This is a genomic window from Rhodococcoides navarretei, from assembly GCF_038069675.1.
GTDB lineage: Bacteria > Actinomycetota > Actinomycetes > Mycobacteriales > Mycobacteriaceae > Rhodococcoides > Rhodococcoides navarretei.
In genome coordinates, this window is record NZ_JBBPCN010000001.1 from 5,221,092 (window position 1) to 5,278,762 (window position 57,671).

Below are 57,671 nucleotides of genomic sequence, written 5' to 3' on the forward strand. Positions count from 1 at the left end.
CGCCAGGTGCGCGCGGAATAGCCCCGAATCCGAGGCGAATCTGCTCGCGTCTGACAAACGCGCGCGCGTTTGCGGGCGCGGGGGGAGCGGGGGATGGGGGGAGCGGGGGATGGGGAGCGCGGGCCGCTCAATCGAGACGAGCGAGCACCAGGCGCAATCCGACGACACTGGCGATGGGGAACAGAGCCGCGACCAGCCACGGGATGGCCGCTCCCCAGCCGGCATCGGGGGAGGCGTCGATCACCACACCGAGAGCAGTCGATCCGATGAGCACTCCGATGCCCCCGAGCGAGGCCATGAAGCCGTAGTACGAACCGAGTCGACGTTCGGCTGCCATGCGCGGCACCAGATCCCGCGCCTGGGGCATGGCGATCATCTGCCCCAGGGCGAGCAGCAACACGAACAGCGCAGCCGGGATCAGACCTACCAGACCTTCCAGCTCCAAGGGACTGAATACCGCGACCAGGACGAAAGATGCTGCCATGACCGCGAATCCGATCGGCAGCGTGATTCGCGGTGACACCCCGGCGACGCGTCGGGTGATGGGCAGTTGCGCCGATACCACCAGTACTGCCGAGATCGCGAAGAACCAGCCCAGCACCGTCTGCGAACCCCACGCGCGTTCGACCTCGAGTGGCAGCAGCAGGTACAGCTGGTTGTAGGCCACCAACTGCGCGCTCATCGCCGCTGCGAACAGCACGAAGGTCCGGTTGCGCACCACGTCGGTCCAGCCCGAAAGCCATGGGTCGTCGCGATGCTCACCGCGCTCACGCGGCAACCATCGCCCGTGGGCGGCAACGACCAGAACGAAGATCGCCCCAGCCACGAGGCACGCAATCCTGAAATCGACCAGCAGCAGTACCGATCCGACGAGCGGGCCGGTGAACGAACCGATCTGACTGCACACAGACATCAGCGCGAAGCTCTCCACACGCGTGGGTCCACCGTCGCGTTCGCTCTTGCCCGCCTCGATCGCGACTGCCGATTCGACTGCGGGAGAGAACAATGCGGCGGCAAAGCCCACCAGCACCGTGGCGATCAGCACGGCCGGCAGCGAATCCGCGAAAGCCAGACCGACAAACCCCACCACCCGCAACACACAGCCGATGAGTACGACCGGCTTGATGCCCCACCGATCGGCGAGGGTGCCACCGACGAAGAACAACCCCTGCTGCGAGAAGGTTCGGATCCCGAGGACCACTCCGACGAGAGCGGCCCCGAGCCCGAGATCACTCGTCAGGTGCACCGACAGATACGGCAGCACCATGAAAAAGCCGATGTTGAAGGTCATTTGGGTGAGGACGAGCAGGCGTACGGTAGGGGTGGCCCGCCGCAGATCGACCAGAAACGACCACCGCCACCGCCTCGGCGAGCGATCGGTCTTCGTGCTCACGTGCTGCGTCCTCCTGCGTCGACTTTCTCGATGACGCTACCGGTCCTCCTCACCCGGCCCGAGGTGGCACCGGCGAGAGACACGGCAAGTACGGCGAGTGCGATCAGCGACGCAAGCGGAGCGGCCGCGACCCACGGCGCCCGCTCGACGGCGGCGACCCCGTCGGACAGAATCAGTCCCCAATCCGCGGTGGGTGGTTGCGGACCGAGGCCGAGAAATCCGAGGGCCGCCAGAGCGAGAGCGACACCGGGGAGCCTAATCATGGCGTGCCGCAGCACGACCGGAGCGACGGCGGGTACGACGGATCCGAACAGGATTCGCGCATTGCTCGCCCCCAGCGTCGGCAGAATCGAGATGTACGGTCGAGCGTGGGTCTCCTCGACGAGAGCCGCAGTGTGCGCGGCGAGCGGAGCCCAGGTGACGATGAGAACCGCTACGGCCGCCCCGCCTGCACTCGGGCCCCAGATCGCCGCGATCAGAATGCCCGTGACGACGGGCGGCGCTGCATTGGTGACCTCGACCAGTCCACGGGATGCTCGGGGAATCAGTCCGAGCAGCACACCGACCACCAGGGCCGCGAGTGTGACGGCAAGCGAGAGACCGATGGAGCGCAGTGCGCCGTCGGCGACGCGCGCCAACAGATCTCGGCCCGACGCGTCCGTGCCGAAGGGGTAGGCCAGTGACGGCGCCGCGTACTTGTCCCGCGTGGTCGCCTGGCCGTCGCGGGGGAGTCCGGCAAGGACCATGACCAGGAGGAGCGACGCCGCAACGATCGGCACCACCCAGCGCCGCGATGACGAGTGGAAGACGCCGGACGGGATGGGCATCGCCTTCTCGTGCAGTGCGCTGCCGAGGAGCAGACGCCGGCCGATCTCGGCCGCGATGCCGAGAGCTGCGCTGACGGCCAGCAGAAGGATGATGTCGATCTGCAACGCGGGAAGATCCTGCGACTGCGCGTCGCCGAGAGTGGTGCGGCCCAATCCCGGTATGGCGAAGACCTTTTCGACAGCGACTGCGCCGCCGGTCATGGCGACCATGATCAGGCCGATCTGCGACGCGAGGCCGGGGAGCGCGCGGCGCAACACCGCCACGGCGATCTGGGGCCGGGAGAAGCCTGCGACCGTCCACGTGATGACCCACTCTTCGGTGAAGGTGACGGCAATCGCGTCGGCGAGCAGTCGCCCGATCAACCCGCCCGCAGGCAACCCGAGCGCGAGTGCAGGAAGCACCGCGTACTCGGGACCGTTCCAGCCGTAGGCCGGAAACGACAACCACACGGCACCGAGCACGACCAGTAGCGACGCCAGCAGAAACTCCGGCATCGACGTCAGCGCTGCGGCGACGCCGCCCCCGGTACGTCTCGGTGTGCCCCGGAGCCCGGCCCGGACGCTGGGCACGACCACCAGGACGGCGACGCCGATCGCGACGACCATCGCGAAGCCCATCAGCGTCAGCGACACCAGCAGCGCATCGAGGGCCCCCGGCAGCACCGGTTGACCTGTGTTCCAGGATGTTCCGGGATTGCCCGACGCGATGCCGGTGAGCCAGTCCCAGAACATCCGCAGCGGCCCGGCATCGAGACCGAGGTCTTCGCGAATGGCGGCCAGGGCCTCGGGGGTTGCTTCCTGCTCGGCCGAGCGCGCACGCAGAATGCTCAGTGCCGGATCGCGATCCGACAGCCACGGCAACATCCCGACGATCAGGACGACACCGGCGACGGCAACCAGACGCGAGGCGGTTGTTCTCACTGCCTACTCGAAAGCGGTCTGGTCGGTGATGAGTGTGCGTTCTCTGGGATCGCGGGCGACGTCGGTCAGGCCTTCGGATTCGCCCTGGATGACGCGTTCGTGCAGCATCGGTACGGCTGCGTCCTTCTCCAGAATCAGCCTCTCGGCAGCGAGGATCGCGGCGCGGCGGTCGTCTCCGGGTTCGGTGGCCGAGGCGTCTGCCAACGCGGCGTCCACCTGCGGGTCGCAGAACTGGGAGATGTTGAACGATCCCTCGCAGGCGAAGTCGGAGTACATGTATGCCACGGGATCACCGGAATCGAGCACGGTGGCGCGGGAGAGGATGAAGGCGTCGAATGCGCTACTGAGCGCGTCGGTTTCGATGAACTGGTACTCGCGCACCACCTGCTCGACGACGAAGCCCTTCGCCTCGAGTTCCTGCTGCAGCAGTACGGCGACCTCGGGGAGCTCGGCCCGGTCGGTGAACGTAGCAAGGGTTATCTTCTTACCGGTGGCATCGCCCGCCGGTGTCTCGGTGCGAGCGGGACGGTCTGCGGCCCACGGCAGCGCGGGGCCGAGCAATCCGTTCGCGGTGTCTGCGCGACCCTCGTAGACCTGCTCGACCAGACGATCCTTGTCCACCGACTCCCGTGCGGCGGCACGCATGGCCGGATCCGCGAACACGCCGGCCGACGTGTTCAGGTACAGGGTGTTGGTCCGCGGCATCGGAACCTCGTGCACCAGCGACGGGTCGATGTTGCCGGCCTGCGACACCGGAATCGCCTCCACCACATCGGCGGTGCCGTTGCGGAGCGCCGCTGCGCGGGCCGTACCGTCGGGCACGAAGTCGACGTCGATGCCGGCGAGCTTCGCGGGTTCACCCCAGTAGTCCTCGTTGCGGTCCAGCGTGGCACTGGATGTGCCGTTCACTGCGGTCAACACGAACGGTCCGGTGCCGGTTCCGACGGGGTCGCTGCCGCCGGCCGAGTAGGCCGCGGGTGCCAGTATCGCGAGCTGTGGACTCGACAGTCGTTGCGGCACCAATGGATCAACGTCCTCGGTGGTCACCTCCACCGTGTCGTCGTCGGTGGCGGTCACCGTCAGCTCGACGCCGTCGAGGATTCGCGGCTTCGGCGCGGCGGTAGTGGCAGCAGTCAGTGCGGTGACGACGGCGGCGGAATCAAGCGTCGCACCGTTGTGGAACCTCACGTCGGGTCGGATGTCGAAACTCCACGTGCGCTCGTCGACGCGATTCCAGGCGGCGGCCAAACCGGGCTGGGCGTCACCGAGATCGTCGAGCGTGACGAGGGTTTCGGCGGTGGACCAGCGCGAGAGCTTGAAGGCATCGTCGCTGAACTGCGAGAGCCCCGAGCGTGGCGGTTGCAGCATCGCGACACGGGCCCGATCCGCGGTGTCCTCGGCGGCACCCGAAGAGAAGCAGCCGGTGAGCGTGAGGGTGCCTACCGCTGCCAGGGCACCGATACGGAACACGTTGGTAGACAACAGAGTGGTGGTCAATGGATCTCCTGTGATGGTCGTGCAAGCCGGGGTACGGCGTCGATCAGGTCTCGGGTGCAGGAGTGCTGAGGTTCGGTCAGAATGTCTCGCACGCTGCCGGTTTCGACGATCCGGCCGTCGTGCATCACCGATACGTCGCTGCAGAGTCGAGCGACCGCAGACAGGTCGTGGCTCACGATCAGCACTGCGCTCGGCAGGCCGGCCAGTACTGCGAGCACCTGCTCGCGCAGATCGGGGTCCAGTCCACTGACCGGCTCGTCCGCCAACAGGTACTGCGGTTCGCATGCCACCGCACGCGCAATGGCGACGCGTTGGTTCTGCCCACCGGACAGCTCCGTCGGGCGTCGCTGCAGATAACGCTCGTTCAGCCCGACGGCAGCGAGTGCGGCACCTGCCTTCGCTCGATGATCGCCGTCGACGCCGAGAAGTCGCAGCGGCGTCGCCACCAGATCCAGGACACTGCGGCGTGGGTCGAGGCTGGTCGCGGGATCCTGGGGTACGTACTGCACGAGTCTGCGAAACCAGCGCAGCGAGCGGACGGAACCGGGACGCACTGTGCGCCGGTCCAATTCGACGGTTCCCTCAGAGGGCACACCCAACGCCAACAGAATGCGCAACAACGTGGTCTTGCCCGAACCGGATTCGCCGACCACGGCGATGCGACCGCCCGGCGGCAGCGTGAACGAGACGCCGTCCAACGCGGTACGAGAAGAACCGTGCCGAACGTACGTGCGCGTGATGTCCGTGGCCACCAAGCCGGTCATGGTGCCACCAGCTGACGAAACGGGTCGGCGGCACGAGCTCGATCGAGCATACGCGCCACGACATCGGACTCCGGACTGTCGAGAATTGCTGCCGTGGAACCGGATTCGACGATGCGACCCGAGTCGAGCACCATCAGGTGGTCGCACAGCTGCGCGGCGACGGCGATGTCGTGGGTGATCATCAGCAGCGACGGCACCTGCCGAAGCGCGTCCACCACTCGCGCCTGGCTGACCACATCGAGGGCCGTCGTCGGCTCATCGGCAATCACCAGTGAACTGGCACGTGCCAATGCGACTGCGATACAGACGCGTTGGCGCTGGCCGCCGGACAGCTCGAGCGGGTGCGAAGCCAGGATGCGGTCGGTGTCGCGCAGGCCCACCCGCTCGAGCAGCGCGGAGGCGTCGGGCGTGCGGAGTTGCCTGCCCACGGTGACCATCGGATTCAGTGCGGTGGCCGAATCCTGGAACACCATCGCGGGGCGGGCGGTACGCGGCCGGCGGGGCGTCGGAACTCCGGCGACATCCTGGCCGTCGACGGCGATGCGGCCGGTGCAGGCGATGCCGGGTGGTAGCGCTCCGACGAGCGCGGCGGCGATCAGAGACTTTCCCGATCCCGACGCACCCAGTAGGCCGAGGCGTCGGCCGTCGGGGATCTCGAAGGACACTCGATCGACGATGCGGGACCGGCCCGCGTCGATGCAGAGGTCATCGACGGCGAGCACGATTTCTCCTGAGGATAGAGATGGGAACGACTTCGACAATCGTTGTCGATACGCAACTGTAGGCGAGACGGCAGGACGACACAAATTAGGCTGATCGGATGAGCAGGGCGAGGGACGCGCAACGAGCGGCCGTCTACGACGCAGAACAACTGGTCCGCACCATGTTCGATCGCGCCGAGGAGCGCGATATTCGCGTGGTGCACGTGATGGGGTCGCAGCTCACGCTGCCGGTCGAGCGCAAGTTCGCCTCCATCGACTCGGTGCAGGCCTACGTCGATGCGGTGTTGGCGCTGGACTGGGTCGCGGCCACGTGGCCCGACGCCGGTCGCGTGATCACCGTCAGGGCTCGGTCGGGTTCGGCTGCGGCGCACTACGAGACGGACACCGCCACCATCGCCGTGCCACTCCATCGGGGCAACAGCGCGTGGGCGCTGCGGGAACTGGTGGTGTTGCACGAGCTCGCACATCACTTCGCAGACGAGAACGAGCAGCAACACGGCGGCGCATTCGTCGATCGCTACATCACCCTCGTCAGCGAGATCGTCGGCTTCGAAGCCGGATTCGTGCTGCGCGCAATGATGGCCGAGAACGGCGTCCGCATCGGCTGATGCCGTTCGGGTGCATCATGGGAGACGCAGCCCACACGACGAGGAGACGTACATGACCGTCAAGATCGGTGTTCAGCTTCAGCCCCAGCATGCTCCCGACTATCAGTTGATCCGCGACGCGGTGTTGCGCTCGGAAGACGCAGGCGTCGACATCGTGTTCAACTGGGATCACTTCTACCCGCTGTACGGCGACCTCGACGGTCCGCATTTCGAGTGCTGGACGATGCTCGGTGCCTGGGCCGAGCAGACCTCGAACGTGGAGATCGGCGCACTCGTCACCGGTGGCGGTTACCGCAACCCCGACCTGCTGGCCGACATGGCGCGCACCGTCGACCACATCAGCGGCGGACGCTTGATCCTCGGCATCGGTGCCGGGTGGAACGAGAAGGACTACGACAACTTCGGGTACGAGTTCGGCACGGCCGGTTCGCGTCTGGCCTTGCTGAAAGAGAGCCTGGGCCGAATCCGCCACCGCCTCGACGTCGGGAACCCCGCCCCCACCCGCGACATTCCGATCCTCATCGGCGGGGGCGGCGAGAAGAAGACCCTGAAGATGGTGGCCGAGTACGCGCACATCTGGCACAGCTTCGCCGACCTCGAGGCGCTGAAACGCAAGTCCGAGATCCTGGCCGAGCACGGCGCCACCGTCGGACGCGACGTCTCGGGCATCACCCGATCGGTCGCGTGGCCGGGCGCGGATACCGCTCAGGATTTCGTCGACGCCGGCGCCACCCTGTTCACCGTGGGCGTCAACGGACCCGACTACGACCTGGCCGAACTGGGTCAGGCCATCACGTGGCGGGACGCACACCGGTAGGCACCAATTCGTTGAGCGAAACCCTTGTGTGTCGGCCGTTTGGGTGAGTGGGCCCCGGTCCGCTTAGGGTTTTGTACATGCTTGCCGTACGCGCCTCACGCGCGCTCGTGGTTCTCGTTCTCGGACTGTTGATGGCCCTCACGCTCGCCGCGTGTGGAACGTCCTCCTCCGATGATCAGGCGGCCGCAGGTCCCACCGACCTGTGCGCCCCTCCCGGAGTCGACAGTGCGTCGTCCACCCCGACGAACTTCGACGCCGCGGCAGCCGCCGCGACGGAGGACAGATACACGACGGCGAGCGTCACTCCGCTCGACCGAGTGGACACCAACGCACTGGGATTGGCGACGCCGGGAGTGCTGACCGTCGGCACCCTGTCCGACGCCCCGCCGAGCATCTGTCTCGACTCGTCGGGCCAGTACACCGGCTACGACAACGAGCTGCTGAGGGCCGTCGCCGAGAAGCTCGGCCTGCAGATCAACTTCTCGGGCACCGAGTTCTCGGGTCTGCTCGCGCAGGTTGCGGGCCGCCGCTTCGACGTCGGGTCGTCCTCCATCACGACGACGGACGAGCGACGCAACACCGTCGGGTTCACCAACGGCTACGACTTCGGCTACTTCTCCCTCGTTGCTCAGACCGGCGGCCCCATCAGCCGGTTCGAGGACCTGAACGCGGGCAGCAGAATCGGCGTGGTGCAGGGCACCCTGCAGGACGACTACGTGGTGAACACGCTCGGCCTGGATCCGGTGAAGTTTCCCGATTACAACACCGCCTACGCGAACCTGCGGACCGGTCAGATCGACGCCTGGGTGGCCCCGTCCCAGCAGGCGGAGGGCTTGGTCAAGCCGGAAGACGGCACCGCGATCACGCAGAACACGTTCTCGCTGAACAACTTCGTCGGCTGGGCCGTCGCTCGCGACAATCAACCGCTGATCGACGCACTGAACTCCGGGCTCGACGCAGTGATCGCCGACGGCACCTGGGCCACGCTCTACTCCGACTGGGTTCCTCGCGAATTGCCCGACGGCTTCAAGCCGGGCAGCAAGGCCGCCCCCGAGCCGGAACTACCGGACTTCGCTGCCATCGCCGCCCAGAACGACGCGAACGCACCCGAAGCCGTTGCCGTTCAACCCAAATCCACGCTGGCGCAGCTGGGGGACACGTTCTTCGACTGGTCGCTGTACAAGTCCGCCATCCCCGACCTGTTCAAGGTGGGCCTGCCGAACACGCTGATTCTGGCGTTGGCGTCGGGCATCATCGGTACGGTGCTGGGCATGCTGCTGGCGTTGGCCGGCCTGTCTCGCACGCGCTGGCTGCGCTGGCCCGCTCGCGTCTACACCGACATCTTCCGCGGCCTCCCCGCGGTGGTCATCATTCTGATCATCGGGCTCGGTATCGGCCCGGTCGTGCAAGGGGTGACCGGCGGCAATCCGTACTGGCTGGGCGCGGCGGCACTCTCGCTGCTCGCCGCGGCGTACATCGGTGAGATCTTCCGATCCGGCATCCAGAGCGTCGAGGCCGGACAGATGGAAGCCGCACGGGCACTGGGCTTCAGCCATCGTCGATCGATGAACCTGGTGGTCGTTCCGCAAGGTGTCCGACGCGTCCTGCCGGCGTTGATGAACCAGTTCATCTCGCTGATCAAGGACTCGTCGCTGATCTACTTCCTCGGACTGCTCGCCACCCAACGCGAGCTGTTCGCCGTCGGCCGAGATCTCAACGCACAGACCGGAAACCTGTCCCCGCTCGTCGCGGCCGGATTGTTCTACCTGGTGCTGACCGTGCCGCTCACTCATCTCGTGAACTACATCGACAAGCGACTGCGGACCGGTAAGGCCGAGCAGACGCTGGACCCGGTCGAGCAGGCCGTCGTCGTGGAAAGAGGCTGACATGACTTCCGTTTCGCTCGCAGGCAAGGACATCCACCTGTCCTTCGGTACCAACAAGGTGCTGCGCGGGGTGAGCATCGACGTCCCGGCGGGCACGACGACCACGGTCATCGGGCCGTCGGGCTCGGGCAAGTCGACGTTGCTGCGCGCGCTCAATCGGCTGCACGAACCCGAGCAGGGCGACATTCTGCTCGACGGCAAGTCGGTCCTGAAGGACAACCCCGACGAGTTGCGTCAACGCATCGGCATGGTGTTCCAGCAGTTCAACCTGTTCCCGCACAAGAGCGTCGCGGACAACATCGCGCTCGGCCCGCACAAGCTGCTCGGCCTGTCCAAGGAAGCGGCCCGCGAAGCCGCGATGGAGCAGCTCGAGTTGGTGGGCTTGGCCAACAAGGCGGATTCGCGTCCGGGCAACCTCTCCGGTGGTCAACAGCAGCGCGTCGCCATCGCGCGAGCCCTGGCCATGAAGCCCGAGGTGATGTTCTTCGACGAGGCCACCTCTGCACTCGACCCCGAGTTGGTCAAGGGCGTCCTGGCGCTGATGGCCGACCTCGCGAAGGGCGGAATGACCATGGTGGTGGTGACCCACGAAATGGGCTTCGCGCGATCGGTGTCCAACCGGGTGCTGTTCATGGATCACGGCAGCGCCGTCGAAACCGGAACGCCGGAGCAGTTGTTCGACGATCCTCACACCGATCGACTGAAAGCGTTTCTGTCGCAGGTGCTGTAGCACGTTAGGGCAGCCTCGTTGTCCGCGACTTCACCTGAGCGTTCCTTTACTTTCGCTTTTGGGTGACAGCGTGCCCATTCATGAAGCCACTACCCTTGTTCGCGGTTCACGACGGAAGCTCCAAGCGATCATCATTGACGTGCAAGTACAAGTGCGGAGATGCGTGTTTCCACGAGGTGCCCAACACGTCGAAGGGTGAGTACTTCGGCGATATCGTCAAGACCGCGATGTCGCGGCGCGGTGTCATCAAGGGCGGTGCCATGGCGGTGCTCGCCGTGGGTGCGGGGAGCGCTCTTGCGGCGTGCTCGACCGACGAGCCGGCCACCACCGGAAGCGGAACCTCGAGCACTTCGGGTGCCGATACCCCGCCCGTGGACGGCGTCGATTTCGTTGCGGTGGAACCGAACACCGAGGACGCCGTGGTGATCCCCGAGGGCCACGAGCAGGCCGTCGTCATCCGCTGGGGCGATCCGGTGGTCGACGGTGCTCCGGCGTTCGACTTCGACAACCAGACCGCGGCCGCACAGGCGATGCAGTTCGGCTTCAACAACGACTTCGCCGGTCTGCTGCCGGTGGAGGGAACGCCCAACGCCTTCCTGCTGGTGGTCAATCACGAGTACACCACCGAGCCGGCGATGTTCAAGGGTTACGACGCGGAGAAGCCGACGCGCGAGCAGTTCGACATCGCGCTGGCCGCACACGGTCTGAGCGTGGTTCAGGTTCAGGGCGAGGGCAACTCGGGCAAGCTCACCCCCGCGATGGGCCGGTACAACCGCCGCATCACCGGCACGACGGAGTTCGTCGTCACCGGCCCGGCTGCGGGCAGCGACCTCCTCAAGACCAGCGCCGATCCGACGGGTACCCGCGTCCTGGGCACGTTCAACAACTGCTCGGGTGGCCTGACGCCGTGGGGCACGGTGCTGTCCGGCGAGGAGAACTTCAACCAGTACTTCGGCAACGCGGAGTCGGTCACCGAGACCGTGGCCGCGGAGCGACTCGCCCGTTACGGCATCGAAGGTGCCGCCAGCGATCGCAAGTGGGAGACCTTCGACAAGCGCTTCGATATCGCGCAGGAGCCCAACGAGCCCAACCGATTCGGGTACGTCGTCGAGGTGAACCCGTGGGATCCGCAGTCGGCTCCGATCAAGCACACCGCGCTGGGACGCTTCAAGCACGAAGCCGCCACCATTTATGTCACCGACGACGGCACAGTCGTCGCGTACAGCGGTGACGACGAGCGCTTCGACTACATGTACAAGTTCGTCTCCAGCCGAAAGATGATGCCCGGCACCGGCGCTGCGGCGATGCGCAACAACCTGACCCTGCTGGATGCGGGCACGCTGTACGTCGCGACCCTCACCGGCGACTCCCCGGACGAGATCGACGGCTCCGGCACGCTGCCCGCCGACGGCGAGTTCAACGGCACCGGAACGTGGATCCCGCTGCTCGAGACCGGCGAGGACGGCCGTGGCACGTCACTCGTCGGCGGCATGTCCGCCGAGGAGGTCGCGGTGTTCACCCGCCAAGCAGGCGACAAGGTGGGCGCGACCAAGATGGACCGGCCCGAGGACTTCGAGCCCAACCCGGTGACCGGGAAGGTCTACGTCGCGCTGACGAACAACTCCAACCGCGGCACCGAGGGCAAGGCCGCGGCCGACGAGGCCAATCCTCGCAACACCAACAAGAACGGCCAGGTGCTCGAGCTCGACGACGACCATGCGGGCACGTCCTTCACCTGGAACCTGCTGTTGGTGTGCGGTGACCCCAACGAAGCCGACACGTACTTCGGCGGGTTCGACAAGAGCCAGGTCAGCCCCATCTCGTGCCCCGACAACCTCGCGTTCGACTCCAAGGGCAATTTGTGGGTCTCCACCGACGGAAACGCTCTCGACTCCAACGACGGTCTGTTCGCGGTGGTGCTCGACGGTCCGCGCCGAGGAGAGACCCGCCAGTTCTTGACGGTCCCCGCCGGGGGTGAGACCTGCGGTCCGATCATCTCAGACGAGCGGGTCATGGTGTGTGTACAGCACCCGGGCGAGAGCGACGACGCCACTGCCGACGCGCCCGTCTCGCACTGGCCCGACGGCGGCGATACCCAGCCGCGGCCGTCCGTCGTGGCAGTCTGGAAGTCTGCCTGACAGCTACCGACCAGCAGCACGCCGAAGGCGTCCGTAGTCGATCACAGTCGATTATGGACGCCTTTCGGCGTTGTCAATTGTCATCGAATGGCCGAGTGGGATTCTGTGTATTCACAATGTCCCCGCCGATGCAGCGCAGGCAGTTGACCCATTTCCAATGCGTGTGCAAACCTGACTCGATAGGCCGGTGGCTGGAACTCCGTTCGGGCAATGCTCGAAATGGAGGACGTTCGGGGCAACGTCGATTTCCATTCTCAGCGTGACGACGCGCCGGACACCGCTCCCCTACGTGCGCGAAGAGGCAAGTCTGTGGAATCCGTTGATTCACTGACGATTCGGGAAGAAGAGATCGATCGTACGTCCATCGACGACACCGAACCGTTTCCACTCACGGCCTCCCAACGCGGATTATGGTTTGCTCAACATTTGTTGAGTTCAGTACCCATCACCATTGCGAATTACCTCGATATTCGCGGTGCCGTCGATATCGATCTGATGAGATACGCCGGCAGGCGTACTGCGCGCGAATTCGGCGCAGGATCGTTGCGCTTGATCGAAATCGACGGAGAACCGCACCAGTACATCGACGTCGAGCAAGGTGACGACACCGTAGTGCTCGATTTCCGTAGCGAAACGGACCCCGAGGCAGCAGCGCGGGAGTGGATGCGTGCCTCGTACAGCACCCCCATCGATCTGACCCACGGTCGCCTCATCAAAGGCGCGATACTCCTCATCTCCAGCGACCGGGTGTTCTGGTACTCCCACGTCCACCACATCGTGCTCGACGGATACGGTGCCGTTCAGTTCATGCGGCGCGTCGCGTCGATCTACACCGCCGTCAGCGGCGGCCGCGAGCCGGAGCACTCGACCGCAGGGTCGCTGGGAGCGGTGTATGCCGCCGAAGCGCAGTACCGGAACTCCCCACGGTTCGACAAGGATCGCCGCTACTGGCAGAGCAAGACGACCGATCTTCCGCCGCCGACGTCCATCACGGGCGTCCTCGCGCCTCCGGCGCCCCGGGCGCATCTGTGCGGCGGATATCTCCCCGAGGTCATGCAGCAGGCCCTGGATCGTGCAGCGGGCCGACTCGACTCGGCGTTCGCTCCGCTCGCCATCGCCGCGGTGGCAACGTTTCTCGCGCGGATGACGGGGAGTACCGACGTGGTACTGAGCCTGCCCGTGGCCGGCCGCACCACAGCTGTGCTGCGACGTTCCGGCGGGATGGTCTCCAACGTACTGCCGATCCGGGTTCGTATCACCCCGCAGTGCACACTGGCGACGCTGGTGGCCGAGGTGCAGTTGGAACTGACCGGAGCTCTGCGACACCAGCGGTATCGTGCCGAGGACATTCGCCGCGACGCCGGCGGAGGTACCGAGACGCGCGGGTTCTTCGGCCCCGCGATCAACATCATGGCGTACGAGAGCGAGGTGCCGTTCGGACCGCTCACCGGGGAGTTCAACGTGCTCTCCACCGGCCCCGTGGAAGACCTGTCGGTCAACATCTATCCGGCGACCGACGGGACGCGCTCCCGCCTCGAATTCGAGGGCAACCCCAACATCTACGGCATCGAGCAGTTCGAGACGCTGCATCGTCGGTTCCTCGCGTTGTTCGAGGACTTCCTCACCGCAGACTCCGAGACACCCGTTCTGGAACTCGACGTGCTCGACGACGCCGAGCGGTCCGCGCTCGTACCACTTGCAGGCCCCGACGCCGTTGCCTCCGAACTCTTTCCGAACCTGCTCCGACGCGGCGTCGAGATCGCGTCCGAGAACACGGCCGTCGAATTCCAGGACGAGAGACTGACGTATCGCGAGCTCGACGACCGCGCCAACGCCGTTGCGCGCGCTCTGATCGCCCGTGGAGCCGGGCCGGGCAGCGCCGTCGCCGTCGCCCTGCCGCGCGGGACGGCGTCCGTCGTCGCGCTGTGGGCCGTCGCCGCGTCCGGTGCCACGTTCGTGCCGATCGATCCTGGGTACCCTTCCGAACGCATCACCCACATGCTCGTCGACTCCGGTGTGACCATCGGGATCAGCGAACAGGGGCTCTCGCAGCAACTTCCACAACGGGTGCACTGGCTCGATCTCGACGACACGGAGTTCGGCGAGGAATGTGCGGCACGATCGAGCGCACCGATCACCGACGCCGATCGACGCGCAGCCCTCACCGAGCACCACGCCGCGTACATGATCTACACCTCCGGCTCGACCGGCACCCCCAAGGGCGTTCTGGTCACCCATACCGGGCTGGCCACCTTCGCGGCGGACGCCAGACCCGAACTGCGCGTGAGCACCTCGTCGCGACTGCTGCGGTTCTCGTCGTCGAGCTTCGACGCGTCGCTGTTCGAGATGATCCAGGCATTCAGCGCAGGAGCGACCATGGTGGTCGCCCCGCCCTCCGTGATCGGCGGCGCAGAGCTGACGCACCTGCTGCGCGAGCGCCGTATCACCCACATCATCTGCGCACCCGCGCTGCTCACCACGGTCGATGCGGCCGAGCTCGATCACCTCGAGACCGTCGTCGTCGGTGGCGACGTGATGCCACCGGACCTGGTGGACCGCTTCGGGGCGAAAGCGTTGCTGTTCAACAGCTACGGACCCACCGAGACCACCATCGTGGTCACGATCACGCGGCCGCAGTCCAACCCCCGTGCCATCACGATCGGACGACCCGTTCAGGGCTCCCGCGCCGTGGTGCTGGACCGCTGGTTGCGTCCCGTGCCCCCCGGGTCGGCGGGAGAGCTGTATCTCGGCGGCCCGGGCATCGCGCGCGGCTACCAGCACCGAACCGGTCTGTCGGCCGCGCGCTTCGTCGCCGACCCGTTCGGCCACGGACGCCGTCTGTACCGCACCGGAGACATCGTGCGGTGGACCGGTCCGCTGGACTCGGCCGAGCTCGAGTTCGTCGGCCGCAGCGACTTTCAGGTCCAGGTGCACGGTCACCGCATCGAACTCGGTGAGATAGACGCGGTCGTGTCCCAGCACGAGGGCGTCGACTTCGCGGTATCGGTCGTCCACCACCACGGCGAAGCATCGATCCTGGTCTCCTACGTCAAGCCGGCCGACACCACGGCACTCGATCACACGGCGTTGCGTACCTTCGCCTCTCGATTCCTGCCGATGCACATGCTGCCCGCGATGTTCGTCGAACTCGACGCCATCCCACTGACCCCCACCGGCAAGGTCGACAGATCCGCACTGCCACAACCGACCTTCGAGTCCGACGCGGCCGCCTACCGCGCCCCGGTCACGCCGGTCGAGAAGACCATCGCCGACGCCATGGCCGCAGTGCTGCAACGTGATTCGGTTGGTGTGGACGACTCGTTCTTCGCCCTCGGCGGCGACAGCATCGTCGCCATCCAGTTGGTCTCTCGCGCCAAATCGCTCGGGGTGGTGTTCACCCCGCGAGACGTGTTCGAGCGTCGAACCGTCGCCGGATTGGCGGAGGTGGCGACGGACGCCGCCCATCAGGTGACCCTCGACGAGCTTCCCGGCGGAGGGGTCGGCGCTATGCCGTTGACACCGATCATGTCTCACACCGTCAGCTCGTCGACCCGAGCCGATGCCATGGACACGTTCCACCAGAGCATCGTGCTGACCGCACCGGTCGATCTCGAGCTCGACGGGTTGCGGCGCACCGTTGCCGCGATACTGGACCATCACGACGCGTTGCGTTCCGTCCTCACCGAGGACGGTCTCACGGTGCAGCCGAAGGGCAGCATCGATCTCGATGCCGTCGTCACCCACGTGTCCACCACCACCAAGCCAGGCAGCCGTAAATTCTCCTCCGTCGTAGCAGAATCCGCACGGGCGTTCGCATCGCGGCTGCGGCCGCGGGACGGCGTCATGCTGCAGGTCGTCTGGGTTGCCCCTCGGTTCGGCACTCGCGAGATCATCGACACCCACGAGGTCGGCCGGATCATCGTCATCGCGCACCACCTGGTGATCGACGGTGTCTCGTGGCGCATCCTGATTCCGGATCTGGCCACGGCATGGCACCAGGTGCAGGCGAAGTCTGCAGTGGTCCTGCAGCCGGTGGCCACCTCCATGCGTCGCTGGGCCCACGGACTGAGCGAGGCCGCCCAACGCGCCGAGCCCGAATTGCCCGACTGGTCAGCAATTCTCGACGGGCCCAACGAACCGATCGGTCGCCGTGCGCTCGATCCAGCGATCGACCTCGGTCGCACCCGAGACCGGGCGTCGGTCGAATTGAGCGCCGAGATCACCGAGGCACTGACGGGACCGCTGACCCGCGCCTACCGCGCAACCGTCAACGACATTCTGCTGACGGCGCTGGCCGTTGCGGTCCGAGCCGACGTATCGTCGTCGTTCCTGGTCTCGGTCGAAAGTCACGGCCGCGACGAGGATCTCGTGCCCGGAGCCGACCTGTCCAGGACGGTCGGCTGGTTCACCTCCACGCATCCGGTTCGGCTCTCGCTCGACGGTGTCGACGCCGAGCGCATCCTGGCCGGTGACGGCTCGGTGGCCGCCGCAGTCAAGCTCGTCAAGGAACAGGCCCGCGCCATCCCGAGCCACGGCACCGGCACAGACCAGGGCAGTGGATTCGGGCTGCTGCGATACCTGAACCCCCGCACCGCCGCACTGCTCACCGAACACGACGCCCCGCAGATCGGACTCAACTATCTGGGGCGGATCACCACCGACATTCCCGACGCCCTCCGCGGGCGCGGGTGGCTCCCGGATGCGTCGGCCGACATCGACTCGAGCAGTGGCGACAACCTGCCGGTGGCAGTGGCACTCGACATCAATGCCGTTGTCACCAACGGGCAGCTTCGGGCCACGTTCGCGTACCCCCGCGGTGCCTTCGACGGAGACACCGTCAGCGGCTTGGCGGATCGGTGGACGACTGCGCTGCATCGTCTCGCCGAGCACGCCGGAACCCCCGACGTCGGCGGGCTGACGCCGAGCGATGTTCCGCTGGTGGCCGTCGCGCAGGATCGAATCGATGAGTGGGAGAGCACTTTCGGTGAGCTGGCCGACATCTGGCCGCTCGCCCCGCTGCAACACGGACTGATGTTCCACTCCGAACTCACGCGCGGACACGTCGATGTCTACACCGCCCAGTTGGTGTTCGATCTCGGCGGCGACATCGACGAAGCCCGGTTGCACCGCGCCGCGAGTCGATTGCTCGCGCGCCACGACAGCCTGCGTACCGCGTTCGTCAGAGACACCAGGGGAGCAGCGGTACAGCTGGTACTCGCCGACCCCGAATTGCCCTGGCGTACCGTCGATGCCGGTCGCGTCGACGTTCCGGCCATCGCTCACGCCGAGCGCAGCGCGAGATTCGACCTGGACGCGCCACCGCTGCTGCGGTTCGTACTGGTCACGACCGAGGACGGGGCGTCCCTGGTGGTGACCAACCACCACATCCTGTTCGACGGCTGGTCGATGCCGATCTTCGTCAAGGAACTGCTGGTCCTCTACGCCGCCGACGGTCCCATCCCGATCCCGGCCAGAACGTACCGCGACTACCTGAAGTGGCTCGATGAGCGCGATCACGCAGGTGCACTGGACAAGTGGTCCGAGGCGCTGGCAGGCGTCGAGGAACCGACGCTGCTCGCCCCCGGTCACGGCGGCGAACAGGACCTGCCCGCCGAGCTCGCCGTCGCTCTCGACGACGCCTCGGTGACGGCCCTGAAGGCCAGGGCGCGGGACCTGTCGGTGACCGTCAACACCGTCGTGCAGGCGGCCTGGGCACTGGTTCTCGCCGCAGAGCTCGGTCGGGACGACGTGGTGTTCGGGGCGACGGTCTCCGGCCGGCCGGCCGATCTGACCGGTGTGGAGGACACCCTCGGACTGTTCATCAACACCCTCCCGGTGCGGGTGCACGTGCACCGAGACGACACCGTGGCATCGCTGCTCTCCCGCCTGCAGACCCAGAGCGTGGACTTGCTGGACAGCCACCACGTAGGTCTGCCCGAGGTTCGCGCACGGGTGGGGGTCGGGGCCCGATTCGACACGTTGACGGTGTTCGAGTCCTACCCGGTGGACCACTCCGCGCTCGATCGCGACACCGACATCGCCGGCCTGCGGGTACGCGACCTCCGCGTCACCGATGCCACCCATTACCCGCTGACACTGATCACCGTCCTCGAGCCGACAGTGCGCATCACGCTGAAATACGCTGCGGCGTCCGTCCATCCAACACGGGCGTCGTCCATCGCCGATCGGTTCGCTCGCGCGCTCCGTGGACTCAGCGGCGACACTCGGACTCCGGTGACGCAACTCGACCTGCTCTCGGCGGACGAGCATGCGCTTCGGGCGTCCTGGAACAGCACCGAACACCCGGTGGCCACCCACACGCTCGTCGACCTCCTCGCTGCAGCGGCGGACGAGCATTTCTCCACTACTGCAGCGGTGTTCGAGAATCGGAGTCTGACGTACGGAAACTTCTGGGCCCGAGTTCGATGCTTGGCCAGGTATCTGCGCAGCACCGGGGTGGGACCGGACGTGGTGGTGGGGGTGGCGATGGCCCGCTCGCTCGATCAGCTCGTCGCAGTGCATGCGGTGGTCGCCGCGGGTGGTGCCTACCTCCCCATCGACCCGTCGATGCCGACCGCCCGCATCGAGCACATGATCGCTGCCGCATCACCGTCGATGATTCTCGGTGCGCTGGACGACGTCGGCATCGAGGTCGTGGATCCCGACACCCTCGACCTCGACGGCGTCAGCACGGCACCGCTCGATCCCCTGCCACACCTACGTCCTGACCACGCGGCGTACGTACTGTTCACCTCCGGCTCCACCGGAAAGCCCAAGGGTGTCACCGTCTCTCACCGCGCGATCGTCAACCGGTTGCTGTGGATGCAGCACGAGTATCCGCTCACGCCCCAGGACGTCGTGCTGCACAAGACTCCGGCGACGTTCGACGTCTCGGTGTGGGAGTTGTTCTGGCCACTGCTGACCGGAGCACGAACGATCATCGCCGAACCCGACGGCCACCGCGACCCGATGTACCTGTCGACTCTCGTTCGTGAACACGGGGTCACCACAGTGCATTTCGTACCGTCGATGCTCGAGCTGTTCCTGTCCTACGGCTCGCCCGAACGATGCAGTTCGCTGCGGCAGGTGTTCGCGAGCGGGGAGGCGCTGCCCCGAGCGATCGTCGATCGCTTTCACGAGGCGGTCGATGCCGAACTGCACAACCTGTACGGACCGACCGAAGCGGCCGTCGACGTCACCTACCACCGCACCCGGCCCGGCGAGCAGGGGTCGGTGCCGATCGGCGTGCCGGTCTGGAACACCACCGTCCACGTATTGAACTCGGCGCTGCAGCCCGTGCCGATGGGCGTCACCGGTGAGCTGTACCTGGGCGGAGTGCAGTTGGCTCGCGGCTACGCCGGGCGCGCCGATCTCACGGCCGGACGCTTCGTCGCCGCGCCCGCCGGACTCCGGTTGTATCGCACGGGAGATCTCGTTCGGTGGTCCGAGGACGGGTCACTGCAGTACTTGGGCCGCAACGACTTCCAGGTCAAGCTCCGTGGTCAGCGTCTCGAGCTCGGCGAGGTCGAGTCGGCCCTGCACGCCGTGGCGGGGGTGAACTCCGCCGTCGCTCTGGTCCGCGAGGACCGCCTGATCGCGTACATCGTGGGCACGGCGGATCGTGACAACGTGGCTGCCCACGTGGCGCGCAGCCTGCCCGAATACATGGTGCCGTCGAGCATCGTCGTGCTCGACGCGATGCCACTCGGTGCCACCGGAAAGCTCGACCGCACCGCACTTCCCGACCCGCACGTTTCGGCCGATAAGTTCGTACCGCCGTCGAGCGACGCCGAACACGCTGTTGCACAGATTTTCTCCGACGTGCTCGAGCTCGAGAGCGTGAGCGCTACGCGGTCGTGGTTCACCCTCGGCGGCGACTCTCTCACCGCCACGCAGGTGATTGCGCGCGTCAATGCCGAGCTCGATGCCGACCTCGGAGTCCGAGACCTGTTCGAGGCGCCGACCGTCCGTGCCCTGACACAGCGTCTCGGCCGCGGCGGCGGTCATCGGGCCATTGTCGCAGGCGCACGGCCGCAGCATATTCCACTGTCTCCGGCACAGCACCGGATGTGGCTGCTCAACCGCTTCGACCCGTCCTCGGGTGCGTACAACATCGCCGCGGCGTTCCGAATCACCGGCGCACTCGACGTCGATGCCCTGCGTGTCGGTCTGAACGATGTCGTCGAGCGCCACGAAGTGCTGCGTACCGTCTACCCCGACGGCCCGGCCGGCCCCGAGCAGGTCGTCACGTCTCGGTACCCGGACGTGACCGTCGCCACGACCACAGAATCGTTGCTCGACGGTGCCCTCTACGCCCTCGCGTCACAGGGATTCGACGTCACCGTTGCGCCGCCACTGCGTGTGGCCGTGCTCGAGCTGGCACCGGAGGACCACGTCCTCGTGGTCGTGGCGCACCACATCGCCGCCGATGGATGGTCGATGAATCCGCTCGCGCGCGATGTCATGATCGCGTACGGATCTCGCGCCGCCGGCCTCCACCTGCAATGGACGCCGCTCGAGGTGCAGTATGCCGATTACGCGCTGTGGACTCTCGAGCGCCTCGGCGACGAGTCCGATGCGGATTCGCCTGCATCCCAGCAGATCCGGTACTGGACGTCCGCACTGCACGACCTGCCAGAGCGGCTCACGCTGCCCGCCGATCGACCGCATCCACCGGTGGCGTCCCACCGGGGTGATCGAGTCTCGATCGACATCGAACCCACCACCGTCGCCGCACTGAGTACGTTCGCCGAGCGCACCGGAAGCACCCGCTTCATGATCGTGCACGCCGCCTTGGCAGTGGCGCTCGCCCGTGTCTCGGGTCAGCGCGACATCACCATCGGCACTCCGGTGGCCGGACGCGGGCAACGCGAACTCGACGACCTCGTCGGAATGTTCGTCGGGACCCTCGTGCTGAGCGCATACATCGACCCAGCCGAATCGTTCACCGACGTCCTGAACTCGGTGCGCGAGCGCGACCTCGACGCCTACGCCAACGCTGACATACCGTTCGAGCGACTGGTCGAGATCCTTCAGCCGCCGCGATCGACGGCGCACCACCCGCTGTTCCAAGTGATGCTCTCGATCGAGGGCGCGAGTCCACCGTCCGTCGAGCTGCCGAATCTGTCCGTTCGTCCACTCGACACCTCGCACGTCGCGGCCAAGTTCGATCTGCATGTCACCGTCTCGCTCGCCGCAGACACCGCGTCGGTGGAGATCGTCTATGCGACCGACATTTTCGACGCATCGACGGTGACCGGTCTCGCCGAGCGGTATCGATCGATCCTCACGGCGGCGCTCGCAGATCCGACTCGACCGGTGGGAGACATCCCCATCCTGACCGCCGAGGAAGCACCCCGGCTCGTCGGTGCCCCCGCGCTCGGACACCGCACACTGCCCGATCTGCTGGCGGGCGCGGTCATGAGTGCGGGAGGCAGCGGTATCGCGCTCGAGAGCGGTGCTTCGAAGTGGACGTACTCCACGCTCGACGATGCTGCGACCGTCCTCGCTCGCACACTGATGCGGCGCGGTATCGGGCCGGAGCAGTACGTGGCGATAGCGCTGCGCCGTGGCGTCTCCTCGATGCTGGCAACCTGGGCGGTGGCCAAAACCGGTGCCGCATTCGTTCCCATCGACCCGACGTATCCAGCCGAACGTATCGACTACATGCTCACCGATTCCGGTGTGAGTCTGGGAATCACCGACGACGATCACCTGAATTCCCTGCCTGGAGAGCACACCTGGATCTCCATCGACAATGCAGCCGACCCGCTGATCGACTGCACACCGGTAGGTGACCTCGACCGGACCGCGATGCTTCGACCCGATCACCCGGCATACATGATCTATACCTCGGGTACCACCGGGCACCCCAAGGGCGTCGTCGTCTCCCACCGCGGCCTGGTGAACCTGGTTGCCGACCTCGTCGATCGGTTCGGTCTCGACAACGACTCTCTTACCCTGCATTTCGCGTCGCCCAGCTTCGACGCCTCGGTGTTGGAACTGCTGATGGCCGTCGGGGCCGGATCGACCATGGTGATCGCCGACCCGGAAATCCTCGGCGGTTCCGAACTCACGGCCGTGCTGCAGCGCGTGACCCATGCTTTCGTCACCCCGGCCGCGTTGGCCACCGTCGACCCGTCCGAGATCTCGGCGTCGACCACCATCGTCGTCGGTGGCGAAGCCTGCCCCCCGGCCCTCGCCGACGCGTGGGCGGAGCACCTCAGGTTCTTCAACGGTTACGGCCCCACCGAAACCACCGTCTTCGCGACGATCGACGGGCCCGTGCAGGCCGGATCGCCCGTGTCGATCGGCGGTCCGGTGCGCGGAATCGAATCGGTCGTCCTCGACGATCGGCTGCATCCGGTACCCACCGGTTCGGTCGGCGAGCTCTACCTGACCGGGGATGCCGTCGCCCGGGGCTATCATCGCCGATACGGCATGACGGCAACACGTTTCGTCGCCGATCACGGCGGTCGTCGGCTGTATCGCACCGGTGACCTCGTCCGCAGGATCACCCGGGTCGGTGCCGCGGGTTCCGATCCGCACGGCGATCGCTACCAGTTCATCGGCCGCGCCGACGCACAGGTGAAGGTACGCGGATTCCGAATCGAGCTCGGCGAGATCGATGCCGTGCTCGCCGAGTACGACGGCGTCGCTCAGGCGGTGAGTGCGGTGAACGGCTCCCAGGTGTTCGGCTACGTCGTGCCTGCTGCGGGGCGGGTGCTCGATCCCGAGTCGATTCGCAGCCACTCGCGACGCTTGCTGCCCAATCACATGGTGCCGCAGGCGATCACGATCCTGGACGCCCTACCGCGTACGGGCTCCGGCAAGGTCGATCGCGCGGCGCTGCCGATGCCGACCCCGACCGCACGAAGTTTCGCCGAACCCGCCACTGCCACCGAACACCTCGTCGCCGGAGCCTTCGCGCTGGTCCTCGATGTCACTGCAGTCGGTGCCGAGGACGACTTCTTCGCACTCGGTGGCACGTCCCTCTCCGCCACTCGGGTGATCGCGCACATCAACGACACCGCAGGCACCGCGCTCGCGGTCCGTACGATCTTCGAGTCGACGACGGTGCGCTCGCTGGCCGGTGCAGTCGACGCGGCCGAACGTTCCGCGTTGCCGCGTCTGGTGGCCGGTCCGCGACCGTCGAACATCCCCCTGTCGTTCGCGCAGATGCGGATGTGGTTGCTCAACCGTTTCGAGCCGGCGTCGGCCGCGTACAACATCGCCTTCACGGTGCACCTGGACGGCGATATGGACTGTGATGCACTGCAACTCGCAGTCGACGACGTGCTCACCAGGCACGAGGCGCTGCGCACCTACTTCCCGGTGGTGGGAGCCGGTCCCGCCCAGGTGATCCTCGACCACGTCGAACTCGACCTGAACCCGGTCGACATCGACGAGAGCGAGGTGCTGGCACGGGTGGCTGCGGTGATCGGCCGCGGATTCGACGTCACCGCCGCCGTGCCGTTGCGCGGTGCGCTGCTGCGGACCGCGCCGAGCGCGCACGTACTCGTCCTCGTCGTGCACCACATCAGTGCCGACGGTCTGTCGATGACACCGCTGGCACGGGACGTCGCGCTCGCCTACGGGTCACGAGTCCATGGCACCCCGCCGCAGTGGACTCCGCTGCCGGTGCAGTACGCCGACTTCGCCGTATGGCAACGCGAGGTCCTGGGCAACGACGAGGATCCGACCTCCGTGTTGTCGCGGCAGATTCGATACTGGACGACAACTCTGGCGGACCTGCCCACGGTACTCGACCTGCCGACGGATCGACCCCGGCAGGCAGTGGCGTCCAAACGTGGACGTGCGGTGCAGTTCTCGCTGTCCGAGCAGACCGCTGTGGGTGTGCGGGCCCTTGCCCGCCGGACCGGGACCTCGGTGTTCATGGTGATGCACGCGGCGTACGCAGCTCTGCTTGCTCGACTGACCGGGGGCACGGACATCCCCGTCGGGACCCCGGTGTCGGGTCGCGGATCGGGTGCGCTCGACGACGTCGTCGGGATGTTCGTCAACACCCTCGTGCTGCGATCGAACGTGGATCCGAGTCGATCGTTCACCGAACTTCTGGCGCACACACGCTCCGTCGATCTCGCCGCGATGGAGCACTCCGACGTACCGTTCGATCGAGTGGTGGAGGCCATCGCGCCTGCCCGCTCGACGGCCCATTCCCCGTTGTTCCAGGCATTGCTGGCGCTCGAGACCGAACGACCTCGGGGCGTGGATCTCCCAGGGCTGGCTATCACGCCGTTTCCGTACGAATCCAAGGTCACCCGCTTCGATCTGGCACTGACGATCACCGATGCCGACGGTCTGGACGGATCTCTGCGCTACGCAACGGATCTCTTCGACGAGCACACCGCGCGTCGATTCGCCGACGAGTTCGTCGCGCTTCTCGATGCCGCTCTGGCCGACCCGTCGGCCGCGATCGGCGACCTCGCACCACCCCGCGACGCAGTACTGTACGGCCCGCCCGACACCCCGATTCGGACCCTCGGCCAGCTCCTCGACGCGGCCGTGACCGCCCGTCCTGACGCAATTGCGCTGCGCTGGAACGGAATCGACTACACCTACCGAGAGGCCGACGCCTATGCGAACCGGCTGGCCCGCGTGCTGCTGGGATACGGGGTCGGGCCCGAGACCGTGGTGGCCGTGGCGCTGCCCCGCTCGGCGGAGTCGGTGCTGTGCACCTGGGCCGTCACGCGAACCGGCGCAGCATATCTGCCGGTCGACCCGGCGTATCCGGCCGAGCGCATCGCACACATGATCTCCGACTCCGGTGCGGTACTCGGAGTGACCACCTCGCATGCTCGACGCGCTCTGGTCGCAGATGTCCCGTGGGTGGAACTCGACGATCCCACGTTTCTCACCGAGTTCGAGCCGGCCGACGAGACACCCGTCGCTGCAACAGAACTCACCGGACCCGTGCTCGAGTCGACCGCCGCGTACGTCATCTACACCTCGGGCTCGACCGGGCGACCGAAGGGGGTGGTGGTCAGTCACCGCGGCCTGGCCAATCTGGCCGCGTCCCGCAAGGAACTGCATCGAGTGCAACCCTCGGCGCGATTCCTGCACAACACGTCTCCGAGTTTCGACATGGCCGTCGGCGAGATGATCTCGGCGCTGTCCGCTGCGGCGACGCTCGTCATCTCACCGCCGACAGTTCTCGGCGGGGCGGAACTGGCCGCGTTCATCCGCGACGAGCAGATCACCCATGCGCTGATGACACCGTCCGCACTGTCCACGCTCGATCCCCAGGGTCTCGACTGCCTGGAGGTGCTGTGCGTCGGCGGCGAAGCATGCAGCGCCGAACTGGTAGCCAAGTGGAGCCGTGGGCGCCTGATGCTCAACGGGTACGGGCCCACCGAGGCCACCGACATCTCCACTCTCGGTGAGGTACGCCCCGGCGAGCCGATCACGCTCGGCCGACCACTGCACGGGCTCCGCGCGATGGTCCTCGATGCCCGCCTGCGCTGCGTCCCGATCGGAGTACGCGGGGAGCTGTACGTCGCCGGGCCCGCACTGGCTCGTGGGTACCACCGCCGATCCGGTTTGACCGCAACACGATTCGTGGCCGATCCCCTGAATCCCGAATCGCGGATGTACCGCACCGGAGACCTGGTGCGGCGTACCGCCGACGGTCGTCTACTGTACGACGGCCGCAGTGATCAGCAGGTCAAGATCCGCGGCTTCCGCATCGAACCCGGGGAGATCGACGCGGCGCTGACCGCGCACGCAGGTGTCGAGCTCTCGGTGACGCTCGCGGTACCCGGCCCGGCGGGGGAGCAGGCGCTGGTCTCGTACATCACGGGCAGTGCACTACCGGAGGACGTGCGCGACCATGCCCGGCGATCTCTGCCTGCCCACATGGTGCCGGCTGCGGTGACGGTCATCGACGAGATTCCGCGGACCGGAACCGGAAAGCTCGATGTCGCCGCGCTCCCGGCACCGGTGTTCGGGACCACCGCGTACCGTCCCGCCACCACCGCTGCGGAGATCGCCGTCGTCGAGGCCTTCGAGGCAGTGTTGGAGTCCGATGGAATCGGATTGGACGACAACTTCTTCGAACTCGGTGGCAGTTCCCTCTCTGCGATGAGAGTGATCGGTGAACTCCGCGCCCGGTCGTACGAGATCGGTATGCAGTCGCTCCTGATGGACGCGACGGTGACGGCCGTTGCCGAGCGAATCTCCGCAGGTGCGGCCGATTCCGAGGAGCTGGCGGTGCTCCTTCCGCTCCGCGAGGCCGGCGAGGGCGCTCCCGTGTTCTGCATTCACCCGATACTCGGATTGTCCTGGTGTTACACGGGATTGGGCAACTATGTCGACAATCCGCTGTACGGATTGCAGACCCCGACCCCGGACGAGTTGCCGACCACACTGTCGCAGTTGGCTTCTCGCTACGTGGACGAGATCTGCCGCGTCGCGTCCGAGGGCCCCGTCCATCTGCTGGGGTGGTCACTGGGCGGTGTCATTGCACACGAGGTGGCGGTGCAGCTCGTAACGTCCGGCCGGAGAGTCGCATCGCTCGTGCTGCTCGACGCCCACCACGGCGACAGCGGCGACTGGGCCGATGCGATTCCCGTGGCCGACCTGATGTCCGGACTCGGCCTCGACCTCGCCGTGCCCGCGGGCCAGGTCGTGTCTCTCGACACCGCCGGTGAACTGCTCGACTCCGTCGACACCGGCGGCATACTCGACCGCGCGGACATCGAGCGCCTCATCGCATCCGCGCAACACAATCACGCACTGCTGCAACAACATCGACCGGGCGTCTACCCCGGTGATGTCCTGTTCTTCGCCGCCGGTCTGGACGGTGGCCATGGCGTCGGACCGTGGTATCCACACATCGCCGGATCGACCACGGTCGTCTCCGTCCGGGCCACGCACTGGCAGATGTGCGCGTCGTCCACCCTTGCTGCCATCGGCCCACGCATCGCCCACGAACTTCGCGCCACCGAGAAGAAAGAACTGAAGAATCGATGAAAGCTCCACGCCTGACGGCTCTGGCCCTGGCCGCCGGACTGCTGCTCGGAATTCCGACGGTCGCGTCGGCGCAACCCGTGGCTCCCACCGATCAGGTCCACCGTCCGGTAGGGACGGTGGAGAGCATCGACAAGATCGACGACACTCGCTGGGACGTCTTCGTGCGCTCGCCCTCGATGGACACCGTCGTCAAGATCCAGGTGATCCGGCCGTCCGACACGTCCGTGCCCCGGCCGACGCTGTACATGCTCAACGGTGCCGGTGCGGGTGTCGACGGTGCCAACTGGCTGGCCAAGACCGACATCGTGGACTTCTTCGCGGACAAGAACGTCAACGTCGCCATGCCCGTCGGCGGGTACCTTAGCTACTACACCGACTGGGAACGCGACGACCCGAAGCTCGGCCGGAACAAGTGGCAGACCTTCCTCACCCACGAACTACCGCCGGTGCTCGACGAGGCCTTGCGAGCCGACGGCGTCAACGCCATCGGGGGCCTGTCGATGTCTGCGGGATCGGTGCTCGATCTCGCCATCCAGGCTCCGGGACTGTACCGAGGCGTGGCGTCGTACAGCGGGTGCGCGCAGACGAGCGATCCGGTGACTCGTTCCTTCATTCGCGCGTTGGTGCAGCTGCGCGGCGGCGGCAACACCGACAACATGTGGGGACCCGACGGCGATCCGCAGTGGGTGGAGCACGATCCACTTGTCAACGCCGAGAAACTCCGTGGACTCGAATTGTTCGTCTCCAACGCCAGCGGACTGCCCGGGCAATACGAGATGCCCGGGAACGTCCGGCCTGCCGGATCTCCGCCGTTGGTCGACCAGGCAGTTCTGGGTGGCCTCATCGAGGCCGGAGCCAACGTGTGCGCTCACAACCTGGTGAACCGTCTCGGCGAACTCGGCATCCCGGTCACGACGAACTTCCCGGCGGCCGGAACACACTCGTGGCAATACTGGCAGGACGCACTGCGGGCATCGTGGCCGACGCTGGAGCGGGCGCTGAGTCAGCTGTGATGAACGGGGACGTTCGGGGCCCGGACGAGGGCGCTCGATGGTGAACAGTCACTAATGCGTTCTGTTCGCAGACGTGGTTGAGTCGTCAGTAATGAGACGTGGGTAACACTCACGCTGCCGACGGCGACATACCCAGAGTCGGCACGAACAAACCCTATGGAAACACGAACTTCATCTCTTGGCTCGGAGGCGCACCCATGACTGTCGTGAACGATCTTCCCCATCTGGCCCTCGCGGAACTCGACCCGTCGAACTATGCGGTGCCGACCATCGCGCCGATCCGAACCACCGGCCACCTCGATCCCGTGTTCTGCGTCCACCCGTTGGTGGGCCTGGTCGATTGCTACGCAGGTCTGGCCGGCCACATCGACGACGAACGGCCCATCTACGGCGTCCAGGTACCGACGTCCGGTGAGCGTTCCGAGTCCCTCGTCTCCTTGGCTTCGCGGTACGCCGACGACATCGCTCGTGTCCAGACCGACGGTGCCGTTCACCTCCTGGGGATGTCGTTCGGCGGAGTTCTCGCCCACGCCATTGCCGTCGAACTACAGAGCCGAGGCGTCACCGTCGGCGCGCTGACGCTGCTCGACAGCGACCCCGTTCGGGCCCGCGGCGAGGGCGCGGATCTCCTCGCATCCATGGGCGACGAGATCGATCGCAGTCACGTCGAAGAGCTGCTGGCCGTCGCCTTGCACAACGACGGGCTCGTCCAGCGCCACCTGCCCGGCATCTACTTCGGCGACATCCTGGCCGTCTCGTCACTCGGCACCGACTCCGGCTCCGCCTGGCACCCCTTCGTCTGCGGCACCGTCGCCAAGTATCTCGTGCCCGACGCCACCTCGTTCGACGTCGTCGGCCCGTTGGTCGACAGCTACCTCAGCTGATTTCTCCCTTCATCCCAGCCAGTCCAGGACGGCCGCGGCCGTCCAGGATTGCTGCATGCTGCCGAGCGGCTTACCGGTGAACGGCTCGTAGTACTCGGCAAAGCTGCCGTCGCTGGCCTGACGCAAGCCTTCGTCGCGCAAGGACAGTGACCGCTCCGACCAACCGCGACGCGCGAACGCCCACGAGAACAACCACGTCATCACCGGCCACACCGGCCCGCGCCAGTACTCGCGGGCACGGAAGTCCTTCGAGACCGGCGACGTCGACGGCGGAACGGCGTACCGCAGATCCGGATGCCCGCAGAATCGTGTGCCCTCGAAGACTCGAAGCAGGTTGCGCTCCTGCTCGCGAGGCAAGCCGCCGCAGAGCAAGGGCGCGAACATCGCGATGGTCTCGGTGCCGATCCATTGACCCGTCCGCAGGTCGAAGTCGCGGGCCCCACCGGAGCGTGCGTCCGTCGTCGCGACCACTCCCGTGCGGAACTTCTCCGCCCACGACCGCAGTTCCCGCACATCCGAGTGGGGACGAGAATGGTCCTCGCCGATGGTGGCGAGTACATCGCACGCCACCGCGAAGATGGCGCTGACGAACACGTCCTCGACGGCGAAACTCATCTTCGTCTTCAATGCATCGTCGTCGTAGCCGACCTGCTTCATTTCCTCGACCAGCCAGATGTAGCGGTCGTACTCGAGATTGCTGGGCCGCTGGGAGGCGTCGGTGATGACCGCCTTGTCCTCCCGGAAGTACGGATCCATCTCTCCAGGAACAACATTGGCGTAGGCCGAATCCCACCGCGGCGAGTTGTCCATGCCCGACTCCCAGCCGTGGAACAGCGCGATACGCCCGTTGTCGTCGACGTCACGCGCCTGCGCGAGCCAACGGTGCCACCGCACCAGATCACCCCAGCGGCGATCGAGAAACTCCTCGGCGACGGCACGCGTCGTACGTCCATGTCGCTTGGAGTGGTCGAGGATCCGCTGCACCGCGATCGCGTGCACCGGTGGTTGGGTGATGCCGGAGGTCTGCGGGTTCATCGGAGCCTGGGGAGCGAGTGTTCCGGTAGCCCAGCGCGCCGGACCGGGAAAGTAGCCGTCGACCCCATTGGCGAAGACGATGTGCGGGATCATCCCGTTCTTCCACTGCGCCGAGAGCAACGTGTCCATCTCCACCACAGCACGCTCGACACTGAGCGGCGCCAGTCCGACGGAGACGAATGCCGCGTCCCAGCTCCACATGTGCGGATACAGCCTCGGGGCCGCGCTGGTCATGGTGCCCAGGTCGTTTCCTCGAAGCAGGTACGCCGCCCGTGCCGCCAACTGCGTGGAAGTGAAACCTCGATCGCCCATGCAGACAGTTTGCGTCCATACGCGCAATTCCGCTCGGTTGAATTGCGGACCGAAGGTGTCCTTGTTTGTTCCTAGTGTGGGTTTCACCAGCTCACCCAGGAGGAAACGATGATCACCGAGAACACCGACATCCAGAAAATGCTTGCCGAACAGCGCGCGAACTTTCTCATCACCGTTCGCGGAATCAGCGACGAACAGGCGCGCACCCGCACCACCGCCAGCGAGCTGACCCTCGGCGGACTGCTGCATCACGTGATCAGCAACGAGAGGCATTGGATGAAGGTCATCGCCGACCTGGACGAGACGGCCGAGTTCGACATGGAGTCCGCCGGCGGCGAATACGTCATGGCGGACGACGAAACGGTCGCCGGGCTGATCGCCGAATGGGACGAGGTGGCGCGCTCCACTGCCGACGCCCTGGCAACGTTGGATCTCGATGTGGCGGTCCCGGTCCCGACGGCACCCTGGGCACCTGAACGTATCTGGCAGAGTGCACGATTCACCGTGCTGCACATACTGCGCGAAATCTCGCAGCACGCCGGCCACGCGGACATCATTCGCGAGGAACTGGACGGTGCGAATACGACCCGGACCTGGGCCGCCGCGGCGGGGATGAGCTTCTAGTCGAGTGTGAGTTGCTGCTGCAACGAGTGCTCCACTCCACTGGTTCAGGCCGGGGAATCCCCGATTCACGCTCCGGAGTGGAGCGAAACGTGCGGACGCAAGGGGCCTGATTACTGTGGTTACATGACTCGTACTGCGTTGGTGACCGGAGCAAGTCGTGGCCTCGGGGCCCATATCGCTCGATTGCTCGCTCCGGATCATCACGTGTTGCTGGGGGGACGATCGGCCGGATCTCTCGAGCCGATCGCGTCGGAACTGGCAGGAGCTACCCCGTGGCCGGTGGAACTGACCGATCCCGACGCGGTGGCGGCCGCCGCGTCGGGCATCGATTCTCTGGACGTGTTGGTGCACAACGCCGGAGTCGCGGCACTGGGGACGGTCGAGGAGTCGACGGCCGATGATTGGCGGCGACAGTACGAGGTGAACGTCATCGCCGTCGTCGAGCTCACCCGCGTGCTCCTACCGGCGCTGCGCAAGGCGAACGGTCATGTGGTGCTGATCAATTCGGGTGCCGGTATTCGCGCCAACCCCGGTTGGGGCGGCTATGCGGCGAGCAAGTTCGCACTGCGGGCATTCGGGGATGCGCTGCGGTCGGAGGAGCCGTCCTTGCGGGTGACCTCGGTGCATCCCGGACGTATCGACACCGAGATGCAGCAGGAGATCGTCGCGCACGAGGGTGGGGAGTACGACGGCTCGAAGTTCTTGCAGCCCAGCACCGTTGCCCTCGCAGTACGCAACGCAATCGATACGCCGGCCGATGCCCATCCGACAGAATTGGTGCTGCGCACCAGGTGAGCGTCGGTGCCATTGGTCCTTGCCGAGGCTCAAACTCCGGCCGCGCTCCAAGTCGCTGTGCGGGTACGGGACTGCCTACTTCGCCAGTGCGGTTGCGATGGTGACGACGCGAGTGGCCATGTGCTCGAGTGCCGCATTCGTGGCGTCCTCGAGCTCGTTCTGGTTGTCACCGCCGGTCACGTGGCCCACGCCGTAGGGATTGCCGTCGACGAACTTCAGTCCGTCGGTGTAGCCGGGCGGCACCAGGACACCGCCGAAGTGCATCAGCGAGGTGTACAAACCGATGAGGGTTGTCTCCTGGCCGCCATGCGCGGTTTGGCTGGAGGTGAAGGCGGCGTACGCCTTGTTCGCGAGTTCCCCCTTGGCCCAGTATCCGCCGAGCGAGTCCATGAAGTTCTGGAACGGTGCCGCGGTGCTGCCGAAACGCGTCGGAGATCCGAGGATGACGCCGTCGGCCCAGACGATGTCGTCACCGCTGGCAGCGGGAAGGTCCTTGGTCGCTTCGTAATTGGCGGTCCATGCGGGGTTCTCGGCGAAGGTGCTCGGGTCGCGTGTTTCCGCGATGTGCCGCACGCGAACCTCTGCACCTGCAGCAGTGGCTGCGTCGGCGAGTTTGTTCGCCATGGTGGACCCGTGGCCGGTTGCCGAGTAGTAGATGATTGCGATCTTGGTCATTGGTGCGGCCTTTCGATGTGGAATGGTCGACAGACGGAGGACGTGACTTTCGTACGTGCCACCGAGTGGATCGGCGATCGGCTGGAACCGCGCGCCGTCCGATTCCGGGAGGTAGCTCGCTCTGTTCAAATGGTTGCGATGTCAACTACTCCGACGATACCTGCTGTGGTTTCCTTGTCAACTACTTTCACCCAGCCGAACAGACCCTGGCCGCGTCGCTCGGGTCCCGTCGCGCACGAGGCACGTCCGCACCCGTCCGGTGAACCGATCACTGTCACTCGTCGCCGACGAATTTTTCGATCGCTCATCCGCGCACGTTTTCGCGAACCTCGGCCCGACCTAAGTCCCGCACATCGAGGACTAAAGGATCGTGTGCGCGAGGTCGATTCCAGAGTTCGATGGAGATCAACCGATTGTCAGAGGAGTTGGACATGTCGATGAATCCGATGGACTCGATGAGCACGGTGCACATGATCATGATGTGTCTTCATCAGATGGGCATCCTGCCGCCGATGCACATGAACATGTGAACCGTACGAGCGGCGCGGTGACATCGACGCAGCAACCCTCGGTACCGAAACGGCTACGCGCTGCGGCCGATCCGGCCTTGCTCGTAGCGACCGTCGGTGCACTGCTCTGCGGTGGGCTCGCCTGGTTGCTCGACGCGAAGGCCGTCGCCGACGGCTTCTGGATCGCCGGAACCGTGGTCTCGATCCTCCCGGCCACCTGGTGGGTGATCGACGCCCTACGCCGCGGCCGCGTCGGAGTCGACCTGATCGCGGTCCTGTCGCTCGCCGGCACCCTCCTCGTCCACGAGTACGTCGCCGGCGCACTGATCGGAGTCATGCTGGCCACCGGACGAGCTCTCGATTCCGCGGCCGAGCGCCGAGCCACGAAGGACTTGCACTCCCTGCTGGACAACGTCCCGCATACGGCCCGCCGCCGGATCGCGAACGACGTACAGACCGTACCGATCGACGAGGTCGGGGTCGGCGACGCGATCGTCGTCGGACCGGGAGAGGTGGTGCCCGTCGACGGATGGATCACCTCCCCGATCGCGGTTCTCGACGAATCGGTGCTCACCGGCGAAGCGATGCAGGTTCGACGTCGTACCGGTCAGGACGTACGCAGTGGCGTCGTCAATGCCGGTTCGGCGTTCGAGCTCTCCGCCCGCGCGACCGCCGCGGACAGCACGTACGCCGGTGTCGTGCAGTTGGCCCGCGAGGCCGCTGCCGAGAGCGCTCCCGTGGTCCGGCTGGCCGACCGAATCGCAGCCTGGTTCCTGCCCTTCGTCCTGATCGTCTCCACGCTGTCCTGGCTGATCAGCGACTCGGTCGTTCGCGCCGTTGCGGTTTTGGTGGTCGCTACACCCTGCCCTCTGCTGCTCGCGGCTCCGATCGCGATCGTCTCGGGCATGTCCCGCGCCTCTCGCATCGGCGTCCTGATCAGGCACGGCGGAGCCCTGGAGAACCTCGGGCACGCCACCACTCTGGTGTTGGACAAGACCGGAACCCTCACCACCGGCAGACCGACCGGCGGCGACATCGTGGCCGCACCGGGCACCGACCCGACCGAACTCCTCCGGCTCGCGGCGTCCGCGGATCGACTCTCGCCGCACGTTCTCGCCGAGGCCATCGTGCGGGAGGCGACGGGGCGCGGTCTGGCTCTGTCCATGCCCACCGACGTCGACGAGGCAGCGGGGACGGGTGTCGCATCCACCGTGGACGGCAGACGCATCACGGTCGGCTCTTTGGATGTCGGTCCCGACGCACCGGCGTGGGCGCGGGCGGTACTTGCACGGGCCGCCTTCGATGGAGCCGTCATCGCCTGGGTCACCATCGATTCCGCACTCGCCGGAGCGATACTGCTGGTCGATCCCCTTCGTCGCGACGCGTCCCGAACGCTGCGGCGTCTGCGTTCGGCCGGATTGACGCGCGTGGTCATGTTGACCGGAGATCGCCACGAACCTGCCGAGGCGGTCGGAGCGATACTGGGACTCGACGCCGTGTACGCCGAGCAGACCCCCGCCGACAAGGTGGCCGGGGTCCGGACCGAACGGGAATCTGCGGTCACGATCATGGTGGGCGACGGCGTCAACGATGCTCCCGCACTGGCCGCAGCGACCGTCGGAGTGGCGATGGGTGCGCGCGGCTCGACAGCGAGTTCGGAAGCGGCCGACATCGTGCTGACCGCAGACCGTCTGGACCGGCTCGCCGACGCGATGGAGATTGCCCGTCGCTCCCGTCGCATCGCCGTCCAGAGCGCCGCAGTCGGGATGGGATTGTCGTTGGTAGCCATGGGCTTTGCGGCTTTCGGCCTGCTACCGCCCGCTGCGGGCGCGCTGTTGCAGGAAGGTATCGACGTCGCCGTCATTCTCAATGCACTGCGGGCACTACGCGTCGGCTCGGCACAGCGGGTCACCCTCACCGAGAGCACTGCCGACATGCTCCGCAGATTCGACGGCGAACACGACCTGATGCGTGAGGATCTGTCTCTGCTGCGTCAGACTGCGCAGTTGATCACGACCGGGCACCTGGATCAGGCGCGCGCCTCGTTGCGGCTGGTCGATACGTTTCTCACCGATACCCTGTTGCCGCACGAGCGGGCCGAGGACACCGAGTTGTATCCGGCATTGGCCGGCCCCCTCGGCAGCAGCGAGGCGACTGCAACGATGAGTCGGATGCACGCCGAGATCGGACGCGTGTCCGGTCGATTGCGCACTCACCTCGAGCAGGCGGATGCCCGAGGGCACGTGAGCGAAGACCAGTCCGACGACCTGCTCGCCTGCCTGTACGGCCTGTACGCCCTGCTGCGCCTGCATTTTCTGCAGGAGGAGGAGAACTACTTCACCCTCGCGTCGGACGACGAACCGACCGAGCGGAAACAACCGGACGATGTTCGTAATTCGCCGAATTGTGTTGCAGCCGAGGAGAACACACCATGAATAGGACGAGGTGCTTCACATGACGGATCCGAACTGCGTCGATGTGCTGGTGCTGTACGCCACGGCGAAGGGATCCACTCGCGGGATCGCCGAGAGGATCGCGTCGTGTCTGCGCACAGGAGGTACCCGGGTCGCGGTCAGGTCGGTGGCCGACACCTCGCCCCTGCCGAGCTGCGCTGCTCTCGTGTTCGGCAGCGCCATCCACGACCGTCAGTGGCTGCCGGCTGCCGAAGACATGGCGGGACGGATCGCGGAGGAGTGCGGCGTCACTGCTCCGGTGTGGGCCTTCTCGGTGTCCTCCGTGGGATCGACCAGCACGCTTCTCTCCTCTCGGTTGGCCGACTTCCTCCGCCCCCGCACACCGGAACCGCTTGCCGTGCAGAGGCTTCGGAAGCAGGTCCCGCTTCGCGATCATCGATGGTTCGCCGGATCGATCGCACCGGGAGATTGGCCGGGGGTGGGCCGAGTGGTGTTCCGACTGATGGGTGGGCACTACCGTGACGCCCGCGACTGGCCAGACATCGAGCAGTGGGCCCGCCGAATCGAATCGGCCGTTCACTCGTCGACATGATCGAGCCGGTGGTGGTGCACCGCTGTCGGCCGTCGGATCAGGGACCTTCGGCCCTGTCGACGCAGACGTCGATTGAGGAATTCTCGGTACGGACGCAATCCTCACCACGGAGGTGCCCGATGCACAGACCCCCCTCGATATTCGACGACACCCGCGATCACCTCACGACCGATGTGCTGCTCACGGCCGGCATCATCGGGAGCGGTGTGTACGTCACGACGATGGCGCAGGGATCCACGACGTGGAGCTTCCTGTCCGGGTTTCTCGCCGCGACGATGTTGCTGGGTGCCACCGCTCTGTCTCACCCGGGAACATTGTTCGAGCGTTCGGACGGACGACCGAACCCCACCGCTGCAGAACCCGACCTCACGCTGGAACCATGACCGAGCCTGCCGACCGATTCGACCGGGTTGAGCCGGCAGACGCGATTCGAGCCGAACCCGAGACGGTGGTGTGGCTCGATCCGAGTCCACTCCAATCATGGTGGGAGCGAGTCGTGTTCGGACGTACTCACAGAGGTCATGTCGAGCAGTGAGGATTCAGGATCGCACGATCGCGGCCGTGCTGTTCGACCTCGATGGCGTTGTGACCGACTCCGCCGAGCTCCACGAACGAGCATGGAAGAAGACGCTCGATTCCCTTCTCACCGCGGCCGGACAGTCGGATCGCCCGTTCACCCACCAGGACTACCTCGATTACATCGACGGCCGACACCGCGTCGACGGCCTTCGCTGTTTCGCACACGCGCGGGCAATCGAACTGGCAGACCAGGACGGCATCGAGACCTGGGCTAGGCGAAAGAACGACGAGTACCTCCGCATTCTCGACGGCGAGGGCGTGCGCACGATCGGTGCGACGGTCACCGTGCTCCGTCGGTTGCGGCTGGCGGGGGTGCCCACAGCGATTGTCTCCGCCAGCCGCAATGCCGCGCACGTCCTCGAATTGGCCGGTATCGGTGGATTGTTCGACGCCAGGGTGGACGGTGTGGATGCGGAACGACTCACCCTCCCGGGCAAGCCGGCACCCGCGATGTACCTCGAAGCCGCCCTGAGGCTGGGTTTGCCCCCGACATCCCTTGCCGTCGTGGAGGATTCGTCAGCCGGCATCGACGCTGCCCATGCTGGGCAGTTCGGCCTCGTCATCGGCCTGACACACGGGCAGCAGCCGGCGGGAGTGGACACCGCCGATGTCGTCGTCGGCGAGCTCACCGAACTCCACCTCGACTTCGACCCGGATCCATCGGCCCGGCAACACCGGTCGTGCGAGTTGTGCCGTGCCGATGTGTCCTCACCGTGGACACTGCAATACCTCGGCCTCACTGCGTGGGAGGAAGGGGTCCGGGAGAGTCTGTGCACGCTGGGCAACGGTTACTTCGCAGTCCGTGGTGCCCTTCCCGAATCGGTCTCCGACGGCGTGCACGGTCCGGCTACGTACATTGCCGGTCTCTACGACAGGGCGACGTCGACGATCGACGGTGCCGATCACGAGGACGAATCCATCGTCGCCTGCCCCAACGGGTTGCTCACGACGTTCAGGATCGAGGACGGGCCGTGGCTGACCACCGACAACCAGCGTCTACTGCACCACCATGTCGTGCTGGACCTGAAAGCGGGTGTGCTCCGTCGAGAAAGTCTGCTCGAAGACGATGCGGGGCGGCGCACGTGGCTTCGGCAAGCACGAATCGTATCGATGGCCTCGCCACATACTGCGGCACTGCGCACTCGGATCGAACCCGTGAACTACAGCGCACCGATCACCGTCCGCTCCGTCCTCGACGGAAACATCCGCAACGACAACGTTTCCGACTTCCGTTCGTTGAACAACATTCATCTGACCGATCACGCCACAGGCACACTCACGGATGGCCGATCGTGGCTCCGCGCACGAACCGTCCAGTCGGCCATCACGGTCGTCGTGGCGGCACGAATGCACTCGCCGGAACCGGTGCGAGCGGTCGGCAAGCAACCGACGGCGATCGCGCTGGACACCACGGCAGACGTCGAGGCAGGTACCGCGTTGGAGGTCACCACGACGGTGGCTGTCTACTGTTCGCGTGATCGAGCGATCGCGGACCCCCTCGAATCGGCGTTGGCACTGGTGGCGGAGTCGGGACCCTTCACAGCACTCCTCGACGAACATCGCCGCCAATGGCAGCGGATCTGGAATCGCTACGAACTCGACGCATCGTGCGCCGACGAGCACACCATCCAGGCGCTCCGCCTTCAGCTGTTCCACGTCATCGCGTGCCTGTCCCCGCACACGATCGAACTCGACGTCGGTGTTCCTGCTCGCGGCCTTCACGGCGAGGCCTACCGCGGGCACGTGTTCTGGGACGAACTCTTCGTTCTCCCGCTCCTCAACCTGCGCCTACCCGAGCTGTCGAGGTCGCTGTTGCTCTACCGACACCGACGCCTCCCCCAAGCGCGGCGTCGAGCGCGCGAACTCGACTGTGCGGGCGCACTTTTCCCGTGGCAGAGCGGAAGCGACGGCCGCGAGGAGACGCCTCGATTTCTGTTCAATCCACGATCGGGGCGGTGGATGGCCGACCACTCGAGCCGCCAGTTCCACGTCGGACTCGCAGTGGCGTACAACGTGTGGCACTACTGGCAGGTGACGGCGGACTTCGGGTTCCTGGTCTCGTACGGTGCCGAGATGCTGATCGAAATCGCGAGATTCTGGGTCGGCCTCGCGAGCTGGGACTCGGCGGAGCAACGATTCGACATCCGGGGCGTGATGGGTCCGGACGAATTTCACGACGGCTATCCAGGCCGACCCGGGGAAGGGATCGACAACTGCACCTACGTCAACGTGATGGCGTCGTGGAGCATTCGTCGAGCTCTGGACGCGTACGACATCGTCGGGCACGACGACGTCGGCCTGTGGAGCCGTCTCGAGATCGACCCGGGTGAACTCGACCAGTGGAGGTCGGTTGCGAACCGTCTTCGGGTGGAGTTTCTCGACAACGGCCTGCTCGCTCAGTTCCACGGGTACGGAAAGCTCAGAGAACTCGATCTCGACGAGTACCGGCGCAGATACGGCAATATCGGTCGACTGGACTTGATCTTGAACGCGGAGGGAGATTCCTGCGCCGAGTACAAGGTCTCGAAGCAGGCCGATGTGCTGATGCTCCTGTATCTGTTCACGGCCGAGGAGCTGACCGAGCTGCTCGGCTCGATGGGGTACGCCTTCGACCCGGTGACGATCCCCGCGACAATCGACTACTACCTCGACCGGACCACTCACGGTTCCACTCTCAGTAGGGTCGCCCATGCGTGGGTTCTCGCGCGCAGCAATCGAATCGACTCGTGGGAGATGCTCCGCACGTCCAGCGCCGCCGATCTCTCCGACACTCAACGAGGAACGACACGCGAGGGAATCCACCTCGCTGCCATGGCCGGCAGCATCGATATCGTGCAACGGTGCTACACCGGAATCGACGTTCGCGGCGACACCCTGTGGCTCCATCCGCAACTGCCGTCAGAGCTCCGATCACTGGCATTCGATCTCCGCTACCGCGACCACCACATTCACGTCCGATGCGACGCGACGTCGACGACCGTGAGCATCCAGCCGAGCGCGCGGCCGCCGATCTCGATCGACATCGACGGCCGGACCTACCTCATGAGCGGCGGTCGAACGGTCGTCCATCCATCGAGCGCGATCACTGATCCTTCGACGATCACGGTCGATCACTGACGCCGGCCCGAGGGTCGTCGTCCACCCACTCCGGATGCTCGTGTTCCGCCCAGTCTCGCGTGACCACACCCTCCGTCATTCCGCGCATGGCCTCGGTGTCGTTCCACGCGTACGTGATGTGTCCGACGACCAGAAGGCCGAATCCCAGTGCGAACCAGTCGTGCACGAAGGTCGCGCCGATGCGCCAGTCCAACGGACTCCAGTTCTGGAAATACATCACGGCACCGGTGAGCAGCAGCACCAGAATCGATCCACCGCTGAGCGCGCCGTTGAGCTTCTGACCCGCATTGAACTTGCCGACGCCGATGGCGCCGATGCGTCGAGCCTTGGAGCGCACCCACTTCCAGTCGTCGGCGACGAATCTGTTGAGGCGCGTCATGTCCCGTCGATACCCCCTGGATATCGCACCGGCGACCAACGGAATCGGCAGCAGAAAGCCCGACCACACATGCACGAACTCCACCACGGGACGATTGCCGACGAGCACCGCGAGCGACCCGATGTACAGAATCGCCGCGGTCACCATGCACACGATCACCAAGACCCCGACTGCCCAGTGCACGTACCGTTCTACCCGGCCGAACCGATTGCGGTCGTCAGCTCGTGGGGTCATCGCGACGCCCGTTCGATTCGCCGACGTACGCGTCGATGTCGTATCCACGATTCTCCCAGTATCCGGGAACCACGTTGTCCGTCAGCTCGATTCCGCCGAGCCACTTGATGCTCTTGTAGCCGTACATCGGACCGACGAACAACCGCACCGGACCTCCGTGATCGTGGGTCACCGGACCGTCCAGCATGGTCAACGCAACCAGTACGTCGTCGCGACGGGCCTGCTCGAGCGTGAGACTCTCGGTGTACGTGCCGTCGAACGAGGTGAACCGCAACGACGTCGCCGACGCGGTGGGTCCGACGGCATCGAGAATATCCGCCAATCGCACTCCGCTCCAAGCAACTTCGGGCACCCGCCATCCCGTGACGCACTGGAAGTCACGGACCGACGACGTCTGCGGCATCGAACGGAGGTCCTGCAGAGTGAACGTCCGCGGTGAGTCGACGGAACCGCCCACCGTCAGGGCGTAGGAGTTCTCGTCCTTGCGCGGCGCTCCCAGCGTCACCGAATAGAACCGGAAATTGTTCCCGACGGGAATCAGTCCGATCAGGCCCGTCGGATCGTGGTTGCCGATCGGACCCAGGGCCGACGCCAAGCCCTTCTGAAGGGCACCGCCGCCGACGATGCCTGCCGCACCGGCCGCCAGCAGGCCCAGCACGACGCGTCGGCCCACGGGGCTACCCGGAATTTCTCGCTGGTCGATCGACATCTCTCCACTGTCCACGCTCGACGACGATCCGTCACCTGGCACCGCTCGAAGTCTGGATGTTCGACGCAGGAAGCCCTACCGTGAATACATGGCACTGTCGAAGACAGAACGCGAAGAGTATTTGGCCGAATCGCATATCGCCGCCCTGTCGGTCGCGGCCGGGGCGGACCGTGGCCCGCTGACGGTACCGATCTGGTACGACTACACGCCCGACGGGGAAGCCTGGGTGTTGACCGGTGCCACGTCGAAGAAGGCCCAATTGATCAGGACCGCAGGGCGATTCACCCTGATGATCGAGCAGTCCGATCCGACGATCCGCTACGTCAGCGTCGAGGGCCCCGTGGCGCGCGAGGAACCGAGCACCCCGGAGCTGCTGCGCGCCATGGCAGCCCGCTACCTGCCTCCGGAGAAGGTCGACGGCTACCTCGAGATGGCCCACCGAGAGCACGAGGAGAACGTGGTGTTCTACCTGCAGCCGGAGCACTGGCTGTCGGCCGATCTCGGGGCCATCTGAGAGAACTACGGAGTCGGGGTCAAGGCATTGCCGGGCGGGATCATCACACAATTGCTGCGCGTCGGCCCACCGCCGAATCGCTCGGTGAGGAACTGCAGACCCTGAGCCTCGAAGGCCGGGAAGGCTTCGCTGTGCGTCAGGCCGTCGTACTGCGCGTACTGCACATCGACGCCCCTGGAGCAATAGTCGTGAGCCAGTCCCCGTACATCACCGGTGATCATGACGGAATCGCCGATCGGATCGGCCTGCCCGACCGCCAGGAACATCGGCGTCCGTGGAGTGCCCTGGCTGCCCATGATGTTGTCGTCGATCGCCGCCACCACCTCGGGTACGTCGAGCAAGGAGGTGTACGGGGCCTTCACCATCGAGGCGTCGGTGAGCGTGGGGTAGTCGTCGGCGAACTGGGCAATGCACTCCTGATCGACCTGATCGATCACCTCGAAGCCGTAGTCGGAGATGAAACTGGTCAGGTCGAGTCCGTACGCACGCTCGTAGGCGACGATCAGTGCCGGGATGACACCCGCCCACCCTCTGTTACCGCTGACGTACGGCAGGTTGTGAGCCAGGTCGACCGGCAGGCCGCCGGCCGCCACACCGACGAGATTCAGCTCGGGTGCGTACTCGGGGGCAACCTCGGCTCCCCATTGCGTCGGGACGGATCCACCGGAGTAACCGATCATCCCGACGGGGGTGCTCGACGGAAGCTGCAGGAAGGACTGGGCCGCGCGAACGCCGTCCAGAGCTGCGTAGCCCGACTGCCGCCCGATCGTCCACTCGAGCTCCTCGCCCTCGTAATCCGGCACGACGACGGTGTAGCCGGCTGCGAGGTAACCGGCAATGACCGCCTGTTCCGCACCGGCAATGGGACTCGTGGACCCGCCGCTGAGGGTGTACGAGGGATTGCACTGAGAGCCGAGGGCGTCGTAGGCCATGTGGTAAGAGACGATCCGCGTCGGCCCGGGGATCAAGGGCCGCAGCACCGTGGCGACCGTGACGACGCCGTCGCCCTGTTGGTCGGTAGTTCTGTAGAGAACCTGGCTACCTGTGATCGGCGTCGGCTGGCTGGGGGTACGGAACGTCATGGGCCTCGACCGCAGCACCGTTCCCGGGGAGACATCCAGGCCACCGTCCCAATCGTAGAACGGATCATTCGCTGGAACCGGCGAGCCGGGTCCCGGATCTGCTTGTGCCACCGGCACACTCACGAGCGTCGCGGACCCGAGAAGTAGCACGACGGAGGCCATCAGCCTCAACGCAAACCCTCTACCAGCCAGTGACATGCAACAAATTAAACCCCCGCGAGCTCGAAGTTATGGACGGAAATCGCAAGATTTTCATCCATAACTTCGAGTTCGGCGGAGGCGGGGGTTACTTCAGGACGATGTTCACCATGCGACCCGGGATCACGATGATCTTGGTCGGGGCCTTCCCGTCGAGCAGGGCCACGATTTTCTCGTCTTCCAATGCCGTCTTCTCGACGTCGTCCTTCGTTGCATCGGCAGAGACGGTGATGCGGCTGCGGACTTTGCCGTTGACCTGGATGGGGTAGTCGACGGTATCGGCGACGAGCCACTTCTTCTCCACGCGCGGGAAAGGCCCGTGCGCCAACGACTTCTCGTGACCGAGCTTGCTCCACAGTTCCTCGGACAGGTGCGGTGCCAGCGGAGCGAGCATCAGGATCAGTGGTTCCACCACCCCACGCGGCGCACCGTCCGGGTACGCCTTGGTGATGTGATTGGTCAGCTCGATCAGCTTGGCACCGGCCGTATTGTCGCGCAGCGCAGCGTAATCCGCGTGCACACCGTCGATCACGCGGTTCAGTACCCGCAGCGTGTCCTCGGTGGGCTTGGCATCGGTGACGCGAACCTCGCCGGTCACCTCGTCGAGCACCAGTCGCCACACCCGCTGCAGGAATCGCTGCGCGCCGACGACATCCTTGGTCGCCCAGGGGCGCGAGGTGTCCAGTGGGCCCATCGACATCTCGTAGAACCGCAAGGTGTCGGCACCATACTCGACGAAGATCTCGTCGGGCGAGACCGAGTTCTTCAGGGACTTACCCATTTTGCCGTATTCACGGTTGACGGGCTGGTCCTGATAGAAGTAGCCGCCGTCGCGTTCGACGACCTCGGCCGCGGGCACGTAGACCCCACGCGCGTCGGTGTACGCGTACGCCTGGATGTAGCCCTGGTTGTACAGCCGACGGTACGGCTCGCTCGAACTGACATGACCCAGATCGAAGAGCACCTTGTGCCAGAAGCGCGAGTACAGCAAGTGCAACACCGCGTGCTCGACGCCACCCACGTAGAGATCGACGCCGCCCGGATCGTGGGGCCCGTGGATCTCCGGACGCGGCCCGACCCAGTACTTCTCGTTCTCCGGGTCCGCAAAGGCCTCGGAGTTGGTGGGGTCGATGTAGCGCAGCTGGTACCAGGAGCTACCGGCCCACTGTGGCATGACGTTGGTGTCGCGGGTGTAGGTCTGCAGTCCGTCGCCCAGATCGAGTTCGACGTTCACCCATTCGGCGGCCTTGGCCAGTGGCGGGGACGGCTCGGAGCTCGCGTCGTCCGGGTCGAACGAGACCGGTGCGTAGTTCTCGACCTCCGGAAGCTCCACCGGCAGAGCAGAATCCGGCAGGCCGTGCGGGTTGCCCTCGGAGTCCCAGACGATCGGGAACGGCTCACCCCAGTAGCGCTGGCGGGCGAACAGCCAGTCGCGCAGCTTGTATTGAATGGTGCCGCGACCGGTGCCGTCCGCTTCCAGGCGCGCGATGACGGCGGCCTTGGCCTCGTCGACCGGCAGACCGTCGAGGAAGCCGGAGTTCACCAGCGCGCCGTCACCGACGTACGCTGCCTCGGTGACGTCGCCGCCCGAAATGACCTCGCGCACAGGCAAACCGAACGCGGTGGCGAACTCCCAGTCACGCGCATCGTGGCCGGGCACGGCCATGATGGCACCGGTGCCGTAGCCCGTCAGTACGTAGTCGGCGATGAACACCGGCACCTGCTCGCCGTTCACCGGGTTTGTCGCGTAGGCGCCGATGAAGACGCCGGTCTTCTCCTTGTTCTCCTGCCGCTCGAGATCGGACTTGGCGGCGATCGACGCGCGATATGCCGCAACGGCTTCCGCGGGAGTGGCGGCCCCGCCGGTCCACGTGTCGGAGACATCCGCCGGCCACTCGGGAGCGATCAGCCCGTCGACCAGTTCGTGCTCGGGGGCGAGCACCACGTAGCTCGCGCCGAACAGAGTGTCCGGGCGAGTGGTGAACACCTCGATGCCGGAGAACGAGACCTGCGCACCGCGGGAGCGTCCGATCCAGTTGCGCTGCATGGTCTTGACCTTCTCGGGCCAATCCAGGTACTCGAGGTCGTCGACCAGCCGGTCGGAGTACGCGGTGATCCGCATCATCCACTGCCGCAGGTTCTTTCGGAACACGGGGAAGTTTCCGCGGTCGCTGCGTCCGTCCGCGGTGACCTCCTCGTTGGCCAGCACCGTACCCAGGCCGGGGCACCAGTTGACCATCGAGTTGGACTCGTACACCAGGCGGAAGCCGTCGATCACCTCGCGGCGCTCGCCGACGGTCAACGACTCCCAGGGGCGGCCGTCGTCCAAGGCCCGCTCACCCGAGGCGAACGCCGCCTCCAGTTCCGCGATGGGCCGCGCCTTACCGAGGTCCGCGTCGAACCACGAGTTGAAGATCTGCAGAAAGATCCACTGTGTCCAGTGGTAGAAGTCGACGTCCGTCGTCGCCAGGGAGCGTCGACGATCGTGGCCGAGACCCAGGCGTCGCAACTGACGTCGCATGTTGACGATGTTGTCCTCGGTGGTGCTGCGGGGGTGCGTGCCCGTCTGCACGGCGTACTGCTCGGCGGGCAGACCGAACGCGTCGTAGCCCAGCGCATGCAGCACGTTGCGGCCCTGCATGCGGTGATAGCGCGCGAAGACGTCGGTGGCGATGTAGCCGAGCGGATGGCCGACGTGCAGCCCGCTGCCCGAGGGATACGGGAACATGTCCTGGACGAACAGCTTGTCCTCGGGGACCTCTCCGGCGAGCGTTCCGACCGGGTTGGGCGCGTCGAACGTGCCCTGCGTCTCCCACAGATCCTGCCACTGCTGCTCGAGGCGCCCGGCGAGTTCGGCTGTGTAGCGGTACTCGGGAGCGGACTCGGTGGGTGCTTCAACGGAATCGGTCACACCTACCAGCCTAAAGTGTGACGCGGCCCGCCTGGTACCAGGACCTCACAGCGCCGTATCCTGGCCAGGTGGTCATCGTCTCGGTTGTGTTGTTCGTGCTCGCCCTCGTCGTCGGGGCTGTCGCTGCCCTGTCGCTGCTCGGCCGGCTCCCGCGCAATCGTTTCGCCGGTGTCCGTACCCCCGAGGCAATGCGCGACGACGAGACGTTCGTCCTCGCGAACCGTGTCGCCGGGCCCACTACCGCCGCATCTGCGCTGGTACTGGCCATCGGCGGCGTAGCCGCACTCGCACTGAACGGCATCGCAGCGGTCGTCGGAGTGGTCGTTGCCCTCGTGGCCGCGCTGTTCATCGCCGCAGCCGGCGGGTCCATCGGGGCCCGCGCCGCGGCCGCTGTCCCGGCCCCCGCCGAGGCGGACGGATGCGGACAGTCGTGCATCTCGTGCAGCCTCAAGGACGCCTGCCAGCCGAGCTGAGCAGATGAAGACGAGGGCGTCACGCACATTCGATCCCGCTGGGGTGGTCTTCGGCGTCGCCGTTCCCCTTGCGGTCGCTGCCCTGTGTCTCGTCCTCGCCTACCTGTGGCAGGGCCGTCTACCGGACCAGGTCGCCACCCACTTCAGCGGTACCGAACCGGACGACTTCTCCAACCCGCTCTCCAACGCCTGGACCCTCGCGATCGCAATCGTACTGGTGGGCGGCGGGTGCAGCGCCGTCGCATCCTTGGCTCGGGTGCTGCTGATCATGCGGCGCACGATGCTGATCATCGGGCTGACCGTCGTCGGGACGATCGGTGTGCTGCAGATCGCGACCCTTGTTCGCGAGCTCGACATGGCGACCTCGCAGAGTGTCACCATCCCCGGTTGGGCCATGGCGGTGGGAACCGTCGTCGGGTTCGCTGCCGGGCTGTTCGGTGCGTCCAAGCTGCGCGACCACCGCGAACGCGTCGTCGCCACGTCCTCGCCGCACGCCGATCTCCCGCGCTGCAATCCCGAACTCCCCTTGGTGGTCCGCGTCGGTGCCAGTCGTGCCGCCGGTATCACTGTCGTCGTGATTTCTCTCGCCGGAGCCGCCACGACGTGCTACCTGACCAGCTCGCCATGGCCGATCATTCTCTTCGTCCCGCTGACGATTCTGATTCTGTCGCTGCTGCGCTTCACCGTGCACATCGACAGCGACGGCCTCTATGTCTCGAGCCTGGGGATGGCGGCATTCGACTACGACATCGACGAGATCACCGGGGCATCCGTTCGGACGGTCGACCCGTCGAAGGATTTCGGCGGTTGGGGTCTGCGGGCCAAGGGACGCGGAAACTATGCCGTCGCGACCGAATCGGGCCCCGCCGCCTTTGTCACCTTCGCCAACGGCGACCGGCTCACCATCGGTTCCGACCAGGCCGACGCGATTGCCGGCACCCTGAACAGCTTGACCGCCCGCACCCGCAGCACAACGGTGGATTAAGTTAGCCGAGTGAAGTTGTTGCGGGATACCGTGTTGGATCCCTTCCTGTTGGGGATCTTCGCGGTCGCAGCGCTGGCGAGCCTCTTCCCGGCCACCGGCACGGCGGAGGACGTACTGGGTTGGGTCACGCGCATCGCCATCGCCCTGCTGTTTCTCATCTACGGCGCGCGACTCTCACCGCGCGACGCCTGGAACGGCATCAAGCACTGGCGACTGCACTCGGTGATCCTGGCGTGTACTTACCTCCTGTTCCCGGCCCTCGGGCTGGCCCTGCGAATTCTCGTCCCCGGCGTGATCAGTGACGACCTCTACACCGGAATGCTGTTCCTGTGCCTGGTCCCCTCGACCGTGCAGTCCTCGATCGCCTTCACCTCCATCGCCCGCGGCAACGTCGCCGGTGCCGTGGTGAGTGCCTCGTTCTCCAACATCATCGGTGTGTTCGTCACCCCACTGCTGGTGATCGCCCTGATGACCACCACCGGTTCGGTGACCATCGACCCGAGCTCGATCCTCGACATCGTGGTCCAACTGTTGCTCCCGTTCGCCGTCGGTCAGCTGATCCGGCCCTGGGTGACGGGGTGGCTCACCCGGCACAGCGCGCCGACGAAACTCGTCGACCGCGGTTCGATCCTGCTGGTCGTCTTCGCCGCCTTCAGCGAATCGATGAACCAGAACGTGTGGTCCTCGGTGGCGGTGTGGCGCATCGGCGTCGTCGTCGCAGTGTGCACTGCGCTGCTCGCCCTGGTGCTGACCATCACCTGGTACGGCGGCAAATGGTTGGGCTTCGCCTTCGAGGATCGGCTGGTACTGCTGTTCTGCGGCTCCAAGAAGAGCCTCGCCAGCGGGCTGCCGATGGCCGCAGTGCTGTTCGTCGGCCAACCCGTCGGACTGATCGTGCTGCCGCTGTTGATTTTCCACCAGATTCAGCTGATGGTGTGCACCGTGATCGCTCAGCATTTCGCGCGACGACCGGAACCAGAACAGAGCCCGGTGAGCAGCGTCGCGGACTAGATTGGGTGACAGTCGAGCCGATCACGGGAGAAGACGATGACCAGGAAAATTCATGCCGACGGTATCGTCTCTGCGGCCTACACCGGCCGGCTCGCCACCGATCCTGTACCCGCACTCAGACTTCCCGAGGATCAGCTCGATCCCGAAGCCGCCTACCGCTACATCCACGACGAACTGATGCTCGACGGCAGCTCGCGACTGAATCTGGCCACGTTCGTCACCACCTGGATGGATCCACAGGCCGAGAAGCTCATGGCCGAGACGTTCGACAAGAACATGATCGACAAGGACGAGTATCCGTCCACCGCCGCCATCGAGGAACGCTGCGTCAACATCGTCGCAGATCTGTTCAATGCGCCCGGACTCGATCGCGAGGACCCGTCGTCGGCCACGGGTGTGTCGACCATCGGATCCAGTGAAGCCGTCATGTTGGCCGGCTTGGCACTCAAGTGGCGCTGGCGGGCCAGGGGAGCGGGTACCGGCACTCCGAATCTGGTGTTGGGCAGCAATGTTCAGGTGGTGTGGGAGAAGTTCTGCCGCTACTTCGACGTGGAGCCCAAGTACCTCCCCGTCGAGCGCGGACGGTACGTCATCACCCCGGAACAGGTTCGGGACGCGGTGGACGAAAACACCATCGGCGTCGTCGCGATCCTCGGCACCACGTTCACCGGAGAACTCGAACCGGTGCAGGAGATCTGCGCCGTACTGGACGAGATCGCCGGCGGTGGCGGGCCCGACGTACCGGTGCACGTCGACGCGGCCAGTGGCGGATTCGTCGTTCCGTTTCTGTATCCGGAACTCGAATGGGATTTCCGGTTGCCTCGCGTCAAGTCCATCAACGCCAGCGGCCACAAGTACGGACTGACCTACCCGGGAATCGGATTCGCCGTCTGGCGTACGAAGGAAGACCTGCCCGAGGACCTCGTCTTCCGCGTCAACTATCTCGGCGGAGACATGCCCACCTTCACGTTGAACTTCTCCAGGCCGGGTAACCAGGTGATCGGGCAGTACTACAACTTCCTACGGCTGGGCCGCTCCGGCTACACCGACATCATGAAAGCGTTGCGCGACACAGCAGTTCGCGTCAGCCGGCACCTCGACGAACACCCCGATATCGAGGTGATCACCGACGGATCGGCCATCCCCGTGCTGTCGTTCATGCTGAAAGCACACTGCGAGTTCACCGTCTTCGACGTGTCCCACGAACTACGCGCTCGCGGTTGGCAGGTACCGGCATACACGATGCCCGACAACGCAACCGACGTCGCCGTACTCAGAATCGTCGTCCGAGAAGGCTTCAGTGCGGACTTGGGTCGAATGCTGTGCATAGCCATCGACGAGGTGATCGCTGGACTGAAATCAGGCGGGCACTCGAGCGCTAGGGCCTTCTCTCACTGAGCGTGCCCATGTGAGCGGAAATTCGTAGCCTGCTACGAACTTTCGCGCACGTGCGGCGCAGCCGCTCTCAGTTACGGTCGACGTCGATCGGGTGGGATGCCAACAGCGCCAACGGCATCGGCTGTCGTCGCAAGACCTGCGCCCACAGATCTACGCGCGGCGGGCCGATCACGTCGGAAGCCAAGGCAGACAACACTATCCAGTCGTCTCGGTCGAGTTCGCCTTCGAGTTGACCGAACGTCCAGCCCGAGTACCCCGCGAAGATCCGCACACCTTCCACGAACGGCGCGATATCGGCAGGATCGGAATCGAGATCGACCATCACCACTCGGCCGTCGACGCGTCGCAGACCGGGAATGCCGTCGATCGAGACGCCGGTCCGCAGCGTCGCCAGACACAGGGCCGAATCGCGCTTGACCGGGCCACCGACGTACAGCGCCTGCGGCTTTGCCGCCAGTTCGGACCAGTTTGGCAGTACGTTCTGCACCGCGGTCTCGCTGGGACGGTTGATCACCACCCCGAGGCTGCCCGCGTCGTTGTGTTCGATGATGTAAATGACGGTGCGTCGAAAAGTGGGCTCTACGAGTTCGATGGACGACACCAGCAGACTGCCGGGACGGACATCGCGTAAGGCCGATGCCGTCTGGTCCTCGGGTTCCTCCGCATGCGCTGCCACGCTAGTCATTGTGGCACCGCGCACCCGCGGATGTGGCGCAAGCGACGCGGCCAGTTCTGATGGGTAGTTCCGCAGGCTCCACTCCCGCCTTCCACGGGCCGTTCCGCAGGCTCCACTCCCGCCCCTGCTCCTAGTCGAGCCCGGCGATCTTCGTCAACAATCCCAATTGGTACTCGAACAGGTCGTCCCTGCTGGCGAACGTCGTGGCACCGTACTGATCGAACACATCGAAACTGATGGCCCCGAACAACGACGCCCACACCATCACTCCCAGTGCTATCAGCTCGTCGGGCAGGTCTGTTCCCATTTCCCGGCGGATTTCCTCGAAGCTGCCGTGCAGGGACGCCAGTTCGGGCGGATCGGCCTCGACGTCCAGGCGCCGGGTCTGCCATGCCGAATGCAGGACGGCAACCAACGTGCTGATCACGCGGGTTCCGGGCCCGGTGGTCTGCTCCGCGGGGGCGTGGTAGCCGGGCACCGGGCTGCCGAACAGCAACGCGTAGCGCGCCGGCTCCCGCAAGCCCCACTGCCGAACCGTCCGGCCGAGCGCGAGGAACTTCTCCTTGGGTCCGTCGGCCGCGTCCACCGCTGCGTCGACGGTGTCCCCGAGCTCGGTGTATCCGTCGACGACGAGCAGGGTCAGCAACTCGTCGCGACTGGCGACGTATCGGTAGACGGCCGAGGACACGACACCGAGGTCCCGTGCGACAGCGCGCAACGACAGGGCCGCCGCGCCGTCCGCGGCCAGGTGTTCGCGTCCGATGCGGGTGATGTCGGCCAGGGTCTGCGCACGGGCTCGCGTGCGGGGAGTACTCGCCATAGCCCTCACAGTAACTCCTGCTCTTTCGAGAGAGCAGTGCTCTTGCTTTATTGACGAGACGGGTGCACACTCGACAGATCAGAGAGCACCGCTCTCACTTACCTCGAATGGAGCGATCATGACCGAACTTCACGTCGTCACCGGAGCCGGACCCGTCGGCTGGACGGTCGCCGAACAGCTCGCTGCGCTGGGCCATTCGGTGCGGGTGCTCACCCGTACCGGCAGTGGACCCGAGCACCCGATGATCGAACGCCATGCCGTCGACATCGAATCCGACGATCTTCGACCCCACCTGAGCGGTGCCACCGCCGTCTACCACTGCACCCACGTCGCGTACGAGAACGCGGTGTGGCGGGACAAGCTCGCCGTGATGGAGAACCGCGTGCTCGACGCGGCCGCGGGCACCGTCGTCGCGTTCCCCGAAAGTCTGTACGCCTACGGCCGGGTCGACGGACCGATCCGCGAGGACTCACCCCGCGACGCGACATTCCGGAAATTGGGAGTACGAACCCAACTCCTCGCCGCACGCGACGCGCACGCAACCCCCACCGTCAGCGTCGCCGCCTCGGATTTCTACGGACCGCGCGTGTTGACGTCGCACATGGGTGAACGGGTGATCACACCCATTCTGACCGGTAAGCCGATCCGCGTCGTGGCCTCTGCCGATCTGCCCCACTCGTTCACCTACGTCCCGGATCTGGCCGCCGCGATGATCACGGCCGCGGCGTCACCGTCGATGTGGAACACCGTCCTGCATGCACCGACCGCACCCGCGGTGTCGCAGCGCGCAATGATCGAGATGTTCTCGGCCGCAGCACAAGTACCGACCCCGAAAGTCGGCGTCATTCCGACCTTGGCACTGCGACTTCTGAGTACGGTGCCCGGTCCGATGAAGGAACTCGGCGACACCCTCTACCAGTTCCGTTACCCCTACCTCCTCGACTCGAGCCGTAGCGAGGCGATCCTCGGTCAGCAGCCCACGCCCCTCGGCGACGGTGCGGCCGCAACGATGAAGTGGTGGGCCGCGACTCCCGCCGTCTCCGTATGACGGGCGGGGGCTAAAGTCCCGTCGGTGAACGACGCCTCCTTCCGTACCCGACTGCGCGAATCCCCGGGGGTCGGCAAGCTGACGACCGTTCGGTTCGCCGGTCAGTTCGGCGACGGGTTGTTCCAGGCAGCGCTCAGCGGTGCCATTCTGTTCAATCCGGAGCGCGCGACGAATCCGGCCGAAATCGCAGCAGGATTCGCAGTGCTGCTCGTCCCGTACTCGTTGGTGGGACCGTTCGCCGGAGCGCTGCTCGACCGCTGGGACCGTCGGTCGGTCCTGCTGTGGGCCAACATCGTTCGCATCGTACTGATCATCACCACTGCGGTACTGCTGTGCGCCGGGGTGGACGCGACACCGTTGTTGCTGTTGGCCTTGGCCACCGTGGGTCTCAGTCGGTTCGTGCTCGCGGGGGCGTCGGCGTCGCTGCCCCACGTGGTTCGACAATCGTGGCTGGTGCCGATGAACTCGGTTCTGGCCACCGTCGGATCCGGATTCGCAGCGGCAGGTGCGGGCCTTGCGGTCGCGGTGATCGGTGTCGTCGGCGCCGGTGATCTCGGCTCGGGTATCGCCGTCGGTCTCGCGGCGACCGGATCGGTCGTCGGGGCTGCCGCCGCCGCGCGGTTCCGCCCGCGATCTCTGGGACCGGGCATCGGGAGCCACACCGACAGTCCCCTGAAAGACGTTGCGACAGGATTGAAATCGGGCGCACAGGCCGTCTGGCGCTCCGCCGGGGTCACGACCGCGATGCTCGGCATCGGCGCACACCGCATCGTGTTCGGCATCAACACCCTGATCATGGTGTTGATACTTCGCGAGAGCGCAGTAGAGAGCTCGCTTCCCGGCGGACTCGCCGGCTTCGGTATCGCTGTCGGTGCCACGGCGGTGGGCATGCTCCTCGCCGCCCTGATCACCCCCTTCGCCGTTCCGCGGTTCGGGCGCACCCGCACGATCGCTGCCGCACTGGTGCTCGCCATCGTGGCGCAACTCGGAGCCGTCTCGGGCCTGACGCAGACCAGCCTGCTGATCGGGGCCTTTCTCCTGGGCATCGCCGGACAGTCCGTCAAACTCAGCGGCGACGCTGCCATGCAGATCGAGATCGACGACGACCATCGTGGCCGCGTTTTCGCGTTGCAGGACACCGTGTTCAACGTGGCGTTCGTCGCCGCCCTCGCCGCTGCAGCCTTCGCGGTCGGCCCCGACACGACCGATCTGAGTCGGGACCCCACCGCGCACACGTTGGTGTTCGTCGGAGCGGGAATCTACGCCCTCGGCCTGGCCGCGGCGGTGCTGAACACCAGGCGCGCACGCCGCTGACGTGGTGTATCTTTCCGTATCGGACCGACAGGTTTCGTCGGAGAACACGGGGGCACCGCATGTACGGCCGCACGACGTCGATCGGCTGCATCCTCGCAGTTGCCGCAGGTACTGCTGTTCTTGCTGCGCCCCCCGCGTTCGCAGCCCCGCCGCCGCCGGTGAACTCCTGTGGCGAAACAGGATTCGACCCCAAGGACTACCCACCCGAGCCCATCGGGCCGGGCAATCCGCCGCAGCTGCCACCGTTGCCGGACCGCGTGGTGATCCCCGTGCCGTATCCGTCGATCGAACTCGTGCCGGTCCCCGACCCGGCCCCGAACAACACCCGCGTGCAGGCGGAACCGCTGACCGACCCATGCTCGGACCCGTGCCCAGATCTCACCGACGACGCCGACTCCCCGACATCGGGAACCGGCTCTGCTGACCATCTGCCGTTTCCACGCATCGAGATCGACCCGCAGGCCGAACCCATTCCCATCCCGATTCCCGGCCCCGGTGGTGCCCCGGGCACCCCGCCGCCCGCTCCCGCCGTCACCGCGGCGGAGCCCGGCCCGACGACGGTACCGCCGGTGGAACCTGCCGTCGGACACGTCGAGGTCGTCTCACAGCTGACCGGACCGGGATCGGAGAACCGCACCGACAAGCGCTGGCAGGTCGACGGCACCGATCTCGGCATCATGTGGGAGAGCAAGCCCGGCGAGGTGGCCGTTGCGTTCGGCGATTCGTTCGGCAAGGGCTGGGAATTCGGCGTCGTCGGCGGCGACGACTGGCGCTCGAATGTGCTGGGACACAGCACCGACACCGACCTGTCCGACGGTATGACCCTCGATTCGATGGTGCAGGATTCGCGTTGTCACGCAGCCGAACTGCTGCCGTCGCGCAAGATCAAGAACTGGGAGACCACGGTCATCCCCACCTCCGGCTTCGCGATCGACGACCGGCAGTACATGTCCTACATGTCCATTCGACGCTGGAGCACGATTCCCGGCATGTGGTGGACCAACTACGGCGGCATCGCCTACTCGGACGACAACGGGTCCACCTGGGTGAAGGACGAGCATGCCAAGTGGGACAACCTCTTCGGCTTCTCCAAGTTCCAGGTCTCGACGATGGTTCCGGCGGGGGAGTACGTCTACATGTTCGGCACCGTCAACGGACGCGCCGGGCAGGTCGGGCTCGCCCGCGTCCCGAAGGCGGACGTGCTGAACAAGACCGCCTACCAGTACTGGGTGAACGGCACCTGGGCTCCGGTCGGATCGAACGACGCCACCCCCATCGCCGACGGTATGGCCGGGGAACTGTCGGTCCATCACGACGAAGCCCGTGGCCTCTGGCGGATGACGTATCTCGATCCGCTACGCGGCGACATCGTTCTGCGCGAATCGAATTCGCCGCAGGGCCAGTGGACCGCACCGACCACCCTGATCGACACCGCCGAGTACCCCAAGACCTACGGCGGCTTCATCCACCCGTGGTCGACGGCGAACGACCTGTACTTCACCGTCTCGGAGTGGGACAGCTACAACGTGTATCTGGTCAAGGCCGAGCTTCGCTCGTCGTGAGCGGAAATTCGTAGTGGGCTACGAAGTTTCGTGCACGTGCGCGGGACGCGCTACTGCGTCGGCCACCACTCGAGCAGCGCGGCTTCGGCGTCCTCGCGGGAGAGCGGACCCCGGTCGAGGCGCAGTTCCTTCAGGAATTTCCAGGCTTTGCCCACGTCGGGTCCGGCCGGAATGTTCAGCAACTCCATGATCGCGTTGCCGTCGAGGTCGGGCCGAACCCGCGCCAGATCCTCCTGCTCGGCGATGCGGGCGATGCGCTCTTCGAGATCGTCGTAGGTGGCCTGCAGAGCCGCAGCTCGACGCTTGTTCCTCGTCGTCGAATCGGCTCGAACCAGTTTGTGCAGCTTGGGAAGTAGCTCGCCGGCATCGGTGGCGTAGCGGCGCACGGCCGAGTCGGTCCACTGACCCTTGCCGTAGCCGTGGAAACGCAGATGCAGGAACACCAGATGCGAGACGTCCTCGATCATCTTCTTCGAATACTTCAACGCGCGCATACGCTTTCGCACCAACTTGGCACCGACGACCTCGTGGTGATGGAAGCTGACCCCGCCGCCCGGCTCGTTTCGTTTCGTATCGGGCTTGCCGATGTCGTGCAGCAATGCGGCCCAACGTAATACGAGATCGGGGTCGCCGTCCTCGAGATCGATCGCTTGCTTGAGCACCGTCAGCGAGTGCCAGTACACATCCTTGTGCTGGTGATGCTCGTCGATCTCGAGCTTCATGTCGGGAACCTCGGGAATGATGCGCTGGGCCAGCCCCGTCTCGCACATCACGTCGATGCCGTCGATCGGGTAGTCGCCGAGTATCAGCTTGTCCAGCTCGACCTGAATTCGCTCGGCGGTGATGCGGTCGATCTGCTCGGCCATGTCCTCGATGGCTCGGTGCACCCGAGGCATCAGCGTGAATCCGAGCTGGGAGACGAACCGAGCGGCCCGCAGCATGCGCAGTGGATCGTCACCGAACGAGGTTTCCGGTGCCGACGGGGTATCGAGTACGCCCTCGAGCAGAGCGTCCATGCCGCCGAGCGGATCGACGAACTCCTGCCCGCCGTCGGCTCCGAGACGGACCGCCATGGCGTTGACGGTGAAATCGCGTCGAACGAGATCTTCTTCGAGGCTGTTGCCGTACTGCACCTCGGGATTGCGGGAGATCTGATCGTAAGAATCGGTGCGATAGGTGGTGATCTCGATCGTCTGGCCGTCCTTGGCCGCACTGATGGTTCCGAACGCGATACCGGTGTCCCACTGATGGTCGGCCCAGTCCGCCAGCAGCGCCTGAACGTCCTGCGGCCTGGCGTCGGTGGTGAAATCCAGATCGGTTCCGAGTCGACCGAGAACCGCATCGCGCACCGTTCCGCCCACGAGGTAGAGCTCGTGCCCGGCCGCGGCGAACAGCGCGCCGAGCGGAGTCAACACCGGAGCGAGTTCACGCAGCGTCACCGCCGCTCCGGCCAGCAACCTCTCCCGCCGGGCATCGGTGTGCTCGTCGGAAACGGAGGACAGGGACTGATCGGCCACGGTGGAAGAGCCTACTGGCGCTGCACCGAATGGATTGTCTCGGCCACTGACCGCGGTGCGGCACGGTCGAAGAGCGCGCAGAGGCAACTAGTATGGATCGGGTGTCTGCTGCCGAACGTGCGAACAGGAGCCGCCGCAACCCGCGGCGGCGTCAGGCACGCGCCGACACCCAAGCACCCAAGCTGCGGACGGTCCGCGAAACCTCGGCGGGCGGCCTGGTGGTCGACGGCCTCGACGGGCCACCGGCCAAGCGCTGCGCAGCCCTCATCGGCCGAACCGACCGTCGCGGTCGCCTCCTCTGGTCCCTGCCCAAGGGTCACATCGAACAGGGCGAAACGGCCGAACAGACGGCAATGCGCGAGGTCGCCGAGGAAACCGGCATCCGCGGAACCGTCCTCGCCTCGCTGGGCAGCATCGATTACTGGTTCGTCACCGAGGGCCGACGCGTCCACAAGACCGTCCACCACTACCTGCTCCGATTCCTCGGCGGCGAACTCTCCGACGAAGACCTCGAGGTCACCGAGGTCGCGTGGGTCCCGCTGAACGAACTCCCGTCTCGACTCGCCTACGCCGACGAACGCAAACTCGCCGCCATCGCCACCCGCCTCATCGACGACATGAACACCGACGACACGAACAACGGCGACACGAGCGGCGGCCACTCGACCGCACCCACCCCCGGCGGGAAGTGAGCGTGCGGGCCCGGAAGGTCGCTGCCGCCGCACTGACCTCGTTTTCTCTTGCGGTGGCGCCGGCCATCGGCAGCGCGACGCTGACCCCCGCACAGCTTCCTACTGCCGCAGCCCAACCCGACGCCTCCGTCGGCGACTCGAGCGCCACCACCAGCGCGGTTCCCGATACTCCGATGACGCAGGCCGGAAACCCGTTCCTCACGCTGAGCATCGAGACCGTCGCCCCCTCCACTGTCACCACTACCAGCGATCCGTTCGTGACCGTTCGCGCCACGGTGAGAAACACCGGAGACCGACGCGTCGAC

At 65.9% G+C, this 57,671-nt stretch carries 38 protein-coding genes (1 of these 38 only partly in view); 24 read left to right on the plus strand and 14 right to left on the minus strand.

The genetic code is table 11. From position 1 onward, the window contains the following. Nucleotides 1–127 precede the first annotated feature (127 nt). From AABD04_RS24735 to AABD04_RS24755, 5 genes are read right to left on the minus strand one after another with little or no spacing between them, the layout of a single operon-like run. Nucleotides 128–1,393: an MDR family MFS transporter gene (locus tag AABD04_RS24735; protein WP_341442865.1), complete on the minus strand. Its 1,266-nt coding sequence runs from the start codon at nucleotides 1,391–1,393 to the stop codon at nucleotides 128–130. Beyond that, complete coding sequence (locus AABD04_RS24740) at nucleotides 1,390–3,141, minus strand: ABC transporter permease subunit (RefSeq protein WP_341442866.1); 1,752 nt, start codon at nucleotides 3,139–3,141, stop codon at nucleotides 1,390–1,392. Before AABD04_RS24740 ends, AABD04_RS24735 begins: the two co-directional genes overlap by 4 nt. Before the next feature lie 3 nt (nucleotides 3,142–3,144). Beyond that, nucleotides 3,145–4,638 (minus strand): ABC transporter substrate-binding protein, encoded by a 1,494-nt coding sequence (locus AABD04_RS24745; protein ID WP_341442867.1) that lies wholly within the window; start codon nucleotides 4,636–4,638, stop codon nucleotides 3,145–3,147. After that, nucleotides 4,635–5,402 carry an ABC transporter ATP-binding protein gene (locus tag AABD04_RS24750; RefSeq protein ID WP_341442868.1) on the minus strand — a complete coding sequence of 256 codons (768 nt, stop codon included), beginning with the start codon at nucleotides 5,400–5,402 and terminating at the stop codon, nucleotides 4,635–4,637. Before AABD04_RS24750 ends, AABD04_RS24745 begins: the two co-directional genes overlap by 4 nt. After that, nucleotides 5,399–6,124 carry an ATP-binding cassette domain-containing protein gene (locus AABD04_RS24755; protein WP_341442869.1) on the minus strand — a complete coding sequence of 242 codons (726 nt, stop codon included), beginning with the start codon at nucleotides 6,122–6,124 and terminating at the stop codon, nucleotides 5,399–5,401. The genes AABD04_RS24750 and AABD04_RS24755 overlap by 4 nt, the downstream gene beginning before the upstream one ends. 98 nt (nucleotides 6,125–6,222) lie before the next feature. Here AABD04_RS24755 and AABD04_RS24760 point away from each other — a divergent pair, with 98 nt between their 5' ends. From AABD04_RS24760 to AABD04_RS24795, 8 genes are all read left to right on the plus strand, one after another. Then, nucleotides 6,223–6,732 (plus strand): TIGR04338 family metallohydrolase, encoded by a 510-nt coding sequence (locus AABD04_RS24760; RefSeq protein ID WP_341442870.1) that lies wholly within the window; start codon nucleotides 6,223–6,225, stop codon nucleotides 6,730–6,732. Between the two features lie 52 nt (nucleotides 6,733–6,784). Continuing rightward, nucleotides 6,785–7,549, plus strand: coding sequence for an LLM class F420-dependent oxidoreductase (locus AABD04_RS24765; RefSeq protein ID WP_243595649.1), 765 nt, complete (start codon nucleotides 6,785–6,787; stop codon nucleotides 7,547–7,549). A gap of 77 nt (nucleotides 7,550–7,626) precedes the next feature. Next, nucleotides 7,627–9,435, plus strand: a complete 1,809-nt coding sequence (locus AABD04_RS24770; RefSeq protein WP_341442871.1) for an ABC transporter substrate-binding protein/permease — start codon at nucleotides 7,627–7,629, stop codon at nucleotides 9,433–9,435. Between the two features lies 1 nt (nucleotide 9,436). Beyond that, complete coding sequence (locus tag AABD04_RS24775) at nucleotides 9,437–10,165, plus strand: amino acid ABC transporter ATP-binding protein (RefSeq protein WP_341442872.1); 729 nt, start codon at nucleotides 9,437–9,439, stop codon at nucleotides 10,163–10,165. A gap of 80 nt (nucleotides 10,166–10,245) precedes the next feature. Further along, entirely contained in the window at nucleotides 10,246–12,303 is a 2,058-nt protein-coding gene (locus tag AABD04_RS24780) for a PhoX family protein (RefSeq protein WP_341442873.1), read from the plus strand. Nucleotides 12,304–12,612: 309 nt separating this feature from the next. After that, the gene (locus AABD04_RS24785) at nucleotides 12,613–27,294 is read left to right on the plus strand and encodes a non-ribosomal peptide synthetase (RefSeq protein ID WP_341442874.1); all 14,682 of its coding nucleotides are present in this window, start codon (nucleotides 12,613–12,615) and stop codon (nucleotides 27,292–27,294) included. Continuing rightward, entirely contained in the window at nucleotides 27,291–28,307 is a 1,017-nt protein-coding gene (locus AABD04_RS24790; protein ID WP_341442875.1) for an alpha/beta hydrolase, read from the plus strand. The genes AABD04_RS24785 and AABD04_RS24790 overlap by 4 nt, the downstream gene beginning before the upstream one ends. 197 nt (nucleotides 28,308–28,504) lie before the next feature. Continuing rightward, on the plus strand, nucleotides 28,505–29,191 hold the full coding sequence (locus AABD04_RS24795) for a thioesterase domain-containing protein (RefSeq protein WP_341442876.1): 687 nt from the start codon (nucleotides 28,505–28,507) through the stop codon (nucleotides 29,189–29,191). Nucleotides 29,192–29,200: 9 nt separating this feature from the next. Here AABD04_RS24795 and ggh read toward each other — a convergent pair whose 3' ends face one another. Then, nucleotides 29,201–30,538: a glucosylglycerate hydrolase gene (ggh, locus tag AABD04_RS24800; RefSeq protein ID WP_243595656.1), complete on the minus strand. Its 1,338-nt coding sequence runs from the start codon at nucleotides 30,536–30,538 to the stop codon at nucleotides 29,201–29,203. Nucleotides 30,539–30,646: 108 nt separating this feature from the next. Here ggh and AABD04_RS24805 point away from each other — a divergent pair, with 108 nt between their 5' ends. Together AABD04_RS24805 and AABD04_RS24810 are read left to right on the plus strand one after the other, a co-directional pair. After that, on the plus strand, nucleotides 30,647–31,162 hold the full coding sequence (locus tag AABD04_RS24805) for a DinB family protein (RefSeq protein ID WP_341442877.1): 516 nt from the start codon (nucleotides 30,647–30,649) through the stop codon (nucleotides 31,160–31,162). A 123-nt stretch (nucleotides 31,163–31,285) separates the two neighbouring features. Further along, nucleotides 31,286–31,957: an SDR family oxidoreductase gene (locus AABD04_RS24810; protein ID WP_341442878.1), complete on the plus strand. Its 672-nt coding sequence runs from the start codon at nucleotides 31,286–31,288 to the stop codon at nucleotides 31,955–31,957. Nucleotides 31,958–32,032: 75 nt separating this feature from the next. Here AABD04_RS24810 and wrbA read toward each other — a convergent pair whose 3' ends face one another. Then, complete coding sequence (gene wrbA, locus AABD04_RS24815; RefSeq protein WP_243595659.1) at nucleotides 32,033–32,632, minus strand: NAD(P)H:quinone oxidoreductase; 600 nt, start codon at nucleotides 32,630–32,632, stop codon at nucleotides 32,033–32,035. Nucleotides 32,633–33,179: 547 nt separating this feature from the next. Here wrbA and AABD04_RS24820 point away from each other — a divergent pair. From AABD04_RS24820 to AABD04_RS24835, 4 genes are all read left to right on the plus strand, one after another. Further along, nucleotides 33,180–35,576 carry a heavy metal translocating P-type ATPase gene (locus tag AABD04_RS24820; protein ID WP_341442879.1) on the plus strand — a complete coding sequence of 799 codons (2,397 nt, stop codon included), beginning with the start codon at nucleotides 33,180–33,182 and terminating at the stop codon, nucleotides 35,574–35,576. Between the two features lie 19 nt (nucleotides 35,577–35,595). Beyond that, nucleotides 35,596–36,147, plus strand: a complete 552-nt coding sequence (locus AABD04_RS24825; RefSeq protein WP_341442880.1) for a flavodoxin domain-containing protein — start codon at nucleotides 35,596–35,598, stop codon at nucleotides 36,145–36,147. A 119-nt stretch (nucleotides 36,148–36,266) separates the two neighbouring features. After that, nucleotides 36,267–36,530 (plus strand): hypothetical protein, encoded by a 264-nt coding sequence (locus tag AABD04_RS24830; RefSeq protein ID WP_341442881.1) that lies wholly within the window; start codon nucleotides 36,267–36,269, stop codon nucleotides 36,528–36,530. Between the two features lie 148 nt (nucleotides 36,531–36,678). Then, a complete protein-coding gene (locus AABD04_RS24835) occupies nucleotides 36,679–39,843 on the plus strand; it encodes an HAD-IA family hydrolase (RefSeq protein ID WP_341442882.1) in 3,165 nt (1,054 codons plus the stop codon). Here the strand turns inward: AABD04_RS24835 and AABD04_RS24840 are convergent. Both AABD04_RS24840 and AABD04_RS24845 read right to left on the minus strand, forming a co-directional pair. Further along, nucleotides 39,827–40,456: a cytochrome b/b6 domain-containing protein gene (locus AABD04_RS24840; RefSeq protein ID WP_341442883.1), complete on the minus strand. Its 630-nt coding sequence runs from the start codon at nucleotides 40,454–40,456 to the stop codon at nucleotides 39,827–39,829. The two genes, AABD04_RS24835 and AABD04_RS24840, sit on opposite strands and share 17 nt — an antisense overlap. Further along, the gene (locus AABD04_RS24845) at nucleotides 40,440–41,165 is read right to left on the minus strand and encodes a molybdopterin-dependent oxidoreductase (RefSeq protein ID WP_341442884.1); all 726 of its coding nucleotides are present in this window, start codon (nucleotides 41,163–41,165) and stop codon (nucleotides 40,440–40,442) included. The genes AABD04_RS24840 and AABD04_RS24845 overlap by 17 nt, the downstream gene beginning before the upstream one ends. Nucleotides 41,166–41,253: 88 nt before the next feature. Between AABD04_RS24845 and AABD04_RS24850 the strand changes: the two genes are divergently transcribed. Continuing rightward, nucleotides 41,254–41,679 carry a pyridoxamine 5'-phosphate oxidase family protein gene (locus AABD04_RS24850; protein WP_341442885.1) on the plus strand — a complete coding sequence of 142 codons (426 nt, stop codon included), beginning with the start codon at nucleotides 41,254–41,256 and terminating at the stop codon, nucleotides 41,677–41,679. Nucleotides 41,680–41,684: 5 nt separating this feature from the next. Here the strand turns inward: AABD04_RS24850 and AABD04_RS24855 are convergent, their stop codons facing one another. Both AABD04_RS24855 and leuS read right to left on the minus strand, forming a co-directional pair. After that, the gene (locus AABD04_RS24855) at nucleotides 41,685–42,959 is read right to left on the minus strand and encodes a lipase family protein (protein WP_423228194.1); all 1,275 of its coding nucleotides are present in this window, start codon (nucleotides 42,957–42,959) and stop codon (nucleotides 41,685–41,687) included. 88 nt (nucleotides 42,960–43,047) lie between these two features. Next, nucleotides 43,048–45,870 (minus strand): leucine--tRNA ligase, encoded by a 2,823-nt coding sequence (gene leuS / locus AABD04_RS24860; protein ID WP_341442887.1) that lies wholly within the window; start codon nucleotides 45,868–45,870, stop codon nucleotides 43,048–43,050. 68 nt (nucleotides 45,871–45,938) lie between these two features. Here leuS and AABD04_RS24865 point away from each other — a divergent pair, with 68 nt between their 5' ends. The 4 genes from AABD04_RS24865 to AABD04_RS24880 are packed head-to-tail and all read left to right on the plus strand — an operon-like array spanning nucleotide 45,939 to nucleotide 49,737. Continuing rightward, entirely contained in the window at nucleotides 45,939–46,343 is a 405-nt protein-coding gene (locus AABD04_RS24865; RefSeq protein WP_341442888.1) for an SdpI family protein, read from the plus strand. Nucleotides 46,344–46,347: 4 nt separating this feature from the next. After that, nucleotides 46,348–47,328 (plus strand): DUF1648 domain-containing protein, encoded by a 981-nt coding sequence (locus tag AABD04_RS24870; RefSeq protein WP_341442889.1) that lies wholly within the window; start codon nucleotides 46,348–46,350, stop codon nucleotides 47,326–47,328. A gap of 9 nt (nucleotides 47,329–47,337) precedes the next feature. Beyond that, the gene (locus AABD04_RS24875; RefSeq protein ID WP_341442890.1) at nucleotides 47,338–48,339 is read left to right on the plus strand and encodes a bile acid:sodium symporter family protein; all 1,002 of its coding nucleotides are present in this window, start codon (nucleotides 47,338–47,340) and stop codon (nucleotides 48,337–48,339) included. A 36-nt stretch (nucleotides 48,340–48,375) separates the two neighbouring features. After that, entirely contained in the window at nucleotides 48,376–49,737 is a 1,362-nt protein-coding gene (locus tag AABD04_RS24880; RefSeq protein ID WP_341442891.1) for a glutamate decarboxylase, read from the plus strand. Between the two features lie 67 nt (nucleotides 49,738–49,804). Here AABD04_RS24880 and AABD04_RS24885 read toward each other — a convergent pair whose 3' ends face one another. Together AABD04_RS24885 and AABD04_RS24890 are read right to left on the minus strand one after the other, a co-directional pair. Continuing rightward, on the minus strand, nucleotides 49,805–50,422 hold the full coding sequence (locus tag AABD04_RS24885) for a YqgE/AlgH family protein (protein WP_341442892.1): 618 nt from the start codon (nucleotides 50,420–50,422) through the stop codon (nucleotides 49,805–49,807). A gap of 121 nt (nucleotides 50,423–50,543) precedes the next feature. After that, nucleotides 50,544–51,233, minus strand: coding sequence for a TetR/AcrR family transcriptional regulator (locus AABD04_RS24890; protein ID WP_341442893.1), 690 nt, complete (start codon nucleotides 51,231–51,233; stop codon nucleotides 50,544–50,546). Nucleotides 51,234–51,351: 118 nt separating this feature from the next. Between AABD04_RS24890 and AABD04_RS24895 the strand changes: the two genes are divergently transcribed. Genes AABD04_RS24895 through AABD04_RS24905 form a run of 3 tightly spaced genes read left to right on the plus strand, consistent with a single transcriptional unit; the run spans nucleotide 51,352 to nucleotide 55,157 of the window. Further along, the gene (locus AABD04_RS24895; protein WP_341442894.1) at nucleotides 51,352–52,281 is read left to right on the plus strand and encodes an NAD-dependent epimerase/dehydratase family protein; all 930 of its coding nucleotides are present in this window, start codon (nucleotides 51,352–51,354) and stop codon (nucleotides 52,279–52,281) included. A gap of 24 nt (nucleotides 52,282–52,305) precedes the next feature. Further along, nucleotides 52,306–53,595 (plus strand): MFS transporter, encoded by a 1,290-nt coding sequence (locus tag AABD04_RS24900; RefSeq protein WP_341442895.1) that lies wholly within the window; start codon nucleotides 52,306–52,308, stop codon nucleotides 53,593–53,595. 59 nt (nucleotides 53,596–53,654) lie between these two features. Continuing rightward, entirely contained in the window at nucleotides 53,655–55,157 is a 1,503-nt protein-coding gene (locus AABD04_RS24905) for a DUF4185 domain-containing protein (RefSeq protein WP_341442896.1), read from the plus strand. A gap of 50 nt (nucleotides 55,158–55,207) precedes the next feature. Here the strand turns inward: AABD04_RS24905 and AABD04_RS24910 are convergent, their stop codons facing one another. After that, on the minus strand, nucleotides 55,208–56,674 hold the full coding sequence (locus AABD04_RS24910) for a CCA tRNA nucleotidyltransferase (RefSeq protein ID WP_341442897.1): 1,467 nt from the start codon (nucleotides 56,672–56,674) through the stop codon (nucleotides 55,208–55,210). A 101-nt stretch (nucleotides 56,675–56,775) separates the two neighbouring features. Here AABD04_RS24910 and AABD04_RS24915 point away from each other — a divergent pair, with 101 nt between their 5' ends. Both AABD04_RS24915 and AABD04_RS24920 read left to right on the plus strand, forming a co-directional pair. Further along, nucleotides 56,776–57,366: an NUDIX hydrolase gene (locus tag AABD04_RS24915; RefSeq protein ID WP_243595677.1), complete on the plus strand. Its 591-nt coding sequence runs from the start codon at nucleotides 56,776–56,778 to the stop codon at nucleotides 57,364–57,366. Then, a protein-coding gene (locus AABD04_RS24920) for a glycoprotein (protein WP_341442898.1) crosses the window boundary here: on the plus strand, nucleotides 57,363–57,671 show its 5' end (the start). The gene runs 2,118 nt beyond the window's last position; only the first 309 of its 2,427 coding nucleotides appear in the window; the start codon lies at nucleotides 57,363–57,365; its stop codon lies off the right edge, out of view. The genes AABD04_RS24915 and AABD04_RS24920 overlap by 4 nt, the downstream gene beginning before the upstream one ends.

Coding starts and splice junctions, on each gene's coding strand:
- AABD04_RS24750 (WP_341442868.1), bottom strand. CDS start 5,402: ATGACCGGCTTGGTGGCCACGGACATCACGCGCACGTACGTTCGGCAC.
- AABD04_RS24760 (WP_341442870.1), top strand. CDS start 6,223: ATGAGCAGGGCGAGGGACGCGCAACGAGCGGCCGTCTACGACGCAGAA.
- AABD04_RS24765 (WP_243595649.1), top strand. CDS start 6,785: ATGACCGTCAAGATCGGTGTTCAGCTTCAGCCCCAGCATGCTCCCGAC.
- AABD04_RS24770 (WP_341442871.1), top strand. CDS start 7,627: ATGCTTGCCGTACGCGCCTCACGCGCGCTCGTGGTTCTCGTTCTCGGA.
- AABD04_RS24775 (WP_341442872.1), top strand. CDS start 9,437: ATGACTTCCGTTTCGCTCGCAGGCAAGGACATCCACCTGTCCTTCGGT.
- AABD04_RS24780 (WP_341442873.1), top strand. CDS start 10,246: ATGAAGCCACTACCCTTGTTCGCGGTTCACGACGGAAGCTCCAAGCGA.
- AABD04_RS24790 (WP_341442875.1), top strand. CDS start 27,291: ATGAAAGCTCCACGCCTGACGGCTCTGGCCCTGGCCGCCGGACTGCTG.
- AABD04_RS24795 (WP_341442876.1), top strand. CDS start 28,505: ATGACTGTCGTGAACGATCTTCCCCATCTGGCCCTCGCGGAACTCGAC.
- ggh (WP_243595656.1), bottom strand. CDS start 30,538: ATGGGCGATCGAGGTTTCACTTCCACGCAGTTGGCGGCACGGGCGGCG.
- AABD04_RS24805 (WP_341442877.1), top strand. CDS start 30,647: ATGATCACCGAGAACACCGACATCCAGAAAATGCTTGCCGAACAGCGC.
- AABD04_RS24810 (WP_341442878.1), top strand. CDS start 31,286: ATGACTCGTACTGCGTTGGTGACCGGAGCAAGTCGTGGCCTCGGGGCC.
- wrbA (WP_243595659.1), bottom strand. CDS start 32,632: ATGACCAAGATCGCAATCATCTACTACTCGGCAACCGGCCACGGGTCC.
- AABD04_RS24825 (WP_341442880.1), top strand. CDS start 35,596: ATGACGGATCCGAACTGCGTCGATGTGCTGGTGCTGTACGCCACGGCG.
- AABD04_RS24830 (WP_341442881.1), top strand. CDS start 36,267: ATGCACAGACCCCCCTCGATATTCGACGACACCCGCGATCACCTCACG.
- AABD04_RS24840 (WP_341442883.1), bottom strand. CDS start 40,456: ATGACCCCACGAGCTGACGACCGCAATCGGTTCGGCCGGGTAGAACGG.
- AABD04_RS24845 (WP_341442884.1), bottom strand. CDS start 41,165: ATGTCGATCGACCAGCGAGAAATTCCGGGTAGCCCCGTGGGCCGACGC.
- AABD04_RS24850 (WP_341442885.1), top strand. CDS start 41,254: ATGGCACTGTCGAAGACAGAACGCGAAGAGTATTTGGCCGAATCGCAT.
- AABD04_RS24855 (WP_423228194.1), bottom strand. CDS start 42,959: ATGTCACTGGCTGGTAGAGGGTTTGCGTTGAGGCTGATGGCCTCCGTC.
- AABD04_RS24870 (WP_341442889.1), top strand. CDS start 46,348: ATGAAGACGAGGGCGTCACGCACATTCGATCCCGCTGGGGTGGTCTTC.
- AABD04_RS24880 (WP_341442891.1), top strand. CDS start 48,376: ATGACCAGGAAAATTCATGCCGACGGTATCGTCTCTGCGGCCTACACC.
- AABD04_RS24885 (WP_341442892.1), bottom strand. CDS start 50,422: ATGACTAGCGTGGCAGCGCATGCGGAGGAACCCGAGGACCAGACGGCA.
- AABD04_RS24890 (WP_341442893.1), bottom strand. CDS start 51,233: ATGGCGAGTACTCCCCGCACGCGAGCCCGTGCGCAGACCCTGGCCGAC.
- AABD04_RS24895 (WP_341442894.1), top strand. CDS start 51,352: ATGACCGAACTTCACGTCGTCACCGGAGCCGGACCCGTCGGCTGGACG.
- AABD04_RS24905 (WP_341442896.1), top strand. CDS start 53,655: ATGTACGGCCGCACGACGTCGATCGGCTGCATCCTCGCAGTTGCCGCA.